The 57,671-nt window shown below is 68.7% G+C and carries 49 protein-coding genes and 1 pseudogene (1 of these 50 running past the window's edge); 28 read left to right on the top strand and 22 right to left on the bottom strand.

What is annotated here, in order from left to right:
* Both NA8_RS03590 and NA8_RS03595 read right to left on the bottom strand, forming a co-directional pair.
* On the bottom strand, nt 1-882 hold an 882-nt coding region (locus tag NA8_RS03590; protein WP_169810454.1), incomplete at its 3' end, for an acyl-CoA dehydrogenase family protein.
* A 216-nt stretch (nt 883-1,098) separates the two neighbouring features.
* A complete protein-coding gene (locus NA8_RS03595; RefSeq protein WP_169810455.1) occupies nt 1,099-2,328 on the bottom strand; it encodes a TetR/AcrR family transcriptional regulator in 1,230 nt (409 codons plus the stop codon).
* Nucleotides 2,329-2,545: 217 nt separating this feature from the next.
* Here NA8_RS03595 and NA8_RS03600 point away from each other — a divergent pair, with 217 nt between their 5' ends.
* Both NA8_RS03600 and gnd read left to right on the top strand, forming a co-directional pair.
* Entirely contained in the window at nt 2,546-3,067 is a 522-nt protein-coding gene (locus NA8_RS03600) for a MarR family winged helix-turn-helix transcriptional regulator (protein ID WP_063048931.1), read from the top strand.
* Nucleotides 3,068-3,732: 665 nt separating this feature from the next.
* A complete protein-coding gene (gene gnd / locus NA8_RS03605; RefSeq protein ID WP_063048932.1) occupies nt 3,733-5,178 on the top strand; it encodes an NADP-dependent phosphogluconate dehydrogenase in 1,446 nt (481 codons plus the stop codon).
* On the opposite strand, the pseudogene NA8_RS03610 reads toward gnd, so the two are convergent.
* A pseudogene (locus tag NA8_RS03610) lies at nt 5,175-7,197 on the bottom strand (heavy metal translocating P-type ATPase). The gene gnd and the pseudogene NA8_RS03610 sit on opposite strands and share 4 nt — an antisense overlap.
* A 93-nt stretch (nt 7,198-7,290) precedes the next feature.
* Between NA8_RS03610 and NA8_RS03615 the strand changes: the two are divergent.
* On the top strand, nt 7,291-7,653 hold the full coding sequence (locus NA8_RS03615) for an ArsR/SmtB family transcription factor (RefSeq protein WP_040866835.1): 363 nt from the start codon (nt 7,291-7,293) through the stop codon (nt 7,651-7,653).
* 92 nt (nt 7,654-7,745) lie between these two features.
* On the top strand, nt 7,746-8,621 hold the full coding sequence (locus tag NA8_RS03620; RefSeq protein WP_063048933.1) for an LLM class F420-dependent oxidoreductase: 876 nt from the start codon (nt 7,746-7,748) through the stop codon (nt 8,619-8,621).
* A 118-nt stretch (nt 8,622-8,739) separates the two neighbouring features.
* Here NA8_RS03620 and NA8_RS03625 read toward each other — a convergent pair whose 3' ends face one another.
* On the bottom strand, nt 8,740-9,222 hold the full coding sequence (locus NA8_RS03625) for an adenosine-specific kinase (protein WP_063048934.1): 483 nt from the start codon (nt 9,220-9,222) through the stop codon (nt 8,740-8,742).
* Nucleotides 9,223-9,324: 102 nt separating this feature from the next.
* Nucleotides 9,325-10,083: a PP2C family protein-serine/threonine phosphatase gene (locus NA8_RS03630; protein WP_218019395.1), complete on the bottom strand. Its 759-nt coding sequence runs from the start codon at nt 10,081-10,083 to the stop codon at nt 9,325-9,327.
* Nucleotides 10,084-10,904: 821 nt separating this feature from the next.
* Between NA8_RS03630 and NA8_RS03635 the strand changes: the two genes are divergently transcribed.
* Nucleotides 10,905-12,368, top strand: coding sequence for a hypothetical protein (locus NA8_RS03635; protein ID WP_157106511.1), 1,464 nt, complete (start codon nt 10,905-10,907; stop codon nt 12,366-12,368).
* Nucleotides 12,369-12,387: 19 nt separating this feature from the next.
* Here NA8_RS03635 and NA8_RS03640 read toward each other — a convergent pair whose 3' ends face one another.
* The gene (locus tag NA8_RS03640; protein WP_063048936.1) at nt 12,388-12,726 is read right to left on the bottom strand and encodes an MmcQ/YjbR family DNA-binding protein; all 339 of its coding nucleotides are present in this window, start codon (nt 12,724-12,726) and stop codon (nt 12,388-12,390) included.
* Between the two features lie 220 nt (nt 12,727-12,946).
* On the opposite strand from NA8_RS03640, the gene NA8_RS03645 reads away from it, so the two are divergent.
* The 4 genes from NA8_RS03645 to NA8_RS03655 all read left to right on the top strand — a co-directional run bounded on the left by NA8_RS03645 (nt 12,947) and on the right by NA8_RS03655 (nt 17,612).
* The gene (locus NA8_RS03645) at nt 12,947-14,497 is read left to right on the top strand and encodes an acyl-CoA carboxylase subunit beta (protein ID WP_063048937.1); all 1,551 of its coding nucleotides are present in this window, start codon (nt 12,947-12,949) and stop codon (nt 14,495-14,497) included.
* A gap of 76 nt (nt 14,498-14,573) precedes the next feature.
* Nucleotides 14,574-16,031: a lipase maturation factor family protein gene (locus tag NA8_RS03650; RefSeq protein WP_063048938.1), complete on the top strand. Its 1,458-nt coding sequence runs from the start codon at nt 14,574-14,576 to the stop codon at nt 16,029-16,031.
* A 138-nt stretch (nt 16,032-16,169) separates the two neighbouring features.
* On the top strand, nt 16,170-16,316 hold the full coding sequence (locus tag NA8_RS33440; RefSeq protein WP_157106512.1) for a hypothetical protein: 147 nt from the start codon (nt 16,170-16,172) through the stop codon (nt 16,314-16,316).
* Between the two features lie 174 nt (nt 16,317-16,490).
* Nucleotides 16,491-17,612 (top strand): mechanosensitive ion channel family protein, encoded by a 1,122-nt coding sequence (locus NA8_RS03655; RefSeq protein ID WP_245663659.1) that lies wholly within the window; start codon nt 16,491-16,493, stop codon nt 17,610-17,612.
* Between the two features lie 57 nt (nt 17,613-17,669).
* Here the strand turns inward: NA8_RS03655 and NA8_RS03660 are convergent, their stop codons facing one another.
* A complete protein-coding gene (locus NA8_RS03660) occupies nt 17,670-18,170 on the bottom strand; it encodes a metallophosphoesterase family protein (RefSeq protein ID WP_063048939.1) in 501 nt (166 codons plus the stop codon).
* A gap of 265 nt (nt 18,171-18,435) precedes the next feature.
* Between NA8_RS03660 and NA8_RS35455 the strand changes: the two genes are divergently transcribed.
* Nucleotides 18,436-18,564, top strand: coding sequence for a hypothetical protein (locus NA8_RS35455; RefSeq protein ID WP_281198944.1), 129 nt, complete (start codon nt 18,436-18,438; stop codon nt 18,562-18,564).
* Between the two features lie 11 nt (nt 18,565-18,575).
* On the opposite strand, the gene NA8_RS03665 is transcribed toward NA8_RS35455, so the two are convergent.
* The 4 genes from NA8_RS03665 to NA8_RS03680 all read right to left on the bottom strand — a co-directional run bounded on the left by NA8_RS03665 (nt 18,576) and on the right by NA8_RS03680 (nt 22,081).
* Nucleotides 18,576-18,923: an SCO6045 C-terminal-like domain-containing protein gene (locus tag NA8_RS03665; protein ID WP_174550033.1), complete on the bottom strand. Its 348-nt coding sequence runs from the start codon at nt 18,921-18,923 to the stop codon at nt 18,576-18,578.
* Nucleotides 18,920-19,792, bottom strand: a complete 873-nt coding sequence (locus NA8_RS03670; RefSeq protein ID WP_174550034.1) for an MbnB/TglH/ChrH family RiPP precursor modification enzyme — start codon at nt 19,790-19,792, stop codon at nt 18,920-18,922. Before NA8_RS03670 ends, NA8_RS03665 begins: the two co-directional genes overlap by 4 nt.
* Nucleotides 19,785-20,705 carry a TIGR04222 domain-containing membrane protein gene (locus NA8_RS34610; RefSeq protein WP_063048940.1) on the bottom strand — a complete coding sequence of 307 codons (921 nt, stop codon included), beginning with the start codon at nt 20,703-20,705 and terminating at the stop codon, nt 19,785-19,787. Before NA8_RS34610 ends, NA8_RS03670 begins: the two co-directional genes overlap by 8 nt.
* 149 nt (nt 20,706-20,854) lie before the next feature.
* Nucleotides 20,855-22,081, bottom strand: a complete 1,227-nt coding sequence (locus NA8_RS03680) for a PucR family transcriptional regulator (RefSeq protein WP_063049003.1) — start codon at nt 22,079-22,081, stop codon at nt 20,855-20,857.
* Between the two features lie 188 nt (nt 22,082-22,269).
* On the opposite strand from NA8_RS03680, the gene NA8_RS03685 reads away from it, so the two are divergent.
* From NA8_RS03685 to NA8_RS03705, 5 genes are all read left to right on the top strand, one after another.
* Nucleotides 22,270-23,718 (top strand): class I adenylate-forming enzyme family protein, encoded by a 1,449-nt coding sequence (locus tag NA8_RS03685; protein WP_063048941.1) that lies wholly within the window; start codon nt 22,270-22,272, stop codon nt 23,716-23,718.
* 98 nt (nt 23,719-23,816) lie between these two features.
* A complete protein-coding gene (locus tag NA8_RS03690) occupies nt 23,817-25,637 on the top strand; it encodes a DUF3556 domain-containing protein (RefSeq protein WP_063048942.1) in 1,821 nt (606 codons plus the stop codon).
* A 28-nt stretch (nt 25,638-25,665) separates the two neighbouring features.
* Nucleotides 25,666-27,093 carry a phytoene desaturase family protein gene (locus NA8_RS03695; protein ID WP_063048943.1) on the top strand — a complete coding sequence of 476 codons (1,428 nt, stop codon included), beginning with the start codon at nt 25,666-25,668 and terminating at the stop codon, nt 27,091-27,093.
* A 163-nt stretch (nt 27,094-27,256) separates the two neighbouring features.
* On the top strand, nt 27,257-27,829 hold the full coding sequence (locus tag NA8_RS03700; protein ID WP_084466498.1) for a GNAT family N-acetyltransferase: 573 nt from the start codon (nt 27,257-27,259) through the stop codon (nt 27,827-27,829).
* A 511-nt stretch (nt 27,830-28,340) separates the two neighbouring features.
* Nucleotides 28,341-29,891, top strand: coding sequence for a flavin-containing monooxygenase (locus tag NA8_RS03705; RefSeq protein ID WP_245663660.1), 1,551 nt, complete (start codon nt 28,341-28,343; stop codon nt 29,889-29,891).
* Here the strand turns inward: NA8_RS03705 and NA8_RS03710 are convergent.
* Genes NA8_RS03710 through NA8_RS03725 form a run of 4 tightly spaced genes read right to left on the bottom strand, consistent with a single transcriptional unit; the run spans nt 29,864 to nt 33,133 of the window.
* Nucleotides 29,864-30,217 (bottom strand): VOC family protein, encoded by a 354-nt coding sequence (locus NA8_RS03710; protein ID WP_174550035.1) that lies wholly within the window; start codon nt 30,215-30,217, stop codon nt 29,864-29,866. The two genes, NA8_RS03705 and NA8_RS03710, sit on opposite strands and share 28 nt — an antisense overlap.
* 30 nt (nt 30,218-30,247) lie before the next feature.
* Complete coding sequence (lipP1, locus tag NA8_RS03715) at nt 30,248-31,195, bottom strand: LipP1 family hormone-sensitive lipase (RefSeq protein ID WP_063048944.1); 948 nt, start codon at nt 31,193-31,195, stop codon at nt 30,248-30,250.
* A 16-nt stretch (nt 31,196-31,211) separates the two neighbouring features.
* Nucleotides 31,212-31,970: a glucose 1-dehydrogenase gene (locus NA8_RS03720; RefSeq protein WP_063048945.1), complete on the bottom strand. Its 759-nt coding sequence runs from the start codon at nt 31,968-31,970 to the stop codon at nt 31,212-31,214.
* A gap of 35 nt (nt 31,971-32,005) precedes the next feature.
* Complete coding sequence (locus NA8_RS03725; protein ID WP_063048946.1) at nt 32,006-33,133, bottom strand: LLM class flavin-dependent oxidoreductase; 1,128 nt, start codon at nt 33,131-33,133, stop codon at nt 32,006-32,008.
* 216 nt (nt 33,134-33,349) lie between these two features.
* On the opposite strand from NA8_RS03725, the gene NA8_RS03730 reads away from it, so the two are divergent.
* From NA8_RS03730 to NA8_RS03745, 4 genes are read left to right on the top strand one after another with little or no spacing between them, the layout of a single operon-like run.
* Entirely contained in the window at nt 33,350-34,105 is a 756-nt protein-coding gene (locus NA8_RS03730) for a glucose 1-dehydrogenase (protein ID WP_063048947.1), read from the top strand.
* A 13-nt stretch (nt 34,106-34,118) separates the two neighbouring features.
* The gene (kstD, locus tag NA8_RS03735) at nt 34,119-35,822 is read left to right on the top strand and encodes a 3-oxosteroid 1-dehydrogenase (RefSeq protein ID WP_063048948.1); all 1,704 of its coding nucleotides are present in this window, start codon (nt 34,119-34,121) and stop codon (nt 35,820-35,822) included.
* The gene (locus NA8_RS03740) at nt 35,822-36,553 is read left to right on the top strand and encodes a glucose 1-dehydrogenase (RefSeq protein ID WP_063048949.1); all 732 of its coding nucleotides are present in this window, start codon (nt 35,822-35,824) and stop codon (nt 36,551-36,553) included. The genes kstD and NA8_RS03740 overlap by 1 nt, the downstream gene beginning before the upstream one ends.
* A gap of 58 nt (nt 36,554-36,611) precedes the next feature.
* A complete protein-coding gene (locus tag NA8_RS03745; protein ID WP_063048950.1) occupies nt 36,612-37,430 on the top strand; it encodes an SDR family NAD(P)-dependent oxidoreductase in 819 nt (272 codons plus the stop codon).
* 302 nt (nt 37,431-37,732) lie between these two features.
* Here the strand turns inward: NA8_RS03745 and NA8_RS03750 are convergent, their stop codons facing one another.
* Nucleotides 37,733-39,328, bottom strand: a complete 1,596-nt coding sequence (locus tag NA8_RS03750; protein WP_063048951.1) for a FadD3 family acyl-CoA ligase — start codon at nt 39,326-39,328, stop codon at nt 37,733-37,735.
* A gap of 280 nt (nt 39,329-39,608) precedes the next feature.
* Between NA8_RS03750 and NA8_RS03755 the strand changes: the two genes are divergently transcribed.
* Together NA8_RS03755 and NA8_RS03760 are read left to right on the top strand one after the other, a co-directional pair.
* Nucleotides 39,609-41,771: a pyruvate, phosphate dikinase gene (locus NA8_RS03755; RefSeq protein ID WP_063048952.1), complete on the top strand. Its 2,163-nt coding sequence runs from the start codon at nt 39,609-39,611 to the stop codon at nt 41,769-41,771.
* Nucleotides 41,761-42,546: a tyrosine-protein phosphatase gene (locus NA8_RS03760; RefSeq protein WP_063048953.1), complete on the top strand. Its 786-nt coding sequence runs from the start codon at nt 41,761-41,763 to the stop codon at nt 42,544-42,546. Before NA8_RS03755 ends, NA8_RS03760 begins: the two co-directional genes overlap by 11 nt.
* A 299-nt stretch (nt 42,547-42,845) precedes the next feature.
* Here the strand turns inward: NA8_RS03760 and NA8_RS03765 are convergent, their stop codons facing one another.
* Nucleotides 42,846-43,748 (bottom strand): tyrosine-protein phosphatase, encoded by a 903-nt coding sequence (locus NA8_RS03765; RefSeq protein ID WP_157106513.1) that lies wholly within the window; start codon nt 43,746-43,748, stop codon nt 42,846-42,848.
* 79 nt (nt 43,749-43,827) lie between these two features.
* Nucleotides 43,828-46,284 (bottom strand): PEP-utilizing enzyme, encoded by a 2,457-nt coding sequence (locus tag NA8_RS03770; protein WP_245663664.1) that lies wholly within the window; start codon nt 46,282-46,284, stop codon nt 43,828-43,830.
* A 109-nt stretch (nt 46,285-46,393) separates the two neighbouring features.
* On the opposite strand from NA8_RS03770, the gene NA8_RS03775 reads away from it, so the two are divergent.
* The 3 genes from NA8_RS03775 (at nt 46,394) to NA8_RS03785 (ending at nt 49,992) form a co-directional block, all read left to right on the top strand.
* The gene (locus NA8_RS03775) at nt 46,394-47,875 is read left to right on the top strand and encodes an FAD-dependent oxidoreductase (RefSeq protein ID WP_063048956.1); all 1,482 of its coding nucleotides are present in this window, start codon (nt 46,394-46,396) and stop codon (nt 47,873-47,875) included.
* A gap of 97 nt (nt 47,876-47,972) precedes the next feature.
* A complete protein-coding gene (gene hsaA, locus NA8_RS03780) occupies nt 47,973-49,136 on the top strand; it encodes a 3-hydroxy-9,10-secoandrosta-1,3,5(10)-triene-9,17-dione monooxygenase oxygenase subunit (protein ID WP_063048957.1) in 1,164 nt (387 codons plus the stop codon).
* Between the two features lie 91 nt (nt 49,137-49,227).
* Nucleotides 49,228-49,992 (top strand): alpha/beta fold hydrolase, encoded by a 765-nt coding sequence (locus NA8_RS03785; RefSeq protein ID WP_305781609.1) that lies wholly within the window; start codon nt 49,228-49,230, stop codon nt 49,990-49,992.
* Nucleotides 49,993-50,008: 16 nt separating this feature from the next.
* Here the strand turns inward: NA8_RS03785 and NA8_RS35460 are convergent, their stop codons facing one another.
* The 4 genes from NA8_RS35460 to NA8_RS03805 all read right to left on the bottom strand — a co-directional run bounded on the left by NA8_RS35460 (nt 50,009) and on the right by NA8_RS03805 (nt 55,156).
* Complete coding sequence (locus NA8_RS35460; protein WP_063048958.1) at nt 50,009-52,288, bottom strand: LuxR C-terminal-related transcriptional regulator; 2,280 nt, start codon at nt 52,286-52,288, stop codon at nt 50,009-50,011.
* 121 nt (nt 52,289-52,409) lie between these two features.
* The gene (locus NA8_RS03795) at nt 52,410-53,639 is read right to left on the bottom strand and encodes a bifunctional 3,4-dihydroxy-2-butanone-4-phosphate synthase/GTP cyclohydrolase II (RefSeq protein ID WP_063048959.1); all 1,230 of its coding nucleotides are present in this window, start codon (nt 53,637-53,639) and stop codon (nt 52,410-52,412) included.
* 61 nt (nt 53,640-53,700) lie between these two features.
* Nucleotides 53,701-54,276, bottom strand: a complete 576-nt coding sequence (locus NA8_RS03800; RefSeq protein ID WP_063048960.1) for a PadR family transcriptional regulator — start codon at nt 54,274-54,276, stop codon at nt 53,701-53,703.
* A gap of 37 nt (nt 54,277-54,313) precedes the next feature.
* Complete coding sequence (locus NA8_RS03805; RefSeq protein WP_063048961.1) at nt 54,314-55,156, bottom strand: IclR family transcriptional regulator; 843 nt, start codon at nt 55,154-55,156, stop codon at nt 54,314-54,316.
* Between the two features lie 218 nt (nt 55,157-55,374).
* Between NA8_RS03805 and NA8_RS03810 the strand changes: the two genes are divergently transcribed.
* From NA8_RS03810 to NA8_RS03825, 4 genes are all read left to right on the top strand, one after another.
* A complete protein-coding gene (locus tag NA8_RS03810; RefSeq protein ID WP_063048962.1) occupies nt 55,375-55,881 on the top strand; it encodes a flavin reductase family protein in 507 nt (168 codons plus the stop codon).
* A gap of 93 nt (nt 55,882-55,974) precedes the next feature.
* Complete coding sequence (locus NA8_RS03815) at nt 55,975-57,117, top strand: 3-ketosteroid-9-alpha-monooxygenase, oxygenase component (protein ID WP_063049005.1); 1,143 nt, start codon at nt 55,975-55,977, stop codon at nt 57,115-57,117.
* Between the two features lie 10 nt (nt 57,118-57,127).
* Nucleotides 57,128-57,355, top strand: a complete 228-nt coding sequence (locus NA8_RS03820; RefSeq protein WP_063048963.1) for a hypothetical protein — start codon at nt 57,128-57,130, stop codon at nt 57,353-57,355.
* A 68-nt stretch (nt 57,356-57,423) separates the two neighbouring features.
* A protein-coding gene (locus tag NA8_RS03825) for a ferredoxin--NADP reductase (protein WP_281198947.1) crosses the window boundary here: on the top strand, nt 57,424-57,671 show its 5' end (the start). 820 nt of this gene lie beyond the right edge of the window; only the first 248 of its 1,068 coding nucleotides appear in the window; the start codon lies at nt 57,424-57,426; the stop codon falls past the right edge of the window.

A 57,671-nucleotide genomic window follows, 5' to 3' on the forward strand; every position in this document is an offset into this window, starting at 1 on the left:
GAACATCTGCGCGATGCCGTTGTGTACCTCGCCGACCAGCCAGCCCTTGGCGGGGATGCCGTGGCCGCCGAAGGTGACCTCACAGGTGGCGGAGGCCTTCAGGCCCATCTTGTGCTCGACGTTGGTGACGAAGACGCCGTTGCGCTCGCCCAGCTCGCCGGTCTCGTGATCGAAGTGGAATTTCGGCACGAAGAACAGCGACAGGCCCTTGGTGCCCGGTCCGGCGCCCTCGGGACGGGCCAGCACCAGGTGCATGATGTTTCCGAACAGGTCGTCGGAGTCGGCGGAGGTGATGAACCGCTTGACGCCCTCGATGTGCCAGGTGCCGTCTTCCTGCTCGATCGCCTTGGTGCGGCCCGCACCGACATCGGAACCGGCGTCGGGCTCGGTGAGCACCATGGTGGCGCCCCAGTTGCGTTCGGTCATGAACTGAGCCCAGCGCCGCTGCTGCTCGGTGCCGATGCCGTAAGTGATGTGGGCCATCATCGGTCCGGTCAGGTACATGTAAGCCGCGGGCTGCGCCCCGAGGACGAATTCGGTGATCGCCCAGCTGACCATCGAAGGGGCGGGCACGCCCCCCACACCCTCGGCCTTGCCGACGCGCCACCATTCGGCGTCGTACCAGGCGCGCACCGCCTTCTTGAACGACTCCGGCAGACTGACCGAGTGGGTGGCCGGATCGAAAACCGGCGGGTTGCGGTCGGTCTCGGCGTACGGTTCGGCGACCGGTCCTTCGGCCAAGCGCGCGGCCTCCGCCAGCATCGACCGCACGGTGTCGCCGTCCAGGTCGCCGAATGCTCCGGTCCGCAGGATGTCGTCGAGTCCGTACACCTCGAACAGATTGAACTCGAGGTCGCGCACGTTGCTCTTGTAATGGCTCACGGGCCAATGCCTTTCGAGAAACGGCCGGTGTACCGGCAAGGGATTCGGCGGGTGCGCACAGCGGTGATCACCCACGGCACACTGTGCGGCACCGATGGCCCGAAAGCAATCTGATGTTAATGACCACTAAGTAGATGGTCGAATGACCGATAGCGTTCTATCCGCTGCTAGCGCGCAATTGACGGAAATAAGTTAATGAGCGCTAAGTGGCATAAATCACTGTGCGGAAACTCGGCCATGCATTCCGGCCGTTTCGATCCGCTCTCCGATGGCCACGAGAACGTCGACGAGATCGGCCCTGCGCCCCAAGCGCGGGTTGCGGACGGCATCGATGACGACGGTGGTGACAGCTCGGCTCAGCACCCGCGCGGCCGGAGCGGGCAAGTCCGGCCGCACGGCCTGCAGCATGCGGGCCCACTGGGCGATGCCGTCCAAGCGCACCCTCCGATAGCGCTGCACCGCGTCTCCCGGAAGGTGCCGTGTCTCGCTGACGGTGATCGCCAGCAGATCGGGCTCGTCCACCCCCAGTTGCGCGAAGCTTCGCATGAGTGAGCGCATCGATTCCTCGGCGCTGCGTCCCTCGGCGATCGCCCGGGCGAGCAGCAGCCGAAGCCACTCGTCCTGGCGCCGGACGATTTGGTCCAGCAACTCCGCCTTGCTCGAAAAGTGGTGATACAACGCGGGCCCGGTGACCCCGACGGCCGCACCGATGTCTTCGATTCCCACCGCGGCATAGCCGCGGGTGCTGAACAATCGCGCCGCCTCGGCAAGCATCCGCTCCGAGCGCAGCGCTCGATCCAGCGCGGTGTTGCCGGTCTCCGTGCGCGGTGGCCGGTTCGGGGCGGGGCCGGCCGGGTGCTCGGGCATTTCGGTGGCGATCACCGCCGCGACGGCGGCGTCGAGCACCTGTGCGGCAACCGGCGCGGGTAGCTCGGCGCGGTGATAGGAGGGACTGACCGCGATCGAGAGCACGCACCAGCTCAGCAGTTCGACATCCGCGCCGCTGAGCTCCGGTCGGCGCGTGCCGATGGTGTGCCGCAGATAGCGGGTGATCCGCGAGGCGCGGACCAGCACCGCGGTCTTGTCGGCGGCGGTCAGGTTGCGGAACTCCAATTGCCACAGTCGCGGCAGCCCGCGCAGTTCCAGAGCCACCCGGACCAGTTCGGCGGGCACGGCGTCACCGGAATCGTCGGTGCGATACGCGGCGTCGAGCCGGTTCAAGGTGTCGTCGAGCCCCACCAGCAGGCACTGCCCCAAAAGCTGCTGCTTGTTGCGGAAGTGCCGATACAACGCCGTCGCCGAGATGCCGACCGCTGCGGCGATGTCGGCCATCGTGGTGCCGTAATAGCCTCCGTGCGTGAAGGCGTCGACCGCGGCGCGCAGGATCGTCTCGCGCCGATGAGGTGGTCTCCGCCGTTGCTGTGCGCTGTTCGCCTGTGTGCCCATCGCGGTCAGTGTCGCGTATCGAACGGTCCGCGGCGGTGCCGGGCCGCCTCCTCGCGCGATCCGTTCGCCGGTATGCCACGAGAGATCCGGCGCGGCCACCCACATGTATGACGATTTCGTCATAGGCGACGTAGAGGTTCTACTGTCGAGTAGGCTTCCCGCAGCTATCACCAGACCGTGGATCGTTGTCGATCAGGTAAGCAGAGGGAGCCCGCCCGTGAGCGCTGACACCGCGGACGCCACAGCACTGTCGAGCATGGCGGCCCGCCTGCGCATCGCGTCGACCGTGATTCTGCGGCGCGCCCGGAGGGATCCTGATGAACGGCGGCTGTCGGCGACGCAGTGGGCGGTGCTGGGACGTCTGCACCGATATGGCGCCTTGGCCGCGGTCGACCTGGCGCGGCTGGAGATGTTGCGGCCGCAGACCATGCGCAACGTGGTCGACGGGCTGCGCGATCAGGGCCTGATCGTCGGCGTGCGCGATCCGGACGACGGGCGCCGGGTGAATCTGACCCTCACCGACGAAGGCCGGGCGTGGGTGTGCGGACACCAGGCGTCCGCGAACGACGCTCTGGCGCAGGCGTTGTCCGAGAGCCTGCGGTCCGGCGAGCTGCACAAGGTCGGCGAGGTCCTGGATCTGCTCGAGCGCATCGCCTACGGTGATCGGGGCCCGGAGGCGTTGATCGGCGGCGGGCCCGGCCTCGACGGCGAGCCCTCTCGCGCGGACTGCCCCCTATGACCCGGCCGCCGGGCGAGCGTGGGCGGCCGGCGGAGTGAGCGCTCGGGTCCACCGGTCGACGATGGCTCGGCCGCGCTCGTCGGCGGTGTGGCCGGCCGGTGGATCGAGCACCGCGCCGTGGATCTGCGCCTCCACCACCTGAACGAGCAACAAGGCCGGTCAACGCCGGGTCCGCACCGCCGACGTCGAGGCGGCGCAGGTGGAATTCCACTTCGCCCGCGAGACCTCTTCGAGTTGCCGCGGGCGTGCGACGCGTTGGGTGTGCGCGGCGCCTGCCGGCATGGTCGACGCGCTCGCGGCCACCTGTCTGCTCGACCCACGGCTGCCGCAGGTTCGCGCGGCGGTCGCCCGTCGCCGCGCCCAAGCGCCTGGTCGTACTGGACGCGGCGGGGCGCTACCCCGTCGAGACGACGGGCATCCACCAGTTGGCGAGCGCGTTTGCCGAGATTCGCGACCGGCTCACCTCCGACCCTGTATCGGCCGGTGGGTAACGCCACGCCACCGGGCGGGCACATGACCGCGATGAATGGCTCGCGCTGCCCTCCGTGCCCGCTGCAGCCGGGCGGGTAAGTAAGGTCTGAAGCGTCGTGGAACGGACGCCACGATGCAGCCGCCGAACAGTTCCGCGCGGCCGCGCCGCCCTGTCGAACGAAGAGAGCTGATTGATGCCGACCTCTACAGCGCGCGCACAGATCGGGGTCACCGGTCTGGCGGTCATGGGTAGCAACATCGCACGGAACTTCGCCAGGAACGGCTACACCGTCGCGCTGCACAACCGCACCGTCGCCAAGACCGACGCACTGCTGGAGGCGCACGGCGACGACGGCGACTTCGTGCGGACCGAAACGATCGAGGAGTTCGTCGCCGCGCTGGAGAAGCCGCGCCGGGTGCTGATCATGGTCAAGGCAGGCGCCCCGACCGACGCGGTCATCGAGGAACTGGCGGCCGCGATGGAGCCGGGCGACATCATCATCGACGGCGGGAACGCCCTCTACACCGACACCATTCGGCGGGAAGCCGCGATGCGCGAGCGCGGGCTGAACTTCGTCGGCGCAGGCATCTCCGGTGGCGAGGAGGGCGCCCTCAACGGCCCCGCGATCATGCCGGGCGGGCCCAAGGAGTCCTACGACTCGCTGGGGCCGCTGCTGGAATCCATCGCGGCGAAGGTCGACGGCACGCCCTGCTGCACCCATATCGGCCCCGACGGCTCAGGGCATTTCGTCAAGATGGTGCACAACGGCATCGAGTACGCCGACATGCAGCTGATCGGCGAGGCCTACCACCTGTTCCGCGACGCGCTCGGCTTCGATGCGAAGCAGATCGCCGATGTCTTCACCCAATGGAACTCCGGTGACCTGGAGAGCTACCTCGTCGAGATCACCGCCGAGGTCCTGAATCAGGTCGACGCGAAGACCGGCAAGCCGCTGGTCGATGTGATCGTCGACGCGGCGGAGCAGAAGGGCACCGGACGCTGGACGGTGAAGTCCGCGCTCGACCTCGGTGTGCCGGTGACCGGCATCGCCGAAGCGGTATTCGCCCGGGCACTGTCGGGCTCCCGTGCGCAGCGCAAGGCCGCGCAGGGTCTCGCCTCCGGCCGGTTGGCCGACAAGCCCACCGACGTCGAGCAATTCACCGAAGACATCCGGCAGGCGCTCTACGCCTCGAAGGTTGTCGCCTACGCCCAGGGCTTCGACCAGATCGCCGCGGGCAGTGCGGAATACGACTGGAATCTGCGCCCCGGCGACCTCGCGACGATCTGGCGCGGCGGCTGCATCATCCGCGCCCGTTTCCTGAACCGGATCAAGGAAGCCTATGACGAGAACCCGGCGCTGCCGAGCTTGATCCTCGCGCCGTACTTCCGTGCGGCGATCGAGACCGCCATCGACAGCTGGCGCCGTGTCGTGGCCACCGCGACCCTGCTCGGCATTCCGGTGCCCGCGTTCGCGTCGTCGCTGTCCTACTACGACGCCCTGCGTGCCGAGCGCCTTCCTGCCGCGCTCACCCAAGGGCAGCGTGACTTCTTCGGCGCGCATACCTACGAACGCGTCGACGCCGAAGGCAAATTCCACACGCTCTGGAGCGAGGACCGCAGCGAGGTTCGTGCCGACTAGCCGGTAGCGCTGCCGCGGTGCGGAAATCGTTTCCGCACTGCGGCCTCCGAGCGGGGCCGGTGTCGATCCGGTGTCCTGGCAGCTCGTTCCCACGCCGTCCGGCGGAGCAGGCGTAATCCGTTGAGCCCGACGAGGACGGTGGAGCCCTCGTGCCCGGCGACGCCGAGCGGGAGCGGCAGGGTCCCGGCGAGGTCCCAGACGACCAGCACGCCGATGAAGGTGGCGGCGATGGCCAGGTTGGCGATCACCACCCGCCGGGCCTGCCGGGACAACGCGATCACCGCCGGGATCGTCGTCAAATCGTCGCGCACGACGACGGCGTCCGCGGTCTGCAAGGTCAGATCGGATCCGTCCCCGCCCATGGCGATGCCGACCTCGGCCGCGGCGAGGGCCGGGGCATCGTTGATGCCGTCGCCGACCACGGTCACCTTCCGTCCGTCGGCCTGGAGCCGGCGCACCGCGGTCACCTTGTCGTCGGGCAGGAGTTCGGCTCGCACGTCGGTGATGCCGATCCGGGCGGCGAGACGGTCGGCGGTGGCGGCGTTGTCGCGGGGTCAGCAATACCGGCATGGTCCCGGTGATCTCGGTGGTCGCCCGCACCGCCGCCGCCGCTTCCGGCCGCGGCTGGTCGGTCAGGGCGAATACCCCGATCGGGTGGTGCTCGCAGGTGACGACCACGGCCGTGCAGCCACTCGCCTGGAGCGCTTCGACGGTCGTTCGCAGGCCGGGGGCGAGTTCCGACGCGGTGGGGGAGGCGACGCCGATGAGGTGGTCGCCGACGCGGGCGGTAACGCCGCGACCAGGGTTCGCGGTGAACTCGGTGACCTCGGGCAGTCGCAGATCCCGGGCACCGGCCGCGCGCACGATCGCCGCCGCCAAAGGGTGCTCGCTCGGGTGCTCGGCCGCGGCGGCCAGTCGGAGCAACTCGTCGTCGGTGAATCGTTTGTCCAGGCAGCGGATTTCGGCTAGTTCGGGAATGCCGCGGGTCAGCGTGCCCGTCTTGTCGAAGGCGACGTGCGTGGTGGCGCCGAGCCTTTCCATGACCACCGCGGATTTGACCAGGACGCCGTGGCGCCCGGCGTTGGCGATGGCCGCCAGCAGCGGTGGCATGGTGGCCAGCACCACCGCGCAGGGGGAGGCGACGATCATGAACGTCATCGCCCGCAGCAGCGCCCGCCGCAGCGTGTCGCCGAACAATAGCGGAATGACGAACACCGCGACGGTGACCAGAACCATGCCGATCGAGTAGCGCTGCTCCACCTTCTCGATGAAAAGCTGTGCGCGCGCCTTGGTTCGGGCCGCTTGCTCGACGAGGGCCGCGATCCGCGCGACCACGGAGTCCTGCGCGCGCCGATCCACCCGGATCCGCAGCACTCCGGTGCCGTTGAGAGTGCCCGCGAACACCTCGTCGCCCGCGGCTTTGCCCACCGGCAGCGGTTCGCCGGTAATGGTGGCCTGATCGACCTCGCCGCCGCCGGAGACCACCGTCGCGTCGGCGGCTATCCGCTCACCGGGACGCACCACCAGAAGATCACCGACGCGCAGGTCGGCGGCGTGCACCGTCTCCTCCTCGCCGCCCGCGATCCGGGTCGCGGTTTCCGGCGTGAGGTCGAGCAGTCCGCGCACCGAGTCCTCGGTCCGGGCGGTGGCCAGCGCTTCCAGGGCGCCCGAGGTGGCGAAGATGACGATCAGCAAGGCGCCGTCGGTGATCTGGCCGATGGCCGCCGCGCCGATCGCCGCGGCGACCATGAGTAAATCGACATCGAGCGTTCTGTCGCGTAACGCCCGCAGCCCGGCCCACCCCGGTTCCCATCCGCCCGCGGCGTAGCAGGCCAGGTACAAACCCCACCACACCCCCTGCGGGCCGGCGGTCAGCTGTGTCGCCAGACCGGCGAGGAAGAATACGACAGCCACTGCGGCCCACCGCACTTCCGGCAGGGCGAACAGCCGGGTCCGGTGCGTAGGCACGCGACCGATCGGCGAAGTCGGACGGGTCGGCGCGAGGGTCGGCGCAGCCACGGGGCACCTCCAGGACAGCAGCGAACAGACTGCCAGACCATATCAGAAAGCATGAACATATCTTCATTTGTTCCTAGGGTATGCTGTTCAGTCATGGGACACGGTGTCGAAGGCAGGGATCGCCCTGCCGCGCGCCTGGATCCGGAATCGGCCAACCATGTGGCGACCACGTTGCAGGCGCTGGCCACCCCGAGCCGCTTGATGATTCTCACGCAGCTGCGCCAGGGGCCACTGTCGGTGAGTGCGCTGGCCGACGCGATCGGCATGGAGCAGTCCGCCGTCTCCCACCAGCTTCGCCTGCTGCGCAATCTGGGGCTGGTCACGGGTGCTCGCACCGGCCGCAGCATTGTCTACAGCCTCTACGACAACCACGTCGCCCAGCTGCTGGACGAGGCGATCTACCACAGCGAACATCTGCGCCTCGGATTGTCCGACCGTCCCGAAACCGCCGGCTGACCGCTCTGCCCTGATTCGCTTGCTTGACCTGGAGCGCACTCCAGCCCTTAGTGTGCGCTCGTACCCGGTTGACCAGCAGAAGGGACCGTTTCATGGAGCTCGGTTTTCACGTACCCGTCTTCGATATCGACGGTGGAACGACCGCTATCGCCGGTGAGCTGGCGCGGGTGGGCGCGGCCGCGGAGGCGTCCGGGGCGGCCTGGTTGTCGTTCATGGACCACTACTTCCAGATCGAGCCGACCGGCCTGCCGGCGGAGGCGGCCATGCTGGAGGGCTACACCACCCTCGGCTATCTGGCCGCGCACACCTCGCGCGTCGACCTCGGCCTGCTCGTCACCGGCGTGACCTATCGCCACCCCGGATTGCTCGCCAAGATCGTCACCACGCTCGACGTCCTGTCGGGTGGCCGGGCGGTCCTGGGCATCGGCGCCGCCTGGTTCGAGCGCGAACACCGTGGGCTCGGCGTGGCGTTTCCCTCGACCGCCGAACGCTTCGAGCGGCTGGAAGAGACGTTGCGCATCTGCCGCCAGATGTGGGACCCGCAGGACAACGGGGCATTCGACGGGAAGTACTACCAGCTGGCCGAGACGCTGTGCTCGCCGCAACCCATCGACCGGCCGAAGGTGCTCATCGGCGGCGGGGGAGAGCGCAAGACGCTGCGCTTGGTCGCGCAATACGGCGACGCCTGCAACCTGTTCGGCTCCTCGCCCGCGGACGTCGAGCACAAGCTCGATGTGCTGCGACGGCATTGCGACGACGTCGGCCGCGACTATGACGAGATCCGCAAGACGATCATCGCCAACAATCCGCGGCCGAGCCCGGAGAACCGGGACGATTTCGTCCGGCAGATGGCCGACTACGCGAAACTCGGCATCGACACCGCCATCGTCACTCCGACCACCGGCTCGCCGGCGGCTTGGATCGATGGCATGGCGCCCGCCGTGGCGCAACTGGCGGAACTCGGCTGAGGCCCGGCGGCGGAACGCGCTGTGCAGGCGGGTTGCGGATGAGGTGTCGCGGTAGGGGATTGCGGACTTGGGATGAACATGTCGCGGTCGGCGGCCTGGAAGGTCGCCGACCGCGGTACTACAGTTTGTAGCCGATCTGGCGCAAGAGCTGCCTACGGGCTGCCTGGTCGTCTGCATTCTCCACGCCGAGCGGCGCCGAACCGTCGATCACGCCGATGATCCCTCTGCCGAGTTCCGTTTCGGCGATCAGAACATCGACGGGATTGGCTGTGGCGCAGAAGATCCCGCAGACCTCCGGGACCTGCCGCACGGCATTGAGCACGTTGACGGGGTAACCCTCACGCAGAAAGACGATGAACGAGTGCCCGGCCCCGAGGTCGGCCGCGTTCTTGATGGCGAGCTCGACGAGCGAGTCGTCGTTGCCCGAGTGGCGGACCAGGCGCGGGCCGGAGGCCTCGCAGAACGCCAGCCCGAAGCGCAGGTGCTGACTTACCCCGACCAGCGCTTCGTGCAGGTCTTCCACGGTTTTGATGAAGTGGGACTGTCCGATGATGACATTGAGTTCGTCCGGTTTGTCGATGCGTACGGCTGTCAACTCCACAGCGACATCCTGCGCCCCAGCGATGTCGATTCATAGCATTTCGACATTTCTTTCGTGCGCGTCGCGGGGGCCCCGCGGTGATTCTCGAGCCGGTAGCGAGACCTAATCGTCGGCAGTGTGGGCAGGGAGGTCCACCACCAGCGCGGTGGCATTGTCCCTCCCCCCGGCCAGGATGGCGGCGTCGACCAATGAGTTGGCGATCGCGTGGGCCGCGTCGCCGTCCGCCAGAAGGGCCTTGACGGCGGCGATACCGAGTGGTTTGTGCACTCCGTCGGTGCTCAGCAGCAGTCTGCCCGTACTCGATCCGGTGGCGGCGTACCCGATCTCGTCCGGCCGGACGGTGCGGGCCGAGGTGGTGACCAGATGGCTCATTCGCGGGGTGACCGCCAGCCCGCGGGCTCGATACGACTCGGCCACGGTGTGGTCGGTGGTGATCTGGTGCAGCACCCGCCCGTTCCAGCGATACGCCCGGCAGTCGCCGACCCATGCCACCTCGCAGGGCCCATCGGGTCGACCGGCGGCCGGCAGCACCGCAACCACGAGCACGCTGTCGGCGGAGGGTTCCGGGACTTCGCGCAGCAATTCTTCTTGCGCCGCGAGAATCCCCGCTCGCGCACCGTCCCGGGCCCCGGCCCGTGCCGCGGCCGCGGCAACCGTGCGTGCCGCCCGGGCGCCGAGGAGATGGTCTCCTACACCATCGGCGACCGCGAACGCTGTCGCTCCGCTCATCGCATCGGTCTCGATCGCGACCGCGTCGGCGTTGATCGACCGTGACGCACGCCGACTGGCCGAGGCGCCCATTGCCGCGCCCAGCCACGGCATCTCGATCCGCGGCAGGCTTGCAGTAGTGCCGGTGTACATGAGCTGGTCTCCTCCGGGCTGGTCTCCGAGTGCTGCCGACCAGCACCCTCCAAGCAGACCGCACCGGTATTTGGACTTGTCGAGAGTTCGTTGTGGGGACACTGAGAATTCGCTCTCGATACGGTCACGGCCGGCATCCCGAGTCCACTCCGGCAAGCATCGGTGTGCTTGACGTCTCATATTCCGCGGATGCCGACCGCGTGTGTATGCAGCGGCGCAATTCGATCATGGTTCCGTGCCGAACTCCCCATTTCGCAACATTGCTTCCGGATTCCGGCAATCAATCGGCTCACTGTCGGGTGCTGGGCGGTATCAACCTTCTGGTCTGTGCGGGCAGGGACGCACGCAGCGTGTAACCGGTGTTCGGTGTCATGATGAGCCACGAGCCCGCGGTGGCCCCGGGCAGCGGACCGCTCTAGCTCGGCAGCAGATGCGGGCGGCGCAGTAGCCGGGTATCGGCTCGGCGGCCCTGGCGTGCGCCGGGTCGGCGCGCGCTCCGTGCGGTAAGGCCGACTCGGGCGGTAATGTTCGGTGTCCCGAATTGGTGGTGTCCAGCACCGTAGACACGGTCGCGGAAATTTTCGGATGTCGGCCTCGGCCACGTCTTTCCGTCGCCGGGGGCGACAGACATCTTGACTAGGCAAAACGCATTCGGCGCGCAAGATTTCGATAGATCGTGAAGTTGTCGGTGACGTAGACAACAGACGAAACTCCGTGAAATTCCCCGCCCTACCGGCGGGTACGTGATCGAATGCTCTGCAACTGACGTCTCGAACCCGCCGTGTTGCGCCGTGGGTCCAGAAATCCAGGAGGTTGTGGCTGTGGTCGACGCAAGCGTGCCTACGCTGCGTCCGTCCGAGCTGGAAAGATTGGCCCAGCTCGACGAACACAACGAACTTTCTGCCGAACGGATGCGATCGACCTCGCAGCGACTGGGCGTGCCGGAGGAGGACCTGCGGCGGTGGCTGGCGGACCGCCGCGCCGCCAGCGCGCCCACCCGGCGCATCGATGTCCCCGAGACCGCTTCCCCGCGCGTCGATGTTCCCGACGCACCGACTACGCGGATCGATGCCCCCGAGGCAGCGACCACGCAGACGGATGCCCCCGAGGCAGCGACCACGCAGACGGATGCCCCCGAGGCAGCGACCACGCAGATCGATGGCCCTGAAGCGGCGACGACGCGCATCGGTGTGCCCGAGCCGCCCACTACGCGCATCGATGGCTTCGAGCCGCCGACCCGACAGGTGGGGTATGGGCAGGTCAGCCCCCGGCCGTCGCGCATCATCACGCTGTCGGAAGCAGCCGGAGGCGGACTGCTGCCGCAGATTTCCGACGGCGATGTCACCACCTTCCTGGCCGATGCCTACCGAAGCCTGCCGGCGGGAGAGTTCGCGCGCATCGACGCCGTCTACACCGAGGGGATTCAGACGACCTGCCGGTGGCTGGCCGAACACACGGGCAGGCAGTGCCGTCACGACCTGAACCAGAACGGCGTCGGAAGCTGGCTGGGCCCCCGCGGGGCCGGTCTGGCCGAATACATGCTCTCGGTGCTGCAACCTCGGCTCAGTTCACCGAATCGCTTCCACCCGGGCCCTGGCGCGGGTGTGGTCGACGAATGGAACGACATCCTGAGCCTGTACCGATTCCTCGGCAGCTTGGTGGCCGACAGTCCCAGTCGCGGGCACACCATCACGCGCCTGCGCGGCGCCCAGGCCGCGTTCCTGCTGCACGGTTTGCGGCTGGATCTGCCGCCGGATCTGGCCTACTCGGTCGGGCCCGGGCTGAGCACGGTCCCGATCGACCACGATGTCATCGCCCGTGTCCGCGCCAGGACCGCCGATCCGGTGGACGGCGCGGCGATCGTCACCGCACTCTTCACCGGCGCCACCGCGATGGAACTCAACGCCATTCCCTGTGTCGCGCTGACCGCCGACGCGCTGATCTTCAACGGCCCGATCGGCTACACCCACGCTCCCGATCTGTACGTGTGGGTGATACCGCCACCTGCGCGCACCTTGCTCTACGACGCCCGCGTCTATCAGGAATCGCGACCCACCCCGAACAGCAAACTATTCACCGGGGCCATCGGCGGAGCGGGCTTCCGCCTTCGCAGGCTCGCCGCGGCATGCGAGGTGAGCCTTCCGGACCTGTACCACTGGCACCACAGCTGGATCCGCCAGGCCGGACTCCTCCGGATGTCCGAACAACCGGCGCCGGTCCGCAATACCGATCTGCTGTTCGGCCTGAAACTCGCGCCCCGGCCACGCCGCCGCCGCGCACGCTGAAGCGGGTGCCGCGAGCAGGTCACCCAGCGCCGTCGAGGAGATGCCGGGGTGCGGCCTGCCGCCACGAGTCGAGCACGATGGCCTCCAGTTCGGCCCGGTCGTCGAGGGCGGTCAGACGCGCGCGGACCCAGGCGTTGTTCGCTTCGTGCGCGGCGATCCAGAACTTGCCCGGTTCGGCGACGACCAGTTCGTCGCGATCGGCGATGGGGCAGCGGACCGCCATCGAGGTCTCCGCCTCCGGAAGGGTGAGAAACAGCTTGCCCGCGACCCGGAAGGTCGGCATCCCCCAGGTGAACTGTTCGGATGTCTCCGGTAGCGACAGCGCGAAGGACCGGACATCGTCCCCGGTGAAACTCATGCACCGAATCCTTCCAGGCCGGAATGGAACTCCCCGTGTGTGGTCCGCGCCTCTGCCGAGAAATCCGTCGCGGGGCCGGTCGGATCAATAGGGCGCGGTGCCAACGCGATGGCCGGCGCGTTGTGAAGTGCCCAGTAATCGTCTCGTGACCTCAGCGCTCGTCGTCCAGCCCCCTATCGTTCGGCGCAGTTGTCGGTGAGGTCGAGAGGGCAGTATCCGAATGGTCGGCGCGCGCGAGAAGTTGGAGCGATTGCGGGACACCCTCGCGATCGCCGAGGAACCGGCCGGTGCGTCCGGTGTCGCCAAACGGCAGAGCAAGGGCATCCCGAGTGCTCGTGAGCGCGTGCGATCGTTGCTGGATCCCGGAACGTTCGTCGAGATCGGCGCACTCGCGCGCACACCGGGAGCCCCGGACGCGAAGTACGGCGACGGAGTGGTCACCGGTCACGGCCGCATCGACGGCAGGCCGGTCGTGGTCATCGCGCACGACCAGACGGTCTACGGTGGCTCGGTCGGCGAGATGTTCGGCCGGAAGGTCGCGCACATTCTGAAGTTCGCGTACGAGAAGGCGTGCCCGGTGGTGGCGATCAACGATTCCGGCGGCGCCCGGATCCAGGACGCGGTCACCTCGCTGGCCTGGTTCGCCCACATGAGCCGACGCCAGGAGCGGTTGTCCGGATTCGTCCCGCAGGTCTCCATCATGCTCGGCAAGTGCGCCGCGGGTTCGGTGTACGGCCCGGTGAACACCGACGTTCTGGTCGCGACCGAGAACTCCTACATGTTCGTCACCGGTCCCGAGGTCATCAAGACGGTGACCGGCGAAGACGTGACCGCGGAGGAACTGGGCGGCGCTCATGTGCAGGCCCGCAACGGCACCATCCACCACGTGACCGCGACCGAACAGGAGGCATTCGACTGGGCCCGCAAGTACCTGAGCTACCTGCCGTCGAGCTGCCTGGAGCAGGCGCCGCTGGTGAACCCCGGTCTCGAGCCGGAGATCACCGCGACCGACCTCGAGCTCGAGTCGATCATCCCGGACTCCGATCGCGAGGGATACGACATGCACGAGATCCTGCTGCGCATCTTCGACGACGGTGATTTCCACGAGATCCGCTCCGCCACCGCGGCCAATCTGATCACCGGCTTCACGCGCGTGGACGGACGCAGCGTCGGGGTCGTCGCCAATCAGCCGTTGGTGCTCGGGGGAGCGGTCGACGCGAAATGCTCCGACAAGGCAACGCACTTCATCCGGCTGTGCAACGCCTTCGGCATCCCCTTGGTGTTCGTCGTGGACACTCCCGGCGTGCTTCCCGGCGTCGAAGAGGAACGCAACGGTGTCATCGTCCGCGGCGGACGCGTGTTCCGCGCGATCATCGAGGCGACCGTGCCCATCATCAACGTCGTGGTGCGCAAGTCCTATGGCGGCGCCTACGGCTTCATGGCATGCAAGCAGCTCGGCGCCGACATCAGCCTGGCTTGGCCGACCGCCCGCATCGCGGTGATCGGCGCGGAGAGCGCGGTCGATATCGCGGGGCGGCGCCAGCTGCTCCAGGTGCCGGAAGAACAGCGCGCGGCGGTGCGGGATTTCATGATCGACCAGTACAACGCCACCGTCGCCACTCCGTGGATCGCGGCCGAGCGCGGCTACATCGATGCGGTGATCGAACCATCCCGTACCCGGCTGGAGATACGGCATGCGCTCCAGCTGCTGCGGGACAAGGAAGCAGCCGCCGAGCACAACCCGCGCAAGCACAGCCTGTACCCGATGTAGTGCCGGGTTTTCCCGCTGCCGGGCTGGGTATGCGGCGGTGTGGGGGCGAAGGTCCGCGGTCGGAGGAGTTGCGGGCATGGACTGGTTCACCGCATCCGAATACTGGTTGAGCAGGCAGGTGCTGACGCGCGGCGTCGCGGCCGTCTATCTGATCGCCTTCCTGGTCGCCGCACGGCAGTTCCGGGCGCTGATCGGTGAGTACGGCATGCTTCCGGTGCCGCGCTTGCTGGCCCGGCGGTCCTTCCGGCGGGTGCCGAGCATCTTCCACGTGCACTATTCCGATCGTTTCTTCGCCGCCGTCTCCTGGTTCGGTGCGGCGCTGTCCGCGGCGCTGGTCGCCGGTGCGGCCGACCTGGTGCCGCTGTGGGCGGCGATGCTGCTGTGGGCGACGTTGTGGGTGCTCTACCTGTCGATCGTCAACGTGGGGCAGGAATGGTATGCGTTCGGCTGGGAGTCACTGCTGCTGGAATGCGGATTTCTGGTGATCTTCCTCGGCAACGACCGCACCGCGCCGCCGGTACTGGTGCTCCTGCTCGCCCGCTGGTTGCTGTTCCGGGTGGAGTTCGGCGCCGGACTGATCAAACTGCGCGGTGACCGGTGCTGGCGCGATCTGACCTGCCTGTACTACCACCACGAGACCCAGCCGATGCCCGGACCGCTGAGCTGGTTCTTCCACCACCTGCCCAAGCCGTTGCACCGGGCCGAAGTGGTGGGCAACCATATCGCGCAGCTCGTGGTGCCCTTCGGCCTGTTCGCGCCGCAGCCGGTGGCGAGCATTGCCGCGGCCGTCATCGTGATCACCCAGCTGTGGTTGGTGGTGTCGGGCAATTTCGCCTGGCTGAACTGGCTGACGATCGTCCTCGCGTGCGGCGCCATCAGTGGGTCCGCGGTGACGGCTGTGCTCCCGGCGCCCGCCCCGCCTCCTTTGCCCGGGCCGCCGCCGTGGTTCGTGGGCCTGGTCATCGCGTTCACCGCGCTGGTGGTCTTCCTGAGCTACCGCCCGGCGCGCAACCTGATCTCCAGTCATCAGGCCATGAACCGATCGTTCGACCCCTATCACCTGGTCAACACCTACGGAGCGTTCGGCAGCATCGGTCGCACCCGCTACGAGGTGGTCGTCGAAGGCACCGAGGAGTCGACCGTCACCGACCGGACGCAGTGGAAGGAATACGAGTTCAAGGGCAAACCCGGCGATCCGCGGCGGCTGCCACGCCAATGGGCCCCTTACCACCTGCGCCTGGACTGGCTCATGTGGTTCGCCGCGACCTCACCACGGTACGCGCAGTCGTGGCTGGCCGCCTTCCTGGCGCGGCTGCTGGAAAACGACCCGGCCACGCTGCGCCTGCTGCGGCACAATCCATTCCCGGATGCCGCGCCGCGTTTCGTGCGCGTGCAACTGTATCTGTATCGCTTCACCACACCGCGCGAATTGGCGCACACCCGAGCATGGTGGCACCGCGCCCTGGTCAGCCGCTACGTTCCGCCCCTTTCCTTGGACGACCTGCGCTACCACAGCCACCCCGGCCGTCGCTGAACTCGAGAACCCTTGCCCGGCAACGGCTTGCGCCGGAGGTCAGAGGATCGGGGTGGTATTCGCCACAGTGCGTCGGCGACGATCGGCGGCGAAAGCGGGTATGCGCCTGGATGACGCAACCGACCGAAGGAGGATGTCATGTCCATTTCGGCCTCGCGCTCGCAGTATCGCGCCGCCCGACACAGCGACGGCGGTTATCCCGGCTCCGAGGGCCCCATCGAATGGACCGTCGCGGCATGGGTTCTGGTATTGACAGTGCTGAGTATCGCGCTGGCGCTGCTGTAAGAACACCACCTTGGCCGACGAAGGCCCGGCGAGCAACGACGACGATTCGAACGCCGTTGCGCCAGCGCCGGAACGAAAGCATTCCACTCACGTGTACAGGAGCCGAGCAGCACCAGGTGCTCGACGTTCCTCGCATCCCGTTGCCAGAAAAACCTTGCGGCGCAACGGGATCGAGTGGACGAGGAGAAGGAGTTCGCTCTGTTGGAGGAAGTACTACGGCCGCTCGTCGTGGTGTTCGGCACGGTGGCGATCACCGTGACGGCCGGGCTGCTGATCGACCGATTATTGCGTTACGTCGCCGGGAAGCGTCCGGACACCCAACTCCCCACACTGTTGCGCCGGGTGCAACTGCCCGTGCAGGTGTTGCTGGGCACGCTGGCGTTGCACGCCACCTATCCGCTGGCGCACCTCGATCTGCGCCAGGACACGATGATCCGGACCATCCTGGCCTCCGCGGCGATCATGGCGGCGGCCTGGGTGGTCATCCGTGCCGCCGACGCGGTCGCGGAGAACATGCTGCGTTCTTATGCCCGGCGTACCCAGGACATCACGCGGGTACGGCAATTGCGTACCCAGCTCGGCCTGGTGCGCCGGATCGTCACCTCGGTCCTGGTGGTCACGACCGCCGCTGTGGCGATCCTGCTGCTGGTGCCGAGTCTGCGGACCCTGGGCACCTCACTGCTGGCTTCGGCGGGGGTGATCGGCATCATCGCCGGTGTCGCGGCGCAGTCGACCTTGAGCAATCTGATCGCCGGTCTGCAGATCGCCTTCGGCGACTCGGTCAAGATCGGCGACACCGTCGTCGTGGAGGGGGAGTGGGGCATCGTCGAGGAGATCACCCTCGCGTTCCTCACCGTGCGGATCTGGGACGACCGAAGGCTGACCATGCCGGTCTCCTACTTCAACAACAAGCCGTACGAGAACTGGTCACGTGGCGGCCCGCAGATCACCGGCACCGTCTACTTGTATCTCGATCACAGCACACCGGTGCCGCTGCTGCGCGAGCATCTGCAGGAGTATCTGCGCACGCGCGCGGATTGGGACCGTCGCGACTGGGGTCTGCAGGTCACCGACAGCACGCCGACGAATATCGTGGTGCGCGCGACGATGTCGGCGGCCAATGCCGACGACGTGTGGAACCTGCGCTGCGCGGTGCGCGAGGAAATGCTCGACTGGCTCGGCCGCAACCATCCCTACGCGCTGCCGAAGATCTCCACCGTCATCACCGACTCCTCTACCGACGACCGCCATCTGGCGCTGGCCGGCGACCGGGGCGACGGTTTCGGTGGTGACTGACCCGGACGGCTACGATCGATCTTCGTCTGACCGTCGGACGAGTCGCGGGTTCGGAAGTCAGTGCTTCGGGAGGGTATGCAGAGTCACCCGGCTCAGGCGGCCGGACTGTATCCGCGCCGTGAGATAGGTGTGCTCCGGTTGACGGCGCCGATCTGTCGGCGAACCGGGATTGAGCAAGCGCAACCCGGTGTCGGTGACGCTGTCCCAGGGGATGTGGCTGTGCCCGAAGACGAGCACGTCGGTGTCCGGGAAATTCCGGGCGCAGCGTTCCTCCCTGCCTTTCGCGGGTCCGGTCTCGTGCGCCACCGCCAGCCTGAGTCCTCCGACGTCGGCACGCGCGATCTCGGGCAGCCGTGCACGCAAGTCCGGCCCGTCGTTGTTGCCGTAGACGCCGATGAGGCGTGCGCTGCGCGTTTCGAGCCGGTCCAGCAGCGCCACCTCCACCCAGTCGCCCGCGTGCACGATCACATCGGCCGCCTCGACCTCGCGCCAGAGCGGCTCCGGCAGATCACGCGCGCGCCTGGGCACGTGCGTATCGGACATGATGAGCAACCGCATGGTGACCGGTGTACCACGCCGGGATGTGGACCGGCCGATCCGCGGATGAGCGGTTTCGGCGGCGCCGTATTATCCCGGTCGACTCGTAGGCCGCGTGGTGCATTTCTCGGGTGAGATCTATCACATCCCCTCGGTGGTCTCGACGAGATTGGACCTCCGAGCGTGGGTATGTCCGGGCGTGACGGTGACGCAGCGCGGCGCACCGGTGCGACAGATTCCATCGCGTTGTCCGGGAGGGCTTGTGTCTTCGATGCTTTCATTTCTCATGCTGATGCTGATGCTGCCGGGGATGGCGACCGTCGCTGCGTATGCGACGGTGGCGGTCAGCGTGTGGCTCGAGGAGCGTCGCGACGCCGCCGACTCCGCGATGCGTGTCGAAGCGCGCCAGTCGTAAGCGCCGACCGCTCAGCCGTGGAGCCGGTGCCACCAGCGCGTCTTCTCCCGGCGTCGGGGTCCGGCGTTCCAGTCGATGCCCGCGGCAGCCGCGAAGGCCGCCGCATCGGCGAACGTCGTCGTCTTCGGGTGCGTGCGAGCCCACGCCGTGAAGCGTGCGGTGAAGTCGCCCTCACACGCGTGCGCCAGCAGCGGGAAACGACGCGCCACCTCACCGGCGCGCTTGTAGAGCAAGGCGTCCGCCGCCGCGCCGACGGCATCCGCATCGAATCCCGCGGGTACCGCCGCCCCCGCCACCAGTGCCCGCACCAGCGCCGCTTGCCGCTCGGCGAGAGTTGGGTGCTCCGGCAGGGAAGTCACGCCGGTTCCGCTCTGGCGCCGGTTGTGACCGGCGGCCGCGCGACGGCTGCGGCGATGGCGTCCAGTTCGTCGAGCAACTCGGCGGCGGGTGGATAGTTGCCGTCGCGCTCCAACATCATCGGCGCCGGATGCCGGGCGGTGAATTCCGCGACCAGCGCGAGAACTTCGGCGGGCAGCGGATCGGTGTGCGTGTCGTGGTAGCGGCCGCCGGATTCGTGACCGCCCGCGACGTGGCAGTAGGCCACGTGTTCGGCGGGCAGGCGCAGGAGCTCGGTGAGGGGGTCGCGACCCCGGTTGCGGGCGTTCGCGTAGACATTGGCCAGATCCAGCAGCAGCAACACGCCGGTACGGTCGACGAGTTCGGCCAGGAATTCCCCTTCGGAGTACTCGTCGTCGGGCCAGTCGAACAGTGCGGCGATGTTCTCCAGGGCGAGGGGGACCTCCAGCGCCGCCCGGGTGCGGGCGATATTGCCGGTGAGTGCGTCGAGCGCTTCCCTGGTACGCGGTATCGGCAGGAGATGGCCGGCTTCCAGCCCGCCCGCGCGGACGAACGCGACGTGCTCACTCACCAGCGGAGCCTCGACGGCCGCCGCGCAGGCCGCCAAGTGCTCGACGCGATGGCCTGCCACCGGTTCGGCGCCACCGAGCGACAGCGAAATGCCGTGCGGCACCACGGCGACGCCTCGCGCGCGCAGAGCGGCCAGCTCCTCGGGCACGGCCGGCTGCCCGGCGCGGTGGCGGTCCCGGGGCAACGATTCGGCGATGACCTCGCAGAACCCGAGCCCCGTCAAGGTGGCTATGACCCCGCAGATCTCCGGCCGCCAGCCGATACCGAGCGCCCCCGGCGGCAGCGGTCCGGACTCATCCACCGCAACCGCCGCAGCCCCCGCCACACCCGCTTCCGCAGCCGCCCCCGTCTCCGCCGCCGCTGTCGCCGCCCCCGTCACCGCCGCCGGACGCGCTGGGCGGCACGACTGCCTGGGCAAGGCCGGGATCCAGCGCGATCAGCGCGCCGATACCGAAAACGGCGGCCGCGAGCGCCGCGCTCTCGGCGCCATAGGTCGCGTAGGACGGTGAATAGCTCGGCCCCAGGTGCCGGTTGCGCTCGGCCGCGGCGTCCCTGGCGCGGATACCGAGCGCGGTCAGCCGAGGCTTTCGTACCACCAGCCAGTAACCGAATGCCTGCGCGATCACCAGCACCACCAGCACGCCGACCGGGTTTGCGTGCGATGCGCCCGCGATGACTCGCACCACACCGAGTGCGCCGGTGACCAGGAGCGGCATACCCGCGTCGCGCAGCCCGTGACGCACGGCGGGCCCAGGGAAGTAGCCGAGGTCCACCATCCTGGCGCGCAGCGCGTCGAGGGCGGCGGGCGATCCGCCCACAATCGCCCCCACGTTCTTGCGCGCACCCGTCGCCAGCCGGTCGTACACCGACACGGTGAACGGATCCAGCTGCGCCCGCTCCTGCGCCGTGAGGGCGCGGACGGTCGCGGCCCCCGAATCGATCGCGTCGAGAGCGCGCAGTCGCGCCATCGCCGCCAATGCGGCGTTCTGGTCGCCGAACAGCAGCCCCACCTCGGGTGAGGCCAACTCCGCGCCCGGCGCGGCGATCGCGTCGGCGTCCGGATCCGCGCCCGTGACCCGTGACCGCAGCCAGATCCCGGCGATCACCGCGATCAGCACCAGCGGCAAGTAGATGGCCAGGAACTGCGGCCCGGAGATCCCCCAGGTATCACCGGCCGCGACGAGCCCGTCCGAGTCCACCCCGATTACATTCATCTTCCACCTCGGAATCGGTCCAACCTGCACTCAGTATCGGGCCGCGGGGGTCCGCACGCCATGGCGAATCGCCGTGGCGCGCATATGTCGCCGAGTATCGCCTCGGCGCTCCCCTGGATGATTCGCGAGGGGAGCGGGCGGGACCCGGCTCACTTCCTACGGGCGAGGCCGAGTTGCTCGGAGACCATCAGGGCGACTTCGGTCTCCAGCCGGTTCACCGTCAGGGGGTGGCCGAGTACTTCTTCGGCCTTGCGTATCCGGTAGTGAACGGTGTTCTTGTGGACGTGCATGCGCGCGGCGGCGTCGGTGAGGCTGCCGCGGGCTTCCAGATAGGTCTGCACCGTCTCGCGAAGCCGCGCGGTAGTCTCGTCGTCGCCCATGAGGTCACCGAGCACCCGGTGCACCCACGCTCGCGTATCGGGCAGCCGGTCGATCAGCAAACTCGCCAGCGCCACTCGGGAATGCAAGGTCAGCGGGCGGGCGGGATCGGCGATCAACGCGAGGTTGCGCGCGCGCTGGGCATCGCGGAAGGTCTGGCGGAAGCCGGCCAGTCCAGCGCCGGAGTCGCCGATCGCGACGCGAAGACCCGGCCTCCGGCGCAGGTCTCGCTCCAGCCGTTCGGCATCGAGTGACGGTTTGCCGACGGACGATATCCATGCCCAGCAGTTCTGCTCGTCGACCAGGACCGTCAGCGGGTGCTTCCCGGTCGCGGCGGTGAGCATCTCGGCTCCCGCGCGCAGCAAGTCGATCGCTGACCCGACGGGCTCGCGCACCCAGACGATGGCGGCCATATGCCATCCCCGCAACGACGCGGCGAGCATTTGCTCGGCGGAGGCCAAGTCGAGATCCTCGGTGTCGAGCACGGCGCGGATCTGTGCCGCGCGCGTGCTGTCCGTGCGTGCGTCCCAGCGCCGGCGTTCGCTCTCGTAGATATCGATGACACCCTCGATGACCTGGTCGATATAACTGTTGACCAGCATGCCGATCCGGCCGGTGGTCTCCAGGGCGAGATCGGCCGAGGCTTCGGAGCGCCGAAGTGCGGCGATGGTCCGCTGCATGAACATGTGCTCGCCGAGGCGGTACGCCCGCAGCAGGGCCTCCAAGGACATCCCGTGCTGGGCGAAGCGCCGGGCGTACTCGGCGGCGGCGGGCGGCACGGTGATGTCGTCGCGGGAGATGCTCAGCGTGAGCATGTCGAGGATCGCGGTGAGGTTGGACGCGGTGCTGGCGACCATCAGGCGCCGCACTTCGTCGTCGTGGCGGAATTCCGGGATCACCTCGCTGAACATCGCGGTCATCTCGGCGGTCAGGCGGTCGACCTCGGCTTTGACGCGTCCGGCGACATCGCGGATGGTTTCGTCCACGTCAACGCTCATGCCGGGACCGTACCGGAACTCGCGCGGCGGTTCCGACGCATTCCGCATCCTTTTGTGCCGCCGGTACAAAGCCGGACGGAAACACTGGGATGCGGGCCCGTAGCCGGGTGCGGGCACCGCACCTACCTTGGAAATGTAATTCCCGTCACACCTGATCATCTGGGGAAATAGTGCAGCACGTCGTAGAAATGCCGGAGGTCCGGGCGACATGGAATCCGTCCGGTCCCTGCGTCGCGGACGACCGCGAACAACTGGACAATCAGACTTTCGCGAATCGGGTATGCGCGGCCGCCGCTGCGCTGTCCGCGAACGGAGTCGGCGAAGGCGATGTGGTGGCCCTCGTCTTGCCTAATCGTGTCGAATTCGTCGTCATTCTGTTCGCGGCGTGGCGGCTCGGCGCCGCGGTCACGCCGGTGAAGCCGGATTCCACTTTCGAGGAGGCGCGCTATCAGATCGAGGACTGCCGGGCGAAGGTGGTCGTCACCGAAGGCGGGCGCGGAGTGGGAACGCTCGATGTCGCCGAGGTGGCCGGCCCGGGCCGCGAGGTCACCGTGGCCGAACCGGCGTCCGTCGACCCGGGTGCTCCTGCGCTGATCATCTACACCAGCGGCACCACCGGCCAGCCGAAGGGGGTGGTTCTCGACCACGCCAACATCGCCGCGATGTGCGAGATGCTCGTCGAGGCACTGGCATTGGACGACACCGACCACAGCCTGCTGACCTTGCCGCTGTTCCACGTCAACGGAATCGTCGTCGGCATCCTGTCGCCGCTGCTCGCAGGCGGCCGCGCCACGATCGCGGGCCGCTTCTCCGCCTCGGCGTTCTTCGGCATCGTGAAAAGCGTTCGGCCCACGTATTTTTCGGCCGTACCCGCCATCTACGCGATGCTGGTCGCACAGCCGGCGAACTCGACGCCGGACACCTCGTCGTTGCGCCGCGTGATCTGCGGGGCCGCGCCCATGCCCGCGGAATTGATCGCGCGATTCGAAACCCGTTTCGGTGTACCGATCGTCGAAGGCTACGGATTGTCGGAAGGCACCTGTGCCTCGACACTGAATCCGCCGGGCGGGCCGCGCAAACCGGGAACGGTGGGGCTGCCGCTGCCGGGGCAGACCGTCGCGATCATGGACGCCGAAGGAGCGATCGTGGCCGCCGGCACGAGCGGGGAAGTGGTCATCCGCGGCGCCAACGTGATGCGCGGCTATCTCGGCAGGCCGGAGGCGACCGCCCGGACGGTGGTCGACGGCTGGCTGCACACCGGGGATGTCGGCTACTTCGACGAGGACGGATACCTGATCCTGGTCGACCGGATCAAGGACATGATCATCCGGGGCGGCGAGAACATCTACCCCAAAGAGGTCGAAAACGTCCTGCACGCCCATCCCGCGGTCTTGGAGGCCGCCGTGGTCGGCGCTCCCGATCCGGTCCTCGGGGAAGTCCCGGTCGCCCATGTGGTGACGATGCCCGGCGAGCGGGTCGGTGCCGAACATCTCCTCGAGCACTGCCGCAGGTCCCTGGCGCGCGCGAAGGTACCGGTGTCGATCGAACTCACCGAGGAACTACCTCGGAATCCGGTCGGAAAAATCGACAAACGCAAACTCCGCGCGCTCGTCGCCGACACGATCGCCACCACATAGACATTCTCCGCTCGGTGCCGAGCGGAAATCCATGATCCGAAACGAAATCGTCCGGGTCCTCGTATGCGCTCGATTCATCGGATGAGAAAGGCCGAACAATGGGATTCAAAACAGCGGATTTTCCGCCCGTCGATGTGACGACATTCCTCGACCAACCGTTGCGGGAGCGGATGCGAACGCTCGCCCTGCACTGGGCCGAATACGGCTTCGGCACGCCGAAGATGATCCATACGATCTATCTGCTCAAGGTGCTGCTGGTCTCGGTGCTGGGCGGGGTCGCCGTGGCCACCTGGAGTTCCGGCGTCGGGCCGTTCTGGGATGTCTCGGCATGGTGGAACGAGCCGGTCGTCTATCAGAAGCTCGTGCTGTGGACCGTCCTGATCGAAGCGATCGGCATCGCCGGGTCGTGGGGGCCGCTCGCGGGCAAGTTCAAGCCCATGACCGGAGGCATCCTGTTCTACGCGCGCCCCGGCACGATCCGCCTGCGGCCGTGGCGGCGGGTGCCGTTCACCAGTGGTGACACCCGCACGGTGATCGACGTGCTGCTGTACCTGGCGTTCCTGGCGACGTTGCTGGCAGCGATCGTGCTGCCCGGCGTACCGAGCGCTTCGCTCAGCGCGGTGCTGCCCGAGAACACCTCCGGCTTGGTGAATCCCGCGCTGCTGATCGCTCCGATCGCGCTGTACGTGCTTTGCGGCCTGCGGGACAAGACGATCTTCCTCGCTGCCCGCGGCGAGCAGTACCTGCCCGCCCTGGTGTTCTTCGCGGCGTTGCCGTTCGTCGACATGATCATCGCCGCCAAGCTGCTGATCTGCGCGGTATGGATCGGCGCGGGTGTGTCGAAGTTCGGGCGGCACTTCAGCAACGTGGTACCGCCGATGGTCTCCAACAGTCCCGGCGTGCCCGCCAAGTGGGTCAAGCGGCTGCACTACCGTGACTTCCCCCGGGACATCCGTCCTTCCAAACTCGCCTCGTTCCTGGCCCATGTCGGCGGCACGACCGTCGAGATCGTCACGCCGCTGGTGCTGCTGTTCTCCACCGACCACCGGCTGACGCTGGCCGGTGTGGTGCTGATGGTGGTCTTCCACGCGTTCATCACCTCGACGTTCCCGCTGGCGGTGCCGTTGGAGTGGAACGTCCTGTTCGCCTACCTGACCGTGTTCCTGTTTCTGGGCTTCCCCAACGGCGGCGGGTACGGCCTCGCTGACATCTCGTCCCCGTGGCTGGCCGTGGTGATCGTCGCGGCGCTGGTGTTCTTCCCGATCCTCGGGAATCTGCGGCCGGATCTGGTGTCGTTCCTGCCGTCGATGCGCCAGTACGCCGGCAACTGGGCGTCCGCCTTGTGGGCCTTCGCGCCCGGCGCGGAGGAGAAGCTCAACAGCATCGGGCACCGTCCCACGCTGAATCAGATCGACCAGTTGAAGGCCATGGGCTACCCGCCCGAGGTCGCGGAGATCACCATGCAGCAGACCATCGCGTGGCGCTCGATGCACAGCCAAGGGCGTGGACTGTTCTCGCTGCTGTACAAGCACATTCCCGCGATCGACCGGTGGACCGTCCGGGAAGCGGAGTTCGGCTGCAATTCGCTGATCGGCTTCAACTTCGGCGACGGCCACCTGCACAACCTGGATCTGATCAAGGCCGTGCAGTCCCGGGTCGGCTTCGCGCCGGGCGAGTGGATCGTGGTGTGGGTGGAGTCGCAGCCCATCCACCGGGGTATCCAGCGGTATCAGGTCATCGACGCGGCGCTCGGCGTCGTCGAACGCGGCACCTGGCGAGTGCGCGACGCCGCCGAGACGCAGCCGTGGCTGCCCGACGGCCCGATCCCGCACGAGGTGACCTGGCGGCGCGCGGATTACACGGTGCCGATGCCGCCGGACGACCCGACTCGGGTCCTCGCGCCGCAGCCGGTCGGCTGAGGCCCTCGCACGGACAGGAGAGCGATATATGAGCACCGCAGTCGTGGTCGGCAGCGGCCCCAACGGCTTGGCCGCGGCCATCACGTTGGCCAGGGTCGGACTGGACGTCACCGTGCTGGAGGCCGCCGACGAGATCGGGGGCGGCACCCGCACCAGCGAGGCGCTCGTGCCCGGGCTGCTGCACGACCACTGCTCGGCCATCCACCCGATGGCGGTCGGCTCTCCCTTCCTGCGCGGCCTGGACCTGGAACGCTACGGATTGTCCTGGGCATGGCCGGAGATCGACTGCGTTCATCCGCTCGACGACGGCAGCGCGGGCGTGCTGCTGCGCTCGGTCACCCAGACCGCCGCCGGTCTCGGCGGGGACGGCCGGGCGTGGCGGGTGCTGTTCGAACGGCCGGTGGCAGGCTACGACCGGATGAGCGCCGACATCATGCGGCCACTGCTGCGCCTGCCGCGCCATCCGATCCGGCTGGCCCGCTTCGGGATTCCTGCCCTGGCACCGGCCACGCTGCTGGCCGGGCTGTTCCGTACCGAGCAGGCCAGGGGACTGTTCGGCGGCGTCGCCGCGCATGCCTTCCACCCGCTGCATCGGCCGCTCAGCGCCAGCATCGGCCTGGGCATCCTCACCGCGGGCCACGCTTACGGCTGGGCGGTCGCCGCCGGTGGATCGCAACGCATCACCGAAGCCATGGCCGCGGTGCTGAGTGACCTCGGCGGGAAGATCGAAACGGGTGTCCACGTGCGGTCGGTGTCCGATCTGCCGTCGGCGGCACTGACGATGTGGGATCTGACGCCGACCGCGGTCGCGGACATCCTCGGTGAGCGCCTGCCCCCTCGGGTCGGGAAGTCCTACCGCGCGTTCCGATACGGACCGGGCGCGTTCAAGGTCGACTTCGCCGTGCACGATGGCGTGCCGTGGACGGCGGAGGCGGCTCGACAGGCGGGAACGGTGCATCTCGGCGGCACGTTCGCCGAGATCGCCGCCACCGAACGTGAGATCCACGCCGGACGCATGCCCGAGCGCCCGTTCGTTCTGGTAGGCCAGCAGTACCTTGCCGATCCGCAACGGTCGGTCGGCGACATCCATCCGATCTGGGCATATGCCCACGTGCCGCACGGCTATTCCGGCGACGCGACAGCGGCGATCACCGCCCAGATCGAACGCTTCGCCCCGGGTTTCCGTGACCGCGTAGCCGGGATCAGCGTGCGCAGCGCGGCGGGATTCGCCGAATACAACCCCAACTACGTGGGCGGCAACATCATGACCGGGGCGAAAGACATTCCGCAGTTGCTGTTCGGTCCTCGAAAGACTCTGCAACCCTATGACGTCGGCCTGCCGGGTCACTATCTCTGCTCCGCGGCCACACCGCCGGGCCCCGGCGCGCACGGCATGTGCGGGGCGAACGCCGCCCGTCGCGCTCTCCGGCAAGCGGGCATTCCAGAGCCGTCCTAGCGTCGCGCGCGCCGGGCGGGTCGAAGCGGGCGGTACCGCCGGCCGGTCACTCTGTGGCCGGCCGGTTCCCTGTGGGAACGCCAGGGCACTCGATCATCATGGATGCTGACGACACGACGCCGAGCAACGCATCTGATTCCTGTCGGGAGCACCATAGATCGGCATGGACATCGAACCGCCCTCCACACTCGCACCGGGCGTCGGACCACCGCAACGCATCGAAGTGGAAGAACTGCTGTTGCGGCGGTGGCAGCCGGAGGATCTGCTGCCGCGGCTCGAGGCGATCAACGCGTCGTTCGACGAGATCCACCTCTGGATGGACTGGCTGCCCGAACCGGCAACGCTGGAGAGCCAACGCGCTTTCGGCCGGGAAACGGACGCGAGCTGGCCGAGCGCCGCCGGAGGGTTCAACTTCGGCATCTTCGACGCCGACGGCAACGTACTCGGCGCGATCGGTCTGCACGACCGGCTCGGTTCAGGAGCCGTCGAGATCGGTTACTGGTGTCACACCGCGCACTCCGGCCGGGGAGTGATCACGCGGAGCGCGGCCGCCCTGACCCGTATCGCGTTGGCCCTGCCCGGTGTCGACCGTGTCGAGATCCATTGCGACGAGGCCAATATCCGCAGTGCCGCGGTCGCCCGGCGGCTCGGCTACCGGCTGGATCGGATCGAGCCACGGGAAAGGACTGCGCCCGCGGAGTCCGGTCGCGGAATGTACTGGGTCATGCGGCGGTGATCACCCGCCGGGTCTCAACCCGTTGTCAGCGCTGAATCCGCCCCCGTGGCGCCAGGTGCGCTGGGTTCGTGGACAGCGGAACCGCCGTCGGCGTCGTTGCCGAGCGCTCCGACGAACCCGCCGCGCGGTCACGCGCTCAGCGACGGAGCGCTCCGATGTGGCGTGGGTAGCCGGGCCCGGGGCCTCGTGCGCGGGTCGGTGGGAAGCCGACCTGTCCTCCCGCCTGGAACGATGCGGATCTACGCCTTTTCCGCTGGATAGCGAAAGGGGTGCTGTTCGGCGTTGCATATCGAGGAACGAACTGTGTGCCGCAGGTTGTCGAGCGGCTGTGGACGGGTCGCCGGGCATCGTCCCGCTGGTCGTGTCACGAAGCCTTTTGCGGTGGGGCCGCACACTTCTGGCTGCCTTGGGAGACCGAACACACAGCTCGATGATCTTGCCATCCACAGCGCTTCAGCCAACGAAGAGTTCAGGTAGCTCAATGTTGACTATGCGCTGTGAAGGAGGAGGGGTGGCAAACGCGATGACCTGCGAGGTGGCCGTCGTCGGTGCGGGGTTCGGCGGCATCGGGATGGGAGTCGGGTTGCGACGGGCCGGGATCACCGATTTCGTGATCTTCGAGCGGGGCGGCGATGTGGGCGGGGTCTGGCGGGACAACACCTACCCGGGGTGCTCCTGTGATGTGCCGTCCCACTTGTATTCGTTCTCGTTCGCCCCCTACCGCAGTCGGCGCACCCGGTTTCCGCGCCAGGCGGAGATCCTGGAGTACCTGCGCCAGGTCACCGCGGACCACGGTTTGGCGCCGCACCTGAGATTGGGCACCGGTATCAGCGAGGCCACCTATCTGGAAGACCAGGGCAGCTGGGAACTGACCACCTGCGATGGACAGCGCGTGCTCGCCGGCGTGGTGATCTTCGCCGTCGGACAGTTGCACCGGCCGAACATTCCCGACATCGCCGGACGGGCGGATTTCGCCGGGCCGTCCTTCCACTCCGCGCGATGGGATCACGGCCAGAACCTGACCGGGGTGGACGTGGCGGTGATCGGCACGGGCTCGAGCGCGGCACAGATGCTGCCGACCTTGGCCGCAGCCGCCCGCAACGTCCGCGTCTTCCAGCGCACGCCGCACTGGGTACTGCCCAAACCCTCGGCCGATTTCGGACCGCTCGCCCGAACGGTGCTGCGACTGCCCGGCGCTCACCATCTCTACCGCCGCGCCCTGTACTACGGTGCCGACGTCGTGCTCGCGCCGATCATGCGCCGGGGTTGGTCGGCGCGTCCCGCCGAATGGGCTGCCCGGCGGTATCTGCACAGCCGGATCCAGGACCCGCGGCTGCGCGCGAAACTCACACCCGACTATCCGCTCGGCGGTAAGCGCATCATCTTCGACAGCGACTACTACTCGACGCTGACCCGGAAGAACGTCGAGCTGGTCACCGCCCCGATCGCCCGGATCACCCCCGACGGACTGCTCACCACCGACGGCGCGCACCATCGGGCCGACGTGATCATCTACGCCACCGGCTTCCGCGCCCCGGAATTCCTGGTTCCGATCACCGTGCGCGGACGCGGGGGAGTCCTCCTGCACGACCAATGGCGCTCGGGCGCGACAGCGCTGCTGGGAGTGGCGGTTCCGGGGTTTCCGAACGCCTTCCTGATCGCCGGACCCAACAGCTTCAACCCCGCGGGAAGTAACCCGGAGATGAAAGAATGCCAGATCGACTACATCATTCGTTGCCTGCGCTGGCGCGACCGGATCGGCGCCGCCACGATCGAAGTCCGCGCGTCCGCGATGCGGACGCACCAAGAGTGGATCGAGCGAGCTGTCGCGAAGACGGTGTGGCCCGCCATGGGACCGTGTTGGTATAAGCACGACAGTGGGCGCGTCACCAACCCGTGGCCTGCCTCGGCCCGCACCTTCGACCGCGCCATGCGGCGACCGCCGTCCGAATCATTCCGCACCGTTCCGTCCGATCCGGCCACGCCGGGTCGGAAGCGCCCGAAACGAGCGAAGCGGATGAGGAAGTCCGCGCGTCACGGCTGGGGAGTGATCGGTTCGTAGAGCGCGATGTGCCAGACGGAACCGGGTGTCGGCCGTACGACGGCGCGGCGCTCGTGCGGTCCCGTGACCGGTTGCGCTACCTCGAAACCTTCGGTGCGCAACCGGCGCAGCGCGAGATCCAGATCGTTCACCTTGATCGCGAGGAACGGGGTGTCGTCGTCGCGGTCGGTGCCCGCGAGCATGACCCGGACGCCGTTGCTGTCGAACTGGGCCCAGCGGTCGCCGTCCATCATGGTGGGCCCGGCGCCGAAGACGGCGGTCAGCAGTGCCACGGTGGTGGGCAAGTCGTCGGTGGGGTAGGCGGGGCCGATTCGCTGGATCGTCATCCGTGCTCCGTAACAGTGTGTGTAGCTCGTTCAGGGACCGCCGCTGGCGTAGGCGGAACGAACGGCCGAGTATGCGGCGGTGTTGGCCAGTACCGCCTCGGGCAGGGGGTCGGCCATGCTCATGAAGCCGTGGAACATCCCGTCGTATCGCCGGATCTCGGCCTCGACACCGGCTCGCCTCAGCCGTTGCCCGTACTCTTCGCCCTCATCGCGCAGTGGATCGAATTCGGCGGTGACGATGTGCGCGGGCGGGAGTCCGGACAGGTCGGCGTCGAGCGGGTTGGCGTACGGGTCGGCGCCGTCGTGCGAGCCCAGGTACTGTCGCCAGTACCAGCGCAGGTGCGCGGCGGTGGTGAAATAGCCCTCGGCGTTCTCCCGGTAGGACGCGGTGGCGCAGGCCGGGTCGAGCATGGGATACAGCAGCAGCTGTAGGGCGATCTCGGGGCCGCCGCGATCTCGTGCCATCAATGCCGTCACGCCGGAGAGGTTGCCGCCCGCGCTGTCCCCCGCCACCACGAGGCGGGCGGGATCGCCGCCCAGCGACGCGATGTGGTCGGCGACCCAGCACAACGCCGCGTACGCGTCCTCGGCCGCCGCGGGAAACCGGTGTTCGGGCGCCTGCCGGTAGTCCACCGACACCACGACCGCGTCGGCTCCGACGGCCATGGCCCGGCAGAACCGGTCATGGCTGTCGAGGCCGCAGATCACGAACCCACCGCCGTGGCAGAAGACCACCGTCGGAGCCGGCGCCACGGCGCTCGCGGGCCGATAGATCCGGGCGCGGACCTCGGGTGCGCGCGGTGGACCGGGGATCCGCCGCTCCCACACCTGGGCGACCGGGATCGGCTCCGCGGCCGGTGCGGCACGCGCGGCGAGCAGCCGCCGTGCCTCGGCGGCGTCGAGCACTTCGGTGCCCAACGCAGGGAACGCGGCGCTCGCGGCATCGACGATCACCTGTGCTTCGGGTGTCAGCGGCATCCGGCTCGCTCCTTCGCTACTGCTGTGCGTCCGGTGGCAGGAACTTGCCCGCCGCCAAGCCGCCGTCGATCGTCACCTCGGCGCCGGTGATGTAGGCCGCGGCGTCGGAGGCCAGGAACGCGACCAGTTCGGCGACCTCTTCCGGCACGCCGGTGCGTTGCAGCGGCAAGGACGGGAAGCTGCCCGGCCCGGTGGTCAGGTACGGGACCATCGGCGTCGCGATCGGGCCGGGGTGCACCGAGTTGACCCGGATCGCGGCCGGGCCCAGCTCGAGCGCGGCGGTCTTGGTCAGGCCGCGCAGTCCCCATTTCGAGGAGCCGTAGGCGGCGTGACCCATCAGCCCTTCCAGGCCCGCTTGCGAGGAGATGTTGACGATCGAGCCTCCGCCCGCCCGCGTCATCGGACCGACCGATGCCCGGATGCCGCGGAACGCTCCGATCAGGTTCACGCGCAGAATGCGCTCGAATTCCTCCGGCGTGGTCTCGGCCAGCGGCTTCGCGGTGTAGATGGCGGCGTTGTTCACCAGCACATCCAGCTTGCCGAACGCCGAAACCGCCTCGGCCACGGCGGCTTCCCAGTCCTCGCCGCTGCCGACGTCGTGCCGCACGAAACGCGCTGCGGCGCCGAGTGATTCGGCCAGCCGGGTGCCTTCTTCTTCCAGAACGTCGGTGATCACCACGCGGGCGCCGCGCTGCACGAACAGCCGCGCCTCGGCGGCGCCCTGTCCCCGGGCCGCACCGGTGATCAGGGCGACCTTCCCACTCAGGTCAACCATGTCGAACTCCTCGATGTCGTCGGCGATCGCCGTGATCAGCTGTTGCGGAAGTGGGGGATGACCTTCTCGCCCCAGTGCCGGATGGTCTCCAGGCAGGCCTCCTGCGGCACCGTGCCCATCTGAATCAGGCAGAGGATCTCGTCCGCGCCCGCGGCTTGCAGACGCTCGACGTAGGCGATGGCGTCCTCGGGGCTGCCGTAGGCGTGGTCGGCGTTGAAGACCGAGGTGGCGCCGGTTTGCACCGGAATCTTGGCCTCGTGCAGGTAGGCGACGTGGTCGTCGGCGGCCTGCTTGATCGCGGCGAGCTCGTCGGCGTTCGGGTCGACGGCCTCGTCGGGCGCCGGGCCCGCGCCGTAGTAGTGCTTGATGGATTGCGCGAAGAAGCGCTGCCCTCGGGCGCCGATCTGCTGGGCCTTCTCCCGGTCGTCGAGAACGATGGTCGGGCACAGCGCCGCGAAATGATCGTTCACCACGGTCGAGACGAAACGCTCACCCGTGCGCGCGGTGATCGCCTCGTCGTAGGTGCGCCGCAGTTCCGCGATCTCCTCCACGCCCGCGAAACCCAGCACCAGCGCACCGATTCCGTAGTCGGCGGCCATCTTCAGCGTGTCCTTCTTGGTGCAGGCCATGAACAGCGGCGGATGGGGCAACTGCTCCGGCCGCGGCAGCAGTGAATGCGGCGAGACCTGCAACAGTTCGCCGTTGTACTCGAATTCGGCTTCCGGATCCTGCCACGCTTTGCCGATCATCCGCAGCGACTCCTCGACCTCCTGGTAGGTGCGCTCGGGGTCGACACCGCACATGGAGGTCTCCACCGGGGTCGCGCCGCGGCCCGCGCCGAGGTTGAGCCGTCCGCCGGACAGCACGTCGAGCATCGCGGCGCGTTCGGCCGCGCGCACCGGGTGGTTGAAGTTGAACGGCATGCACACCACGCCGTGCCCGATCCGGATCCGCTCGGTCTTGGCGGCCACCCAGGTCAGGAAGACCTCCGGGGCGCTCATGTGGGCGTACCACTTCAGCCCGTGGTGTTCGACCGCCCACACGGTGTCGAACCCCATCTCGTCGGCGAGCACCGCCTGCTCGACGCAGTCGCGCAGCACTTGGTGCTCGTGCTCGCGCGACGGGTCGGCCATCTGGGCTTCGAAGATCATCGAGAACTTCATCCGGTCTCCTTATCGAGCGCCCGATCGGGCGTTTTCGGGTTTCGTCGGGTGTCTGGTCCCGGTGCGGGACAGCCGGCAGCGGTATGCCTAATCGAAATATGTCCGGCGGAATTTCTCAGGTCAGGCCCTAGTCCCGGTGGCCGGGACGGTCCGGTGCCGCGCCTCGATGGGCGACCTAGCGTCGATGAGCAAGCGACGGTGAGAGGACGGAATTCGGTGGGACAACTCGACGGCAAGGTGGCGCTGGTCACCGGCGGGGCGCGCGGGATGGGCGCCGAACACGTGCGGCGGTTCGTGGCCGAGGGCGCGCGAGTGGTGTTCGGTGACGTGCTCGACCACGAGGGAACGGCGCTGGCCGCGGAACTGGGTTCCGCGGTGCGATACCTGCACCACGACGTGACCAGTGAAGCGGATTGGTCCGCGGCGGTGTCCGAGGCGGTCACCCACTACGGGCGGCTCGACGCGGTGGTCAACAACGCGGGCATCCTGCGGTTCGTCCCGATCGCCGAGATGGCCTTGGCGGACTTCACCACGATAATGAACGTCAACGTGACCGGCACCTGGCTCGGCATCAAGACCGCCGCGCCCGCGCTGGCCGAAACCGGAGGCGGATCGGTCGTGAACGTCTCCTCGGTGGAAGGGTTCGTCGGCGCGGCCGGTCTGTCCGCCTACAGCGCGAGCAAGTTCGCCATCCGCGGCATCACCAAGTCGGCCGCTCGCGAGTTGGGGCACTTGGGTATCCGGGTCAACTCGCTGCACCCGGGTGGCATCGCCACACCCATGACCGCCGCGGTGTCCGGAGCCTCCGGCGTCGACGGCGACGGCTTCTTCGCGAGCCTGCCGATCCCGCGCTGGGGACAGCCCGTCGAGGTCTCCCACGTGGCGGTGTTCCTGGCCTCGGACGCGGCCAGTTACTGCACCGGAGGCGAATTCGTCGTCGACGGCGGCATGCTGACCGGTTGCGGCTACTGACGGAAGCGACGCGATGACTCAGGAATTCGAATTCGATGTGGTGGTCGTCGGCTCCGGCGCCGCGGGCATGACGGCCGCTCTGACGGCCGCCTACCGCGGACTGTCGGTGACGCTGATCGAGAAGAGCAGATCCTTCGGCGGCTCCACGGCACGCTCGGGCGGCGGTATCTGGATCCCGAACAACCCGGTGTTGCGGCGCGAAGGCGTGCCCGACAGCCCGGAGTTGGCCCGCACCTATCTGAAGGCGGTGGTGGGCGATCGGGTTCCGGAGGCCAAACAGCGGGCTTTCCTCGATCGCGGCCCCGAGATGATGCGCTACCTCGGCGCGCGCAGCGAATACTGGGAATTCGTCTACGACCGCGGCTATTGCGACTACCATCCGGAGTTCCCCGGCGGCCTGGCACAGGGACGCAGCATCGAACCCGCGCCACTGGACGGACGGCTGCTCGGCGGCGATCTGCACAAGATCAATCAGCCGACCATGTCGGGCCCCAAGGGAATCGCGTTCACCGTCAGCGACTTCCACGATCTGAACATGATCGCCCGCACCTGGGCCGGGAAGCGCACCGCGATCAGGGTCGGTATGCAGGCGGTGGCCAACAAGCTGCGCGGACGGCTGCCGCTGAGCCTGGGCAAGGCGCTCGCCGCCCGGCTGTGGCTGTCGCTGCGTGACGCCGGGGTGCCGGTGTGGCTGAACACGCCGCTGACCGACCTGATCACAGAGGCGGAGGCGGTGGTCGGCGTGCGCGCCGAGCACAACGGCACGCCGGTGGTGATCAAGGCGCGCCGCGGTGTGGTCCTGGCGGCGGGCGGTTTCGAGCACAACCTGCGGATGCGCGAGCAGTACATGAGCGGCCCACAGTCCACCGAGTGGACGGTGGGCGCCACCGAGAACGTGGGTGAAGGCATCGTCGCGGGTCAGAAGGCCGGTGGCGCGGTGGATCTCATGGGCGACGCCTGGTGGGGCCCGTCCGTGCGCAATCCCGACGGGCCGCCGTTCTTCTGCCTGGCCGAGCGTTCCCAGCCCGGCGGCATCATGGTCAACCACGCGGGCGAACGGTTCGTCAACGAATCGGCCCCGTATGTGAACGTGGTGCACAAGATGTACGAGCAGGAAGCGACGGGTGTCGGGCACATTCCGGCGTACTTCATCATGGATCAGCGCTTCCGGGACCGGTACCTGTTCCTGGGGAATTTCCCCAAACGTCCGCTCCCGCGGAAGTACGCGGATGCCGGGATCATCGACCAGGCCGAGACCTTGGCCGAACTGGCGGCGAAGATCGGTGTGCCGCCTGCGGCGCTGACCGCCACGGTGGAGCGTTTCAACCGCTTCGCGCGCGCCGGTCGCGACGAGGACTTCCGGCGCGGCGATTCCGCCTACGACCGCTATTACGGCGACCCGACCGTGCGGCCGAATCCGTGCCTGGCCCCGATCGAACAGGGCCCCTTCTACGCCGTGGAGATGGTGCCGGGCGATCTGGGCACCAAGGGCGGTCTGGTCACCGACGAGCACGCTCGCGTTCTCGATTCCGACGACCGGCCGATCCCGGGCCTGTACGCGGCGGGGAACAACTCCGCCTCGGTGATGGGCAACGACTACGCGGGTGCGGGCGCGACCATCGGTCCCGCCATGGTGTTCGGCTACATCGCGGCCGTTCACCTCGCCGACAACCAGCCTGGCGCGACCGCGCGGCACGCAGTGGAAGGAGAGCGTTGATGGGACGGATCGACGGTAAGAACGTCATCGTCACCGGCGGCGCACGGGGGATGGGCGCGGCCTTCGCGCGGCGGCTGGTCGCCGAGGGCGCCACGGTGGTGATCACCGATGTACTGGTGGACGAAGGCGTGACGCTGGCCGCCGAGCTGGGCGACGCCGTGACCTTCCTGCCGCTGGATGTCACCGACGAGTCGGCCTGGAACGACGTGATCGCCTACACCGAGAAGGTTTTCGGGCCGGTCTCCGGTCTGGTCAACAACGCGGGCATCGTGCATGTCGATCCGATCGAGAAGTTGTCGGAAGCCGACTTCCGCAAGGTGATCGACGTCAACCAGGTCGGAGTGTTCCTCGGCATGAAGGCCGTGCTGGGGTCGATGCGCCGGGCAGGCGGCGGCTCCATCGTGAACATCTCCTCGATCGGCGGCATCATCGCCTTCTCCGACATCCTCGGTTACACCGCGTCCAAATGGGCCGTGCGCGGTATGACCAAGACCGCCGCGCAGGAGTTCGCCGCCGACGGAATCCGGGTCAACTCGGTGCATCCCGGTGTGGTGGCCACGGAGATGACCGCCGATTCCACCCGCTCGCAGGGCATGTCGGGCAATCAGCCGATGCGCAGGGCCGGGCGGCCGGAGGAACTGGCGAACCTGGTGCTGTTCCTGATCAGTGACGAGTCGAGCTTCAGCACCGGCTCGGAATTCGTCGCCGACGGCGGCTACACGTCCCTGTGACGACGTCCGGCAGGACAATCCGGCGGACCGACCGCCGAGCGAGACAAGGAAATCAACCGTGAAGAACTTCGAGGGCAGAACCGCCGTGATCACCGGTGCGGGCGCGGGCATCGGCCGGGCACTGGCGATCGAGCTCGCCCGCCGCGGCGCCCGCCTGGCACTGTCGGGTCGTAACGTGGAGAACGTCGCCGAGACCGCTGCGCTGTGCGGCAAGGAGGGTGCGCAAGCCCGCGCCTACAAGCTGGATGTGACCGACCGGGAGGCGGTCTATCGCCACGCCGACGAGGTGGCCGAGGACTTCGGCCGGATCAATCTGGTCGTCAACAACGCCGGAGTCTCGCTCACCGCGAACGTGGAAGAACTCGGCTGGGCGGACTTCGAATGGATCGTCGGCATCAACTTCTGGGGCGTCGCCTACGGCACCAAGGCGTTCCTGCCCCATGTCATCGCCTCCGGTGACGGGCACATCGCGAACGTGTCGAGCATGTTCGGTCTGGCCGCGTGCCCCAGCCAAGGCGCCTACAGCGCCACGAAATTCGCCATCCGCGCCTTCACCGACGCGCTACGGCAGGAGATGAACATCGCCGGCCACGCGGTCGGCGTCAGCAGCGTGCACCCCGGCATGATCAAGACCGAGATCGCCTGGAAAGCGCGCGCGGGCGGTGATCGCGACCGCGACGCCCTTGCCGCCAACTTCGACCGCCTGGCCAAGACGACCCCCGAGCACGCCGCTCGCGTCATCGTCAACGGCATCCGCAAGAACAAGGCGAAGATCCTGATCGGGACGGACGCCCACGTGATCGACTGGCTGCCGAGAATTTTCGGCGCGGGTTACCAGAAGATCCTCACCGCTCAGATGAAGAACGAAGTCGCCTGACAGTGCGGCCGGCGGGTGGTCGGAGAGTTTGTTCGGTCGTCTCCATCTGACACTGGACCGAATTGCACGCCATGCCGGGAATTCAGCGCCGCGACTCGAACTGGTCGAATCCGCGGCGGGCCGCTCACCATAGCCTATCCGCTAATCGACCGACTTTCGGCAGAGGCTGCCGCTCTCGCGATGAAATCGGAAGCGACGATGGAAGGGTTGCTGTGACAGTTGCACAGGTCGCAATGGTGGCCCTGGAACGCCATCTGGCCGGTACGCGGGGCGATCCTCATGTGGCGCAGCTCGAGCACCGCTCAGGGTTGTGCCCGATGTGAGCGCAGGACGCGTTTGAGCACCTTGCCGCCGGCGTTCCGGGGTAGGTCCGCTACGACCTCGAAGTGACGCGGGATCTTGTACCCGGCCATTCGGGTCCGGGTCCACGTGATGATCTCCGTAGTGTCGATGTCGGCGGGTGCGGCCGGGACGACGAAGGCGAAGCCGACTTCGCCGAGCCGGGAGTCGGGGACGCCGACAACGGCGGCGTCTTCTATGCCTGGATGCGCGCGCAGGATCTGCTCGATTTCAGCGGGATAGACGTTGAAACCGCCCACGATGAACATGTCCGCGTGGCGGTCGGTGACGCGCAGGTAGCCGTTGGCGTCCATGGTGCCGATGTCCCCGGTGTGCAGCCAACCGCCGGGGTCTATCGCGGCCGCTGTTGCTTGCGGGTCGTCGAGGTAACCGTGCATCACGTTCGGGCCGCGAACCACGATTTCGCCGGGCTCCTCGACCGGCACGGTCCGCCCGGATCTATCCACGACACGAATCCGCGTACCCGGCAGTGCTTTTCCCGCAGTGACGGCGATGACGTGCATGGGTGCGTCGGGTGAGCAGATTGTGGCGACGCCGGTCGATTCGGTCAGTCCGTATCCGGTGAAGACCTTGTCGATACTCAGTTCACGGCGGATGCGCTCCACCAATCCGGTCGGCACACTCGCACCACCTGTACCCGCCAGTCGCAGTGAGCTCAGATCATGGGCCGCACGCCAGTTGTGGGCGAGCAGGTCGTGGAAGAGGGTCGGAGGTCCCGTCAGCACGGTGATCCGCTCGCGCTCGATGACGCTGAGCGCCTGTCCCGGATCGAATCGTTCCACCGGCACCATGGCGGCGCCGCGCAAGAGGCACGCGATGATCCCCGCCTTGAAGCCGAAGGTATGGGAGAACGGGTTGACCAGGAGATATCTGTCGTCGCCGCAGAGAGTGACCGCATCGGCCCAACCGGTGAACGACTCGACGGTCTGCCGATGGGTGACCGGCACACCTTTCGGCACACCCGTGGTGCCGGACGTGAACAGGATGTCGGAGACCGATTCCGGGTCCACGGAAGAACTCCGCGCATCGGCCGCCGCGACGGGCACTTCGCCTCCGAGGGCGAGAAACCGAGTCCACGAGAGATCATCGTCCTCGGCGGTGTCGTCGAGCTTCACGGTGGTCTGTAACTGCGGAAGCGTACGTCCTGACTTCCGCAGCATCCCCGCGTAGTCGTTGCCGAGGAATTCGCCTACGGTGAGCAGCATGCGGCACCGGCCGCGCGCGAGGATGTCGGCGGCCTCCGCACCGCGTAACCGCGTACTGATCGGAACGAGCGTCGCGCCCGCACCGAGCACGCCGAGCGCCGCGATCACCCATCGCGCGGTATTGGGTGCCCATATCGCCACTCGATCCCCCGGTGCCACCGATCGCGACATCACGGCCTGTGTGACGCGCCGTGCGGCCGTGGCGAGTTCGGCGTAAGTGAGCGGGCACTCCGGCGCCACCACCGCTACTCGCGCGCCGTGGCGCCGTGCCCGGTCGGCCAGCACCGCGGGAACCGTCGCGAGTTCACCGGTCGCCGCACGCCGTCGATCCATGCCGCGATGGTGTCGCACCCGACGCCCCATCCGGTCCGATCACCGCCACATATCCCGCTGACCGGGAACGTCCTTCCGGACGGCACCCGCACCCCGCCGTGGACGCCGGGCTCCGACGGATCTCGATCCTGCTCAGCGGGACCTCGGGTACGGCTGGTGAGCGGCGGCACGGCAGGCTCGAAGAGAGCTACAGGTGTGCGCCGCGGTTCGCACCCGGCCCGGTGCACGAGGTCCGAATCGCGTTGAGGCGCGGAATGTGCAGTGATCGCAAAGGAGTGACATGACCGCCGGAGCAGAGCTAGCGGAGCGAAACGGCGAGGCAGCGGGCGCGGCGCCGGTCGTCGAACTCGACGGCGCCTGCGCGTTGTCGCGGGAGAGCATCGGCGGGAAAGCGTGGAGCGTCAACCGCATGCGCGCGCTGGGTCTTCCGGTGCCGCCCGCCTTCGTGATCACTATCGAGGGCTGGGCCGACTTCTCGGCGCGCGGGGCGATCGGCGAGGACATCTGGCGGGCGGTGCGGGCCGGAATCGCCACCTTGGAGCGCGGAACCGGGCGGATCTTCGGGTCCGGCACCCGGCCGCTGCTGGTGTCGGTCCGTTCGGGCGCCGCGGTGAGCATGCCGGGCATGATGGACACGGTGCTGAATCTGGGCATGAACGAGGCAGTCGCGGAAGCGCTGGCAGCGGAGACGGGAAGCACGGACTACGCGGTCGACACCCGGGAACGGTTTCGCACCCAGTATCGCGACACCGTGCTGGGCGACCCAGCCGGTGTGGTGCCCGAAGATCCCTGGGAGCAGCTGCGAGCGGCCATCAGCGCGGTGTTCCGGTCCTGGGATTCGCCTCGCGCGCAGACGTATCGGCGCAATCGCGGCGTGTCCGGAACCCTGGGCACCGCGGTGACGGTGCAAGCCATGGTCTTCGGCAATCTCGACGAGAAATCCGGCACCGGTGTGCTGTTCAGCCGCAACCCGAACACGGGAGAGCACGCGGTGTTCGGTGAATGGCTGGCCGGCGGACAGGGTGAGGATGTGGTCTCCGGCCGGACGACCCCACGACCGTTCGGCGAACTGGCGACCCTGCTGCCGCAGGTGCACGGTCAGCTCGTCGCGGCGGCCGACCTGCTGGAACGCGATGGCCGCGATATCCAGGACATCGAATTCACCGTCGAATCCGGCGCCCTGTGGCTGTTGCAGTCGCGCCCCGCGAAGCGCTCGGCGCGCGCGGCTGTGCGGGCCGCGGTGGCCATGACGGACGAGGGCCTGATCGGCGCGGAGGAGGCGCTGGCCCGGGTCACCGCCGATCAGGTGCGTGCCGTGCTGCGGCCGGCGAGCGGCGAGTACACGGGGACGCCGCTGGCGCGCGGCGAATCCGCCTGTCCCGGATTGGCGGCGGGTGTCGTGGTCAGCGATCCGCACGAGGCGGAGCGGCGTGCGGAGGCAGGCGAGGACGTGATTCTGGTGCGCCCGACCACCAGCCCCGACGACCTGCACGGCATGATCGCCGCCCGGGCGATCGTCACCGAACTGGGCGGTGTCACCTCGCACGCCGCGCTGGTCGGCCGCGAGATCGGCAGGCCATGTGTGGTCGGCTGCGGTCCCGGCGTCGTGACGGCGCTGACCGGCCAGGTGGTGACCGTGGACGGCGGCGCGGGCACGGTGTGGCCGGGTCGAGTCGAAGGCAAACCCGTCGACGGGAGCACCCTCGCGGACGTCGGCCGGTTGGCCGGCTGGGCGGGCACCGACATCGACGGGTTCGCGGCGTGGTTGGACGCGCGCGCGGCCGACAGCTCGGAAGAGGTCACCGTGGCACTCTTGCCGGCGCTGACGGAGGTCGCCGACCTCGACCTGCTGCGGCTGATCGGGATCAAAGGCCGGGCCGCCCACGACGCGCTCGCCGCAGGTACAGGCGCGTCGGCCGAGGCCGTCAGCGCCCGATGCGAGGAGCTCGTGGCCGAGGGTTGGTGCGCCGCGACGCCGATCGGTGTGCGTCTCACCCCCGAGGGCAGACAGTACCTCGACGGTTTGCTGGCGACGGAACGACGGGCCGTAGACCGCCCCGCGATCGCCTCGGTCTACGCCGAATTCTGTGCTTTCAACGGCACTTTGAAAGAGATCGTGACCGCGTGGCAGATGAAGGATCCGGCCACCGTCAACGACCACGCCGACGCCGAGTACGACGGTGCGGTCCTGGCCCGGCTGACCGAACTGCACCGCGCCGTGCAACCGCTACTGCAGCGGATCGGCGATGTCGCACCGCGGCTGGCACGGTATTCCGGCCGGTTCGCGCACGCGATCGAGCGGATCGCGGCCGGCGACCTCTCCTGGGTCGCCCGGCCCGTGCTGGACAGCTACCACACCGTGTGGTTCGAGCTGCACGAGGACCTGATCGGACTGTGCGGCCTGAGCCGCGCCGACGAGGCGGCGGCCGGCCGTGCCCACTGACCGCGCGGGCGAATCCACCGTGCCCGGTGACCGGTGGGTGGAGTTCGCCCAGATCGACAACGTGCGCGACCTGGGCGGGCTACCCGTGCAAGGTGGCGGCACCACCCGTTTCGGGGTGGTCTACCGTTCCAGCACGCCACAGAACCTCACCGAAGCCGATATGGCGAAACTGCTCGGCCCGATCGGTCTGCGCACGCTGATCGATCTGCGGCTGCCCGACGAAGTCGAGCGCGAGGGCTACGGACTGCTGGCCACCGCCGACCTGCGGCGGGTCTGCCTGCCGGTGCGCAAGTCGCCGCAATCCTCGCTGGCGGCACGGGATCTGGTGCCGGACTCCAGCCGGGTCGATCTGGTGGACCTGTACGACAAGCTGCTTGCGGGCAGCGCCGACTCCATCGTCGCGGCCGTGCGGCTGGTCGTCGACACGGGCCGTCACTCGGTGCTGTTCCATTGTGCCGCGGGCAAGGACCGCACCGGCCTGCTCGCGGCGGTGCTCCTGGACGCGGTCGGCGTGCCGCCGGAGGAGATCGCGGCGGACTACGCGCTGACCGGTGAACGCATGCACCGGGTCCGCGACCGGCTCGACGCGCTCCCGTCCTACGCGGGGCTGCCCCCGGTCAGCACAGGCATTCTTGGGGTCGAGGCCGAGGTGATGCGACGTTTCCTGGCGAACCTGTCCGCCGACCACGGCGGCGCCGCCGGATGGTTGCTGACCAGCGGGTTGACCGCCACGCAACTGGCGCGACTACGGGAAGTGCTGATCGCGCCGAACTAGGAATCGCGGTCGCGGGGTCGGGCGATCGCGAAGTCGCAGCCGCTGGCAGGGCGTGTGATCGTGGGCTGCGGGATCGGGCAGGTCGACGGCGGCGTGGAGCAGGTTCGGCCGGACGACGATTTGCCGCTCGAGATCCGCAGACCTGACGCGCTCTGCCGCGGCGGAAAGGGCCGGGCGGACGGTCTGACAGGTGACGAGTCCGCGCCCCGCGCATCGGTGCAGCCGGTGCCCGTCTCCGCGGGTCCGGAAACGAGCGGGGTCGGTGGATCACGATCCGCCGACCCCGCTGTCTCCCTCGATTACCGCGACAGCAGCTTGGCTTTCAGCGCCTCCAGCGTCGGACCGTCCACGCCGAGCCCCTCGGAGACGAACCGGTCGAACGAGCCGAAGGACGCATCGGCTTGGTCGAACGCGGCGTCGAGGAAGTCGTGCTGCACCCCGAGGATCGGATCGAACAGCGCGGGATCGATGACCAGCCCCTTGGCCACCAGCCCGTCCATCAGCGCCTTGTTGCCCGCAGCCAGGTTGTCGTTCGACTCCAGATAATCCTTGTACACCTGACCCTTCGGGACGCCGAGCGCCGTCATCAGGATCGCGGTCAGCCAGCCGGTGCGGTCCTTGCCGGCGGTGCAGTGGAACAGCACCGGCCCGGTGGCGTTCGCGATATCCCGGATGGCGGCGCCGAACCGGCCGCGCGCCGTGGCGTCGCTGACCAGCCACCGATAGTAGTCGCGCATGATGCCCGCGGCCTTACCGTCACCGAACATCTGTTGCTGCACGGCCGGACCGCCCTGTACTGCCTTGCCCACCATCAGGTAGAAATCGTTGCCCGGGTCGTACACCGGACGCGCGAGGGCGGGAATCGACGCGGGAAGCTTGTCGGGATTGGCCCCCGACTCGGCCGGGCTGCGGAAATCGATCACCGCGGTGATGCCCGCGGCCACCAGCTTCTGCTGGTCGGCGGCGGTGAGCTTGTCCAGGGCGTCGGTGCGGAAGACGACGCCCGTCCGCAGTTTGCCGTTGCCCTGGGTGGGATAGTCGCCGATGTCCCTGGCATTCGGCGCCGCCGAGAGCTGCATGGAACGGTCGTGCACGGTGTGCACGAGGGCGGGGCCCGCGAATGCGGTGGTGGACGGGAATACGGCGATCAGTGCGGCGGCGACACCGGTCATCGCCCCGCGAACAGCACGCGAAATCGTCACTGGATCATTCCTTCCATAGGGTCGCGGCCCGGCGGCGCCGAACCGGCAAGGGGCCGGGGTGCGCGCCCCCGGCCCCGGCTCATGCGTCGGCGAGCAGGGTGACCGTCCCGGCCGACCCGTCCACGCGCACCCGCTGCCCGTCGGCGAGGGCCGCGCTGGCGGTCTTGGTGTCGACGACGCAGGGGATGCCGAATTCCCGGGCCACGATGGCGGCGTGGGAAGCTGATCCGCCGATGTCGGTGACCACCGCTGCCGCGTAGGCGAACATCGCGGTGTGGCCGGTGTCGGTGACCGACGCGACCAGGATGTCGCCCGGCTCGATGTCGTCGTCGAGGGACAGCACGCGTTTCACGGTGCCCTCCACGACGCCGGAGGACACTCCGATGCCGGTCAGGCTTTCCCCGGGCGCCAATGCAGCCGCATCCGCGAGCGGTGCCCAATCGCCCGCGATCACGTCCGGCATCCGGATGCCCTGTAGCCGGATGAGTTCCGCCCGCCGCCGTGCTACGCGTTCGGTCAGATCAGCGGGCGCCCAGAGGATTTCGTCGAGGGTGAGGAAGCAGGCGTCCTCGGCCCGCTGCAACCGGCCTTCCCGGATCAGCCGCCCCGCCCGCTCGCGCACGGCGAGGCGCAGGCAGTGGGTGTACCGGACGACGGCGTCGCGGACGCGCTCGCGCGCCATCGTCGCTCCCGCCGCCATCCGCGCGGTGCGGCTCGGGGACGGATCGACCGGTTCCCGCTCGGGCGCGGGCAGCGCGGCCGCTCGGCCTGCGGCGGTGACCAGCAGTTCGGGCCGGTCGCCGAAAGTTGGGTTGATCAGCTCGCACTCGCCCGGCCCGCGATGCCCGATCCGGTGCAGTTCCTCGTCCAGCGCGGTGGAGAACGCCGGGGAGATCGCCCGCGCCGCGGCGACATCGCCCGAGTGCGCCGCGTGCTGCAACGCGGTGTCGGCCCGGCACAGTGCGGCGAGTCGTTCCACGGCGAGCATGGTCCTGGCCGACTCCAACCGCTCCAGATCAATGGGTACGTCCGCCGATTCCTTGCCGCGGGAGTGGATGGCCGTTGCCGCGCCGGTCATCATCACGCCGATGGACGCCGCGGCCCAGGAGTGGTTCAGCCGGTCCCGCCACAGCAGGGCACGAGCGTGCAGTTGCTCGTCGGTGAGCTCGCGGATCGCCGCGGCGCTCAACGTTTCCTGGTGCGCGGCGGCGTTGATACCGTCGGTGGTCTCCCGATAGCGCAGCGCCGTGCGCAGCACCCGGCCTGCGGCGCGCCAGGTGGCGCGGGTACTGGCGAAACCGGTCGGGGTGGGCGGCTTGCCGTGCGGGGTCAGCGAGATCTCGGCCGGGATGTTGCCGTAGACGTCCCGGCGGATGCTCTGCTCGTCCCAGCCCGGCATGTTCTCCGCGGCCAGCACCCCGATGGAGGCGTTGATGTAGATGTGGTGCCCGAGCACGGTGGTGACCCGGCTGGTCCAGTGCTCCAGCGCGATGCCCTCCAGCGCGATCATCCGGCCCATCGCCGCGTTGGCCAGCCGGATCGCGCCCGCCTGCAGATCCACGGTCAGCGGTGTGAGCGGCCCCGGCAGCGCCTCGGACGTATTCGTCGCGGTGTGCACCGGATAGGCCGGGTCGACGCGATCGTCGAATTCGCCTTCGAGACCTTCCGGCGCCACCGACACCAGGGCGTGGCCGTCCGAAGTGGCCGCGCGGGTAGGCACCAGATAGCCGGGCAGCGGGATCGCGCCGGTGCGGGCGACGAATTCGCCGTCGTCGACCTTACGGCCGCCCAGTCCGCGAACGATATCCGCCGCCACTTCCGACGCGGTCCACCCGCAGCGGAATCCCCACTCGTCGCGGGCCGCCGTGGAGTCCACCTGCGGTACGGGCCGGGTGCGCCGCAGCCGCCGGAGCCGGCGGGTTCTCACCGCCGCACGGATGCGGCGCGCGTCCTCACCGGATACCACGCCGGGCGCGGCCAGCTCCACGACGCCGGTACGTCCCGATTCCGCGGCCAGTACCAGGAAGCGTTCGAAGTCGTCGGTGTGCAGCACCTGGAATCCGCCCGCCGGGCGGGAACCAAGCAGCCGTAGCAAGTTTCGCCCGCTCGCGCCCTCGACCCGCCTGCCGGCGACCGGCGCGGTGCGCACGATCAGGGCCTCCGCCCCGCTGGACCGCAACGCATCCTCGGCGACCGCGTGCGATCCCGCGGGCACGGGAAACACGATTCGCACCCCGGCCGCTCGGGCCGCCCGTGCGATCGCGGCGAGCGAACCGCCCAGATGCACCACCGCCGCGCAGTCGGCGACGGCCTGCGCGCAGATCGCCGGCTCCTCCGGGTCACCGGTGATCACCTCGACCCGAGGATCGACGTACCGGTGCCGCTCGCGATCCAGGCCGACCACGTCGTGGCCCGCGGCCGAGAGCATGCGCGCCACCGCGCGACCGGTCGGATCGGAGACTCCGGTGACCAGGACCCGCATGAATTCTTCCTCCTCGCTGACGCCCAGGTAGACGTGACGCCGTTCACACACCATCGCCACCCGGCGCCTCCGTGCAGGCGCACAGTCCCGATGACCGGGACCGGAGGGTCGCTCACCAAGATGGGCCGGCGGCCACCGAGCGCGGAGCGGGAAGGTCGACTACATGAGTGATCGGAACTCGGTCGCGCCCCGCGCGGCCGCCGACGTGCGCGCCTACGACATCGAGACCGATGTGCTGGTGGTCGGCTACGGATGTGCCGGGTCCGCTGCGGCGTTCGAGGCGGCGGCGGGCGGCGCGCAGGTGCTCGTGTTGGATCGGATGAGTGGTCCCGGCGGCGCCTCCGCCCTCTCCGGCGGAGAGATCTATCTCGGCGGCGGCACACCGATCCAGCGGGCCTGCGGGTTCGACGACGACCCGGCGGCGATGACCGCGTTCCTGTCGGCCGCGCTCGGGCCGGGCGCCGACCTGAACAAGATCACTCGCTACTGCGAGGACAGCGTCGCGCATTTCCACTGGCTCGCCGACCGCGGTGTGCCGTTCGAACCCACGCTGTGGGACGCGCCGGCTTGGGTACCGCCGACGGATGACGGGCTCATGTGGCTGGGGGAGAACAGCAGGCCGTTCGCCGAACTCGCCGCGCCCGCGCCGCGTGGCCATCGCCCGGCCGCCGCCGGCTTCGGCGGCAAGCTGCTCATGGACCGACTTGCCGGAGCGGCTCGATCCGCCGGCGCCACGGCGCTTTTCGACACCAGGGTGGTCTGCCTGATCATCGCGGGCGATGGCGCGGTCGTCGGCGTGGCGGCACGGCGGTACGGCAGGGAGCTGACCGTCCGGGCCCGCCGCGGCGTCGTGCTGACCACCGGAGGATTCGTCGACAACGACGCCATGCTGGCCGCGCACGCGCCGAGACTGCTGGGGCACACCAAGGTCAGCGCGGGCACCGACGATGGAAGCGGGATCCGGATGGCACAGGCGCTCGGCGCGGCCGTGCGGCACATGGCCACCGGCCAGGTCGGCATCTCACTCGTTCCCGGCCTCGCCGCGCGCGGCATGGTGGTGAACGGGAACGGGCAGCGATTCATCAACGAGGACACCTATCCCGGCCGGATCGGCCAGGCGGCATTGTTCCGGCAGGACATGCGGACCTGGGTCGTGCTCGACGAACGAGCCTTCGACGAAGTACCGGAACCCCAGCGGTGGGGTGTGCGGCCGACCCACGTTGCGGAGACCGCCGAGGAACTCGCCGATCTGATGGGTCTACCGGCGGACGCATTGGTCGACAGCATCCGCCGGTACAACAGCTTCGCCTCGCGCGGCGTGGATCCCGAATTCGGGAAAGCGCCGCGCTGGCTGCGGCCCCTCGCGCGACCGCTCGCCGCGATCGACGTGCGGGCGGGTGTGCGGCCACCGTCGGAGTCCGGTGATCGCCGCGGGACCGGCGCGTCCGTCTTCACCCTCGGCGGCCTGCACACCTCGCTCGACGGCGCCGTGCTCGACATCGACGGCGCCTCGATCCCCGGACTGTTCGCCGCGGGCCGGGCCGCCAGCAACCTGCACGGGGAGGGCTACATCAGCGGCACTTCGCTCGGTGACGGCACCTTCTTCGGTCGCCGCGCCGGCGCCGCCGCGGCCCGCACCGACTGATCTGCCCGATGGGTTCCGGTCATCGGGATGGATCGGGGCCGACCGCGCCGCACCGGCCTAGCGTCCGAAGACAGCACTACGAGGAGGACTACCGCATATGACCAACAAGGTGCTCGATCGGGTACGGGATCTGCTGCCCGCGATCCGAGAGCGAGCCGCCGACGCCGACGGGCAGCGCAGAGTGCCCGAGCAGAGCATTCGGGAGCTGACCGACGCGGGGGTGTTCCGCATGCTGCAGCCGTCTCGCTTCGGTGGCGAGGAATCCTCCCCGGTCGCGTTCTACGAGGTGATCCGGGCGATCGCCACCGCATGCCCGTCCACGGCGTGGGTGTCGTCGGTGCTGGGCGCGCACCCGTGGCAGCTCGCCTTGTTCCCGCTGCGGGCGCAGGAGGACGTGTGGGGCGCCGACCCGGACACCCTGGTCTCCTCGTCGTACGCGCCCACCGGCAAGCTCACGCCAGTCGAGGGCGGCTTCGAGATCAGCGGTCGCTGGAGCTTCTCCTCCGGATGCGATCACGCCCGCTGGGCTTTCCTCGGGGCGGTCGTGCCGAACGGCGAAGGGGGAGCGGAGTACCTGACCGTCCTGGTGCCGCGCACCGACTACCGCATCGAGGACGTATGGCATGTGTCCGGGCTGTCCGGCACCGGCAGCAACGACATCGTCATCGAGAACGCGTTCGTGCCCGCCCACCGGACCTACCGCGCGAGTGAGCAGGCGGAGCTACGCGGACCCGGTCAAGAGGTGAATACCGCCCCGCTCTACCGGATCTCGTTCGGCGCGGTGTTCTCCAACACCATCACCGCACCCATCATCGGCGCCGCCCAAGGCGCCTACGAAGCGCACATCGAGCGGATGCGCGAGCGGGCGCGGATCTCCTACGGCGGACAGAAGGCCGCCGAGGACCCGTTCGCGCACGTCCGGGTCGCTCGGGCGGCCTCGGAGATCGACGCGGCCGTCCTGCAGATGGAGCGCAACATCAGCGAGCAACTGCGCTATGCCGAGGCGGGGGAGGAGATCCCCTTCGAACTGCGGGTGCGCAGCCGCCGCGATCAGGTGCGCGGCACCGAACGCGCCATCGAGGCCATCGACCTGCTGTTCGACAACTCCGGCGGCCATGCCATCCGCAAGCCAAATCCGATCGAGCGGCACTGGCGTGACGCGCACGCCGGAAGCGTGCACGTCATCAACGACGTCGAGCGCGCACTGGTCCTCTACGGCCGCAACGCGTTCGGGCTGCCGGTCACGGATCGGATGATCTGATGACGTTCACCGCCGAGAACACCACACGCTGGAGCGCGACGGGCGGGTACGAACTGCGGTACCACGAGGCGGGGGCTGGTACGCAGCACTGGTGCTGCTGCACGGTTCCGGGCCGGGAGTCTCGGGCTGGGCCAACTTCGGCGCGAACCTGCCGGTGCCGGCCGAGCGTTTCCGCTGTCTGATCGTCGACCAGCCCGGCTTCGGCGCCAGCGGCCGCCCGGCGGCGTACGAACGCAACTACCTGCGCATCTCCGCCGAGGCGGTGCTCGGCCTGCTCGATGACCTCCGCCTGGACCGCGTCCACCTGCTGGGCAATTCGATGGGCGGTGCGGTCGCGACGTTGCTGGCGCTGGAACATCCGGACCGGGTCGATCGGCTGGTGCTGATGGCGCCCGGCGGCGTCGGGGTGAATGTCCTGGGGCCGGAACCATCCGAAGGCATCACGCGGTTGCTGGAGTTCAGCGCCGACCCCACCCGTGAGCGCCTCGTGCCCTGGCTGCGCACCATGGTGTCGAGTCCGGGGATCCTGACCGAGGACCTGATCACAGCCCGGCTGGCCGCCGCGTCGGATCCGGCCGCCATCGCCGCGCTGCGCGACGCCTACGCGACATTCGCCGATCCCGCTCTCGCCGAACCGGTTCCGCTGTGGGCGCGGCTGCGTGGACTGCGCCCGCAGACACTGATTCTGTGGGGGCGCGATGATCGAGTGACACCGGTGGAGGCGTCGCTGCTGCCCGCACGGCAGATCCCCGATGCCGATCTGCGAGTTTTCGCCCGCTGTGGTCATTGGGTGCAGATCGAGCGTAAGCCGGCGTTCGAACGCGCCGTCGTCGATTTCCTCACCGCCGGGCTCTGATCGCCGCCCACGTCGATCACAGCCCGTGATCGCGGACCCATCCCGCGACCTGGGTTCGCGAGGTGAAGCCGAGCTTGGTGAGGATGTGCTCGACGTGGGTCTCGGCGGTGCGCACCGAGATCACCAGATCCGCGGCGATGCGTTTGTTGCTGTGCCCGGCCGCGACCAGCCGGGCGACGTCCTTCTCCCGCCGGGTGAGGACGTCAGCCGCCTCGGAGCCGGCCGAAGCGGGCTGCGGCGGCCGCGGTGCGGCGGGCGTGCGACCCAGCGCATAGTCGATCGCCTCGCCCAGCGACAGCGCCGCGCCGCTGTCGAAGATCTCCTGGAACCGACGCTCGCCCAGCGCTTCTCGGACGCGCCCACGCATCTTGTCACCCACTACGCCGGTGATGGCGTGTGCGAGGCGCACCGTGCTGCGCGCGAGGATCTCCGCGGCGCCGAGCAGGCGCGCGGCTCGCTCGAAGTCCGCGCGGGCCACCGCCGTCCACGCCAGCCCCTCGAATCCGGAGGCGAGCCAGACGCACCGCTCGAACAGGCTGAACATTTCGATGGACCGGGCGAGATAGCCGGTCGCGGCGGCCTGATCGCCGCGTCGCCAATGGTCCAGGCCCATAGACCACTGTGCCAACCCGCCGAGCAGAGATGGTCCCCGCTCGGTGGCGACCGTGAGCAGCCGCTCGGCGAAAACGGTCGAGCGCGCGTCGGCGAGCACCAGCGCGCACACGAATGCGAAGGCCAGACTGTCCATCTCCATGGCGTGATGTCCGCATTCGGCCGCCAGATGCGTCGCGGTCTCCGCCAATTCGAGCGCGCGGACGGTGTCTCCGTCGTTGAAGGCCAGCAGTGCCGAATCGAGCATCGCCTCCGCGAGAATATCGGGGGCATTGAGTCTGCGTGCCAGGGTGACGCATTCGTCCACCAATTGGCGAGCGGACCCGCGATCGGACAGCAGCGCCGCCAGCGAGGCGGCCGCGGACAGCCCGCGTGCGCGAAGTTCGGTCGGTTCCCTAGACTTCGCCAGCGCATCGGTCAGCCAGCGATACCCTTCGGTCAGGAAGCGGTTGTGCTCCCAGAACGGCCGCAGCACCGCGGCCATCTCGAGTGCCGACTCCGGTGTGTCGACGAGGCCGGACTGCAGAGCCGCGCGCAGATTCGCGTGCTCGCGGTTCAGTTCACGAAACCATGTGACGTCGTCGGAACTCCAATACGCGGTCCGGCCGCGCAGCGCCAGTCGCCGGTAGTGGTCGCGGTGACGCGCGCGCACCGTGGGCTCGTCGCCCCGCTCGGCCAGCCGGTCTTTGGCGAACTGCCGGATCGGCTCCAGCATCGAGTACCGGCCGACATCGCCGTCGTAGCGCAGGCTCAGCACCGATTTGTCGACCAGGCCGGTCAGTGCGTCGAACAGTGTCCGCGCCCCAGGGGCGGGCAGGCACACGGCCTCGGCGGCGTCGATGTCGAAGCCGCCCGCGAAAACCGACAGCTGTTCCCACAATCGCTGTTCGGCGGGCGTGCACAGGTCGTAACTCCAGCGGATCGCACCCTCGATGGTCTGCTGTCGCTCCGGCGCGAGTCGCGGTCCCGCGCTGAGCAGGCCCATGGTGTCGTCGAGCCGAGCGAGGATCTGCTCCGGAGTGAACATGCGAAACCGCAACGCGGCCAGTTCCAGCGCGAGCGGAATGCCGTCCAGCCTGCGGCAGATCGCGGCCAGCGCGGCCCGGTTCGCCGACCTGGCCGCGAAGCCGGGGTTGGCGGCGCCCGCCCGTTCGGCGAGCAGCCGCATCGCATCGCTGTCCGCGCTCTGCCCCTCTGCGAGCGGCAGGGGCGCCACGGGCATGACCTGTTCGCCCTGGACCCCCAGCACCTCCCGGCTGGTCGCCAGCACCCGTACCTCCGGGGTTGTGGCCACGATCCTGCCGACCAGCCGCGCGCACGCGTCGATCAGGTGCTCGCAGTTGTCGAGAATCAGCAGCAACCGTTTGTCCGCGAGGAACTCGGTCAGCCTCCGTAGGGGCGCCGCAGTGTCGTCGCGCAGCGCCAGCGCTTCCGCGACTGTCACCGTCACCAGGTCGGGGTCGTGCACGTCGGCGAGCTCGACCAGCCACACTCCGTCCGGAAACGCACGCGCGACCACCGCGCCGACCTGGCGGGACAACCGGGTCTTGCCGACACCGCCCGGGCCGAGCAGCGTCAGCACCCGCGTCGTGGGCAGCAGCCGCTTCGCGGCGGCGAGTTCCTCCCGGCGCCCGACGAAGCTGGTGACCTCGGCAGGGAGGTTGCCGATGGGACGCCGCGCCATGGGTGTCAACCCTAGGTACCGCGCGTGGCGCGCAGGAGCATTCTGGACAAATTCGACTCCGGTGGACCTGCCCGCCTGGCCCGCCGGCACAGGGTCGGCGGTGGAACCGAACCGATCCGGTTCATCGGACGGCGACAGCGGCGTCGACCTCGGTCAACTGGTGGCGCATCCGGTCACGCTTGGCGCGCAGATAGTGCACGTTGTGCTCGGTGGTACCGGCCTGCAGGGGAATTCGCCGTTCGATGGCGATCCCGTACGCGGTCAGACCCGCCTGTTTGGCCGGATTGTTGCTGAGCAGCCGGACCGACCGCACGCCCAGGTCGGTGAGGATCTGCGCAGCGGCGCCGTAGTGGCGGGCGTCGACGGGCAGCCCGAGCCGCAGGTTCGCGTCGACCGTGTCGGAGCCGGCGTCTTGGAGCTGGTAGGCGCGCAGTTTGTTGAGCAAACCGACGCCGCGTCCCTCGTGGCCGCGCAGGTAGACCACGACCCCGCGGCCTTCGGCGGCCACGGCCTGCATGGCGGCGTCGAGCTGCTCGCCGCAGTCACAGCGCAGCGAGCCGAACGCGTCGCCGGTGAGGCATTCCGAGTGCACCCGGGTCAGCACGTCGCGCTCGCCCGGTGTGCCGAGCACCAGCGCGAGATGTTCGGCGTGGTTCGTCTCATCGCGATAGCCGACCAGCCGGAACTCGCCGAAACGGGTCGGCAGCCGCGTTTCGACGACGCGCTGCACGCCCGGCTCGAGCCCGCGGCGGTGATCGACCAGATCGGCGATGGAGATGATCGGGATTCCGTGCACCCGGGCCATGGTCAGCAGCTCGGGGAGCCGGGCCATCGACCCGTCGTCGCGCACCACCTCGGCGATGACTCCGGCGGGGCGCAGGCCCGCAATGCGCACCAGATCGACCGCGGCCTCGGTATGCCCTCGCCGGCCGAGGACGCCGCGCGGGTGCGCCCGCAAGGGGAATACGTGCCCGGGCCGGGTGAGATCCCGGGGTGTGGCGGCGGGATCGGCGAGCAGGCGCATGGTGTGGGCGCGGTCGGCGGCCGAGATGCCGGTGTCGATCCCCGTCGCCGCGTCCACCGAGACCGTGTACGCGGTGCCCTTCGGATCCTGGTTGAGCGCCGTCATCGGCGGCAGCTCGAGCCGGTCCAGATCGCTGCCCATCATGGGCACGCACAGCACGCCGCTGGTGTGCCGCACCAGGAAACCGATATTCTGCGCGGTCGCCCGCTCGGCGGCCAGCACCAGATCGCCTTCGTTCTCGCGGTCCTCGTCATCCACCACTAGCGCGATACCGCCGCTCGCGATCGCCGCCACCGCGGCAGGCACCGAGTCCAGTTCACCGGTCATCAGCCACCACCTCCATATGCCTAATAGAAATATGACGGGGACGGAACAACCAGGCGGCGTCTCACTCAGTGAGGCGATCGATATCCGCCAGCAACTCCCGCGCGAAATCGCGCTCGGCCTCGTAGTGCCGCACGCACCAGCGCAACACCAGTTCCGGATAGGCCCAGTCCGGATTCGCCTCGGCGCCCTTCGCGTCGGCCTCGGCGCGTTTACGCATCTTCTCGGCGTACGTGATGTGCTCGCCGAGGATTTCGCGCATCCGGTCGGGCTCGGCGAGGTTGCCCAGCCACGCTCGCAGCATCACGCTGTGCTTGAGCACCGGCGCCTCGACCGGCGCGTGGTTGACCCAGTTCGCGGCGGCCGCACGGCCTTCCGGCGTGATGGAGTACATCCGCTTGCCCCGCACGCCGTCCTCGTGCACCACGGTGCGGGAACTGGCGTAGCCGTGCTTCTCCAGACGTTTGAGCTCGGCGTAGATCTGGCTGAACGACGGGCTCCAGTAGAAGAATTGCAGACTCCAGTCGGCCCATTTCTTCAAGTCGTAGCCGGAGAGTTCGTCGGCGTGCGAGAGCATTCCGAGCACGGCCCACGCGGTCGTAGGCAGGTCGGGCACCGCGGGTGTGCCGCCATCGGTCATGGTCGGACTGTACCGCCCAGGCATATTCGGCTTCGGGCTATCGCCAGCGCGCCCGGCGGGGGAACAACGTCCGGCCGGCCTCGTGGGATATCTCGAGCAGCACCCGTGCCAGCTTGTCGAAACTCATCGCCTCGGCCCGCCCGGACAACGACAGTGCCGCGGGCGCCGTGCCGCGGCCACGCAACGGCGCCGCGACGCACGCGATTCCGTCCATCGATTCCTCCCGGTCCAGCGCCACGCCCTGGCGCAGCCGGATCTGGGCCAAGGCGCGATGCAGCGCGCCGGACTCGGTGATCGTGTGCGCGGTCAGGCGCGGCAGCCGGGAATGGAACGCCGCTTCGGCGATGCTCGGTTCCAGCGCCGCCAGCATCGCCTTGCCGAGCGCGGTGCAGTGCGCGGGCATGCGGCCGCCGAGGCGGGTGGGCAACAGCGCGGCCAAGCGGCCACCGGCCTTGTCCAGGTAAACGATTTCACGTCCGTCGAGCACCGCCAGATGGCCGACCATGCCGGTGCGCTGACACAGCTCGTGCAGCAGCGGGCTGACGGCATCGCGGATCTCGTTGTGATCGGCGGTGAGCCCGCCCAGTTCCAGGGTGCGCATGCCGAGCCGGTAGCCGCCGGAGGTATGGGCCAGCCAGCGCAGCCGGATCATTTGATCGAGGATCCGATGGACTGTCGAGCGTGGCAGGCCGGTGCGCTCCACCAGGCCCAGCAGCGTCAGCGTCGGGGTCGCGGCGTCGAAGGCGTCCAGGATGAGGGTCATCCGCTCGATCATCGATACCGGCACGTCGGCGGAGCCGGGGTCGGCCCTGTGGGGCCGGCTGCCGTGGGGGAGCCGGGCGGTATGCGGCTCGGCGTCGGGTAGCAGGGTGACGGTCATTCGAACCTCCGTCGATCGCATTCGGTCGACCAGGCATGATGCGCCCGATCGTTTGTGTCTCCCATCACACTGACGGGGTCGCGACCGGGAGGAATCGGGAGAACTACGTAGCTTCCACGGATCTCCGTCTCGGTGACCGGACTCCGATCTTGACCTCCCTCCGGCGGTGGCTGCTGTCATAGCTGTCAGGTATATGCCTGATCGAAATAGGAGGCCCGATGGAACCGGTGCTCGAGATGGACGGATCGCCACTGGACGTGCGCGACTTCAAAGCCGTGCTGGGTCGCTTCTGCACCGGCGTCACGGTGATCACCGCGCGGTCGGCGGCCGGGCCTGCCGGATTCACCTGCCAGTCGTTCTCGGCGCTGTCGCTGGAGCCGCCCGCAGTCTGCTTCTGCCCGGCGCGCACGTCTACGTCGTGGCCACGCATTCGCCAGGTCGGGCGGTTCTGCGTCAACATCCTGGCCCACGACCAGCAGGAGATCTGCGGGCAGCTCGCGCGCAGCGGCACGGACAAGTTCGCGGGAGTCGACTGGGAGCCGTCGCCGAACGGCTCGCCGCGGCTGGCCGGGGCCGTGGCCTGGCTCGATTGCGAGCTCGAACAGGAGGTCGACGGCGGTGACCACACGATCGTCATCGCGCGTGTCACGGCGCTGTCGGAGCATCGCGAGGCGCCGCCGCTGCTGTTCTACCGCTCCGCGTTCGGACGGTTCGATCCGGCCTGAGCGCCTCCCGGCCAGTGGGACTGCGCATTTTCGCCCCGGCATGCCGAACCGAAATATCGAGGTGACAAACGTACGTGAATTGTGGAGGAACCGATGACTACCGACACCGAGGTTCGAGTGATCGACGCGGGCGCTCCGCCCGCCCGGTACGCGCGCGGCTGGCACTGCCTGGGGCTGGCGCAGGACTTCCGGGACGGGAAACCGCATAACGTCGAGATCTTCGGCACCGAACTGGTGGTCTTCGCCGGCGCGGGCGGAGAGCTCAACGTCCTGGACGCCTACTGCAGGCACATGGGCGGGAACCTGGGTGACGGCCGGATCAAGGGGGACTCGATCGCCTGCCCGTTCCACGACTGGCGTTGGGGCGGCAACGGCCGTTGCACCGGCATCCCCTACGGCCGCCGGGTGCCACCCCGCGCGCGGACCCGGTCGTGGCCGACGCTGGAGCAGAACAAGCAGCTGTTCGTCTGGAACGACCCGGAGGGCAATCCGCCGCCGGAACACGTCGCCATCCCGCGCATCGAGGGCGCGTTCAGCGACGAGTGGACCGACTGGACCTGGAACACCATGACGATCGACGGCGCGAACTGCCGCGAGGTCATCGACAACGTGGTGGACATGGCGCACTTCTTCTACGTGCACTTCGGGTTCCCGACCTACTTCAAGAACGTCTTCGAAGGTCACATCGCCAGTCAATACATGACCTCGGTGTCACGCGAGGACATGATGGGGGAGACCGCGAAGGCGTTGGGCGGCAAGAATGTCCTGCACTCCGACGCCTCCTACTACGGCCCTTCCTACATGATCGATCACCTGCGCAGCGAAAGCGCGGGCCTGGCGGTCGAGGGCATCCTGATCAACTGTCACTACCCGGTGTCTCCCACCGAGTTCGTGCTGCAATACGGCGCCATCGTGAAGAAACCGCACGGCGTGTCGCCGGAACAGGCCGAGGACATCGCGGCGAAGTTCGCCGGTGGTCTCGGCCGCGGCTTCGAACAGGACGCCGCGATCTGGCGGCGCAAGACCCGCATCGACAATCCGCTGCTGTGCGAGGAGGACGGACCCGTCTACCAGTTGCGCCGCTGGTACGAGCAGTTCTACACCGACGTGGCCGAGATCGCTCCGAAGATGACCGATCGCTTCGAGTTCGAGGTCGACACCACCCGCGCGGTCACCGCGTGGGAGGCGGAGGTCGCCGAGAATCTCGCCGCGCAGCGCGCCGGCGTCGAGTCCTGAGCGGCCTGCGATGGAGCCGGTTGCCTGCCGCACCTGCGCGACGTGCGTGCTGGTCGAGAAATTCAGCCCGCAGCACACCAGCGTGCAGTGGACCGCGAGCGCGGTCGCGGCCTGCGCCGAGTTCACCGGGGCGGACAGCGCGCGAGTGCGGACCTGCGCCGCGCTGCGCGACAGCATCGATGCCGCGGTCGCGGGCGGTCGCATCGAAGTCGGCACCCGGGACGGGGACGTGCCGTGAGCGCGTCGAACGCCGTGGACGACCGGAGAGGGGACACGACAGTGGATGGGGCTGGAGCGACCTCGGTAGTGCCGCCGCGGATCGGTATCCCCGGCGACAGCGAGAGCCGACCCGGAGCGGTTCTGCCCCTGCGCGTGGCGCGGGTGATCCGGGAAACCCACGATGCGGTATCGCTGGAGTTGGATGTCGTCACGGAGCAGCCGGATTCGATCGCATACCGTCCGGGTCAGTTCCTGACGCTGCGGATACCGAGCGAGCCGACCGGCTCGGTGAGCCGCTGCTACTCCTTGTCCAGCGCGCCGCACGAGCAGGGTCC

The organism is Nocardia arthritidis NBRC 100137, from assembly GCF_001612765.1.
In the GTDB taxonomy this organism is placed as follows: domain Bacteria; phylum Actinomycetota; class Actinomycetes; order Mycobacteriales; family Mycobacteriaceae; genus Nocardia; species Nocardia arthritidis.

What these genes read in the sequence shown, in the direction of transcription:
- NA8_RS03595 (WP_169810455.1), bottom strand. Translation starts at nt 2,328, where the DNA reads ATGGGCACACAGGCGAACAGCGCACAGCAACGGCGGAGACCACCTCAT.
- gnd (WP_063048932.1), top strand. Translation starts at nt 3,733, where the DNA reads ATGCCGACCTCTACAGCGCGCGCACAGATCGGGGTCACCGGTCTGGCG.
- NA8_RS03615 (WP_040866835.1), top strand. Translation starts at nt 7,291, where the DNA reads ATGGGACACGGTGTCGAAGGCAGGGATCGCCCTGCCGCGCGCCTGGAT.
- NA8_RS03620 (WP_063048933.1), top strand. Translation starts at nt 7,746, where the DNA reads ATGGAGCTCGGTTTTCACGTACCCGTCTTCGATATCGACGGTGGAACG.
- NA8_RS03630 (WP_218019395.1), bottom strand. Translation starts at nt 10,083, where the DNA reads ATGTACACCGGCACTACTGCAAGCCTGCCGCGGATCGAGATGCCGTGG.
- NA8_RS03640 (WP_063048936.1), bottom strand. Translation starts at nt 12,726, where the DNA reads ATGAGTTTCACCGGGGACGATGTCCGGTCCTTCGCGCTGTCGCTACCG.
- NA8_RS03645 (WP_063048937.1), top strand. Translation starts at nt 12,947, where the DNA reads ATGGTCGGCGCGCGCGAGAAGTTGGAGCGATTGCGGGACACCCTCGCG.
- NA8_RS03650 (WP_063048938.1), top strand. Translation starts at nt 14,574, where the DNA reads ATGGACTGGTTCACCGCATCCGAATACTGGTTGAGCAGGCAGGTGCTG.
- NA8_RS33440 (WP_157106512.1), top strand. Translation starts at nt 16,170, where the DNA reads ATGTCCATTTCGGCCTCGCGCTCGCAGTATCGCGCCGCCCGACACAGC.
- NA8_RS03660 (WP_063048939.1), bottom strand. Translation starts at nt 18,170, where the DNA reads ATGCGGTTGCTCATCATGTCCGATACGCACGTGCCCAGGCGCGCGCGT.
- NA8_RS35455 (WP_281198944.1), top strand. Translation starts at nt 18,436, where the DNA reads ATGCTGATGCTGATGCTGCCGGGGATGGCGACCGTCGCTGCGTATGCG.
- NA8_RS34610 (WP_063048940.1), bottom strand. Translation starts at nt 20,705, where the DNA reads ATGAATGTAATCGGGGTGGACTCGGACGGGCTCGTCGCGGCCGGTGAT.
- NA8_RS03680 (WP_063049003.1), bottom strand. Translation starts at nt 22,081, where the DNA reads ATGAGCGTTGACGTGGACGAAACCATCCGCGATGTCGCCGGACGCGTC.
- NA8_RS03685 (WP_063048941.1), top strand. Translation starts at nt 22,270, where the DNA reads ATGCCGGAGGTCCGGGCGACATGGAATCCGTCCGGTCCCTGCGTCGCG.
- NA8_RS03690 (WP_063048942.1), top strand. Translation starts at nt 23,817, where the DNA reads ATGGGATTCAAAACAGCGGATTTTCCGCCCGTCGATGTGACGACATTC.
- NA8_RS03695 (WP_063048943.1), top strand. Translation starts at nt 25,666, where the DNA reads ATGAGCACCGCAGTCGTGGTCGGCAGCGGCCCCAACGGCTTGGCCGCG.
- NA8_RS03700 (WP_084466498.1), top strand. Translation starts at nt 27,257, where the DNA reads ATGGACATCGAACCGCCCTCCACACTCGCACCGGGCGTCGGACCACCG.
- NA8_RS03710 (WP_174550035.1), bottom strand. Translation starts at nt 30,217, where the DNA reads ATGACGATCCAGCGAATCGGCCCCGCCTACCCCACCGACGACTTGCCC.
- lipP1 (WP_063048944.1), bottom strand. Translation starts at nt 31,195, where the DNA reads ATGCCGCTGACACCCGAAGCACAGGTGATCGTCGATGCCGCGAGCGCC.
- NA8_RS03720 (WP_063048945.1), bottom strand. Translation starts at nt 31,970, where the DNA reads ATGGTTGACCTGAGTGGGAAGGTCGCCCTGATCACCGGTGCGGCCCGG.
- NA8_RS03725 (WP_063048946.1), bottom strand. Translation starts at nt 33,133, where the DNA reads ATGAAGTTCTCGATGATCTTCGAAGCCCAGATGGCCGACCCGTCGCGC.
- kstD (WP_063048948.1), top strand. Translation starts at nt 34,119, where the DNA reads ATGACTCAGGAATTCGAATTCGATGTGGTGGTCGTCGGCTCCGGCGCC.
- NA8_RS03740 (WP_063048949.1), top strand. Translation starts at nt 35,822, where the DNA reads ATGGGACGGATCGACGGTAAGAACGTCATCGTCACCGGCGGCGCACGG.
- NA8_RS03750 (WP_063048951.1), bottom strand. Translation starts at nt 39,328, where the DNA reads ATGGATCGACGGCGTGCGGCGACCGGTGAACTCGCGACGGTTCCCGCG.
- NA8_RS03755 (WP_063048952.1), top strand. Translation starts at nt 39,609, where the DNA reads ATGACCGCCGGAGCAGAGCTAGCGGAGCGAAACGGCGAGGCAGCGGGC.
- NA8_RS03770 (WP_245663664.1), bottom strand. Translation starts at nt 46,284, where the DNA reads ATGGTGTGTGAACGGCGTCACGTCTACCTGGGCGTCAGCGAGGAGGAA.
- NA8_RS03775 (WP_063048956.1), top strand. Translation starts at nt 46,394, where the DNA reads ATGAGTGATCGGAACTCGGTCGCGCCCCGCGCGGCCGCCGACGTGCGC.
- hsaA (WP_063048957.1), top strand. Translation starts at nt 47,973, where the DNA reads ATGACCAACAAGGTGCTCGATCGGGTACGGGATCTGCTGCCCGCGATC.
- NA8_RS35460 (WP_063048958.1), bottom strand. Translation starts at nt 52,288, where the DNA reads ATGGCGCGGCGTCCCATCGGCAACCTCCCTGCCGAGGTCACCAGCTTC.
- NA8_RS03795 (WP_063048959.1), bottom strand. Translation starts at nt 53,639, where the DNA reads ATGACCGGTGAACTGGACTCGGTGCCTGCCGCGGTGGCGGCGATCGCG.
- NA8_RS03800 (WP_063048960.1), bottom strand. Translation starts at nt 54,276, where the DNA reads ATGACCGATGGCGGCACACCCGCGGTGCCCGACCTGCCTACGACCGCG.
- NA8_RS03805 (WP_063048961.1), bottom strand. Translation starts at nt 55,156, where the DNA reads ATGACCGTCACCCTGCTACCCGACGCCGAGCCGCATACCGCCCGGCTC.
- NA8_RS03810 (WP_063048962.1), top strand. Translation starts at nt 55,375, where the DNA reads ATGGAACCGGTGCTCGAGATGGACGGATCGCCACTGGACGTGCGCGAC.
- NA8_RS03815 (WP_063049005.1), top strand. Translation starts at nt 55,975, where the DNA reads ATGACTACCGACACCGAGGTTCGAGTGATCGACGCGGGCGCTCCGCCC.
- NA8_RS03820 (WP_063048963.1), top strand. Translation starts at nt 57,128, where the DNA reads ATGGAGCCGGTTGCCTGCCGCACCTGCGCGACGTGCGTGCTGGTCGAG.